The organism is Dokdonia pacifica (assembly GCF_900188275.1).
Taxonomy (GTDB): Bacteria; Bacteroidota; Bacteroidia; order Flavobacteriales; family Flavobacteriaceae; genus Dokdonia; species Dokdonia pacifica.
On sequence record NZ_FZNY01000004.1, the window covers coordinates 269927 to 327597 of the forward strand.

Below are 57671 nucleotides of genomic sequence, written 5' to 3' on the forward strand. Positions count from 1 at the left end.
TGGATGATACCAATATGACCGATGCTGGAGTAGCAGTGACTACAGATGTATTGGCGAATGATGATTACTTAGGCAATAATGATGGTCCATTAGGTACCACAACTTTAGTAGATACTGGTACAGGAACTGCTATGGGAGTTGTCGTAGTAGATCCAGATACAGGCGAGATTACCTACACGCCTACTTTAGGTGAAGCTGGAATGATGGTTACGATAGTATACGAGGTATGTAGTGATGATGGAGTGACTCCAGCACCAGACAACCCGGTATGTATGCAAGCGACCTTAACGATTACTGTTGGTGATATGGACAGTGATGGTGATGGTGTGAATGACGTATTGGATTTAGATGATGATAATGATGGGATCTTAGATACGGATGAATCTCCAGGTTTACCTGATCCAAGTGCAGATGATGATGGTGATGGTGTTCCAAATTACCAAGACACAGATATAGGAGTTGATGGTAATATGGATGGAGTGGTAGACGGTTATGATTTTGATGGAGATGGTGTTCCGAACCACTTAGATTTAGATGCAGATAATGATGGTATTTATGATGTAGAAGAGAGTGGAGGCGTAGACGCTGATAATGATGGTCAAGCGGATGATACCGATGGCGATAGTAGTAATAACAATGGAGTACCAAACAGTGCAGATAATGGCAATGGGAATCCACCAATTGATAGTGATCCTGCCAATGCAGATGGTCCAGACTTTTTAGATACGGATGCAGATGGTGATGGTTGTAGTGATGCGAATGAGGCCTACCAAGACAGCAATGCTGATGGAGGAGATGGTGGCCAGTTTGGAATGGGCGATCCACTGACTGTAAGTGGAGGCATGGTGAATGCTGATGGATCAGTAACTGCTGCACCTTATGATACAGGCGTTGTGTCTGATGTAACAACAGTTGGTCCAGACTTAGATGGCGATGGTCAATCAGATATTTGTGATGATGATGATGATGGCGATGGTAATCCAGATGTGACAGATCCAAATCCAAGTGCACCTACCGTAATGGACGATACCAATATGACCGATCCTGGAGTAGCAGTGACTACGGATGTGTTAGCGAATGATGATTACTTAGGCAATAATGATGGTCCATTAGGTACTACAACTTTAGTAGATACTGGTACAGGAACTGCAATGGGCATTGTAGTAGTAGATCCAGATACAGGGGAGATTACCTATACACCTACTTTAGGTGAGTCAGGAATGATGGTTACGATAGTGTACGAGGTATGTAGTGATGATGGAGTAACTCCAGCACCAGACAATCCAGTATGTATGCAAGCAACCTTAACAATTACTGTTGGTGACATGGATAGTGATGGTGATGGTGTGAATGATGTTGATGATGTTGATGATGATAATGACGGTATTGCTGATGTCGATGAGAATCCAGATGGAGTAGATCCGAGTGCCGATGATGATATGGATGGTGTTCCAAACTATCTAGATGATGATCCAATGGATCCAATGGTAGGGAATGCTGATGGAGAGATTGAAGATGGATTTGATGCAGATAATGATGGTATTCCAAACCACTTTGATTTAGATAGTGACAATGATGGTATTACCGACGTTGTAGAGACGGGTAACGGTGATTTAGATACAGATAATGATGGTGATGTAGATGCTGATGATACTGGTTTCACAGATAATGATGGAGACGGTCAGAGTGATAACACAGAAGGAACGGTGCCAGAGAACACGGATGGTAATCCAAATGATGGACCAGACTTCTTAGATATTGATGCTGATGATGATGGTATTCCAGATAATGTAGAGGCACAAGATACAGATGATTATACACCTCCAAGTGGAGATGATAATAACAACAATGGTATTGATGATGCATATGAGAACGGCGGTTACATTGATGATCCAACAGATACCGATGGTGATGATACACCAGATTACTTAGACACAGATTCAGATAATGATAATGTGAGTGATATGGATGAAGCTGGTCAAGGTAATCCAACAGGAATGGATACTGATGGTGATGGACTAGATGATGGCTATGATGATAGTGATGATACAGGCGTAGAGCCAGATGTGAATGATAATCTAGATACTGGAGCAGATGGTACAGATAATGATGATGATCCATCGATAGATGAAGTTGACTTCCGTGAAATCATGGACAGTGACGGAGATGGTATCCCAGATGTTGATGATGTTGATGATGATAATGACGGTATTGCTGATGTTGATGAGAATCCAGATGGAGTAGATCCGAGTGCCGATGATGATATGGATGGTGTTCCAAACTATCTAGATGATGATCCAATGGATCCAATGGTAGGGAATGATGATGGAGAGATTGAAGATGGATTTGATGCAGATAATGATGGTATTCCAAACCACTTTGATTTAGATGCTGATAATGATGGAATCCATGATATTGTTGAGTCAGGTCAAGGAGATTTAGATACAGATGGTGATGGCGATGTAGATGCAGACGATGATGTGTTTGCTGATGCAAACATGGATGGACAAGCCGATAACTCTGAAGGAAATACACCTACAGATACCTTGAATGATGGAAGCCCAGACTTCTTAAATCAAGATAGTGATGCCGATGGATGTTCAGATGCTAATGAAGCTTATAATGATCCAACTGCCGATGGAGGAGACGGAGGTTCTTATAGTACTCCTGAACCACCATTGGTGAATCCTGATGGGACAGTACAAGGTGCTCCATATGATACTGGTTTTGTAGAAGCTGTAACAATCGCAGATACAGATATAGATGGTGATGGAGTAGTTGGAGCGTGTGATTTGGATGATGATGGTGATGGAGTTACAGATGAACAAGAAGAGATAGATGGTACAGATCCAAACGATCCTTGTGATGTAGTAATTGCTAATCAGACATTGCCTACAGAAGATGTATTTAATGATGCTGATTGTGATAATGACGGATTAACAAATGAAGAAGAAATCACAGGTGTAGATGATCCAATGACACCAGCCGATCCAGATGGTAACATGACCGATCCATTAGATCCAGATACAGATGGAGATGGCGTGACTGATGGTGATGAAGCAAATGATGGTACAGATCCAAATGACCCTTGTGATTTAGTAGTAGCTAGTCAAACAGAAACACCAGATGATGCATTTAATAATGCTGACTGTGATGGAGATGGGGTGACAAATGATATTGAGATTAATACAGATAATACAGATCCATTAGATCCTTGCGATTACAACCCAGTGAATCAGGATATAACAGTAGTTAGTGCTGAATATAATGCTGAGGATTGTGATAATGATGGCTTGAATAATGGAGAAGAGATCACAGGAGTAGATGATCCAGATACTCCAGCTGATCCAGATGGTAATATGACTGATCCATTAGATCCAGATACCGATGGTGATGGAGTGACGGATGGCGATGAGGCAAACGATGGTACTGATCCAAATGATCCTTGTGATCTGATTGTGGCTAATCAAACGGTAACGCCAAGTGAGGCATATGGAGATTTAGATTGTGATGATGATGGATTAACCAATGATGAGGAAACTACGGGTATTGATGATCCAGATACTCCAGCTGATCCAGATGGTAATATGACCGATCCGCAAAATCCAGATACGGATGGCGATGGAGTCACTGATGGTGATGAGGCCAATGATGGCACTGACCCAAATGATCCATGTAGTCTAGATATCGGAAGTCAAACGGTAGATGCAAGTAACGAGTGGAATGATTTAGACTGTGATAATGATGGATTAAATAATGAAGAAGAGATCACAGGAGTTGATGATCCAGATACTCCAGCTGATCCAGATGGTAATATAACCGATCCATTAGATCCCGACACGGATGGAGATGGAGTTACTGATGGTGATGAGGCAAACGATGGTACTGATCCGAATGACCCTTGTGATCTGATTGTGGCCAATCAAACGGTAACGCCAAGTGAGGCATATGGAGATTTAGATTGTGATGATGATGGATTAACCAATGATGAGGAAACTACGGGTATTGATGATCCAGATACTCCAGCTGATCCAGATGGTAATATGACCGATCCACAAAATCCAGATACGGATGGCGATGGAGTCACTGATGGTGATGAGGCTAATGATGGCACTGATCCAAATGATCCTTGTGATTTAGAGATTGCTAGTCAAACATTACCTGCCTCTATGGAATGGAATGATTTAGATTGTGATAATGATGGATTAAATAATGGAGAAGAAATTACAGGAGTAGCTGATCCAGATACTCCAGCTGATCCAGATGGTAATATAACCGATCCATTAGATCCCGATACGGATGGAGATGGAGTTACTGATGGTGATGAGGCTAATGATGGTACTGATCCAAATGATCCTTGTGATCTAATTGTGGCTAATCAAACCGTAACGCCAAGTGAGGCATATGGAGATTTAGATTGTGATGATGATGGCTTGACCAATGATGAGGAGACTACGGGTATTGATGATCCAGATACTCCAGCCGATCCAGATGGTAATACAACCGACCCTCAAAATCCAGATACGGATGGTGACGGAGTCACTGATGGCGATGAAGCTAATGATGGCACTGATCCAAATGATCCTTGTGATTTAGAAATTGCTAGTCAGACATTACCTGCCTCTATGGAATGGAATGATCTAGATTGTGATAATGATGGCTTGAATAATGGTGAAGAGATCACAGGTGTAGATGATCCAGATACTCCAGCTGATCCAGATGGTAATATGACCGATCCATTAGATCCAGATACAGATGGAGATGGTGTGACTGATGGCGATGAGGCAAACGATGGTACAGATCCGAATGATCCTTGTGATCTGATTGTGGCCAATCAAACCGTAACGCCAAGTGAGGCATATGGAGATTTAGATTGTGATGATGATGGATTAACCAATGATGAGGAGACTACAGGAGTTGATGATCCAGATACTCCAGCCGATCCAGATGGTAATATGACCGACCCACAAAATCCTGATACGGATGGTGACGGAGTCACTGATGGCGATGAAGCTAATGATGGTACTGATCCAAATGATCCTTGTGATTTAGAGATTGCTAGTCAGACATTACCTGCCTCTATGGAATGGAATGATTTAGACTGTGATAATGATGGCTTGAATAATGGAGAAGAGATCACAGGTATAGATGACCCAGATACTCCAGCTGATCCAGATGGCAACATGACGGATCCATTAGATCCAGATACCGATGGTGATGGAGTAAGTGATAGCGACGAAGCAAGTGATGGTACTGATCCAAATGATCCTTGTGATTTTAATTCTAATAGTCAAACATTACCTACAGATGAAGATTATGACAATGCAGATTGTGATGGTGATGGGGTAACTAATGGCGATGAGACAGATGATGGTACGGATCCAAACGATCCTTGTGATTTCCTTGTAGATAGTCAAACAGTTTCTACTTCATTGGAATTTGAAAACTCAGATTGTGATAATGATGGTGTTGATAATGGTGATGAAATAGCGGATGGCACAGATCCATTGGATCCAGATACGGATGGTGATGGTGTGACTGATGGCGATGAAGCTAATGATGGTACTGATCCATTAGATCCTTGTAGTCTTGAGTTAGATAGTCAGACTGTAGAGCCAGATATAGAATTCTTAGAAGCAGATTGTGATGGAGATGGTATTCCTAATGGGGATGAATTAGGAGATGAAGATGATGACGGAACACCAGATTTCATAGAAGAGAATAATGGAGATCCAGATGCACAAGACGGACTTGAAGTCTTCGATATCATGTCACCAAATGGCGATGGACTTAATGATGTATTTGTTATTAGAGGTATAGAACAATTCCCAAATAATACAGTGCGTATATACAACCGCTGGGGAGTACTAGTATTTGATACTAGAGGATATGGACAAAACGATAATTTCTTTAGAGGAGAATCTACGGGTCGTGCGACCATAGATCAAGATCGTTTACTGCCAGTTGGAACCTATTATTATGTGTTAGAATACACAAATAATGAAGGAAGATTACAACAATTAGCAGGACCATTATACATAAATAGATAACTAGATTAAAATAAACACCTATGAGAAAAAGTTACAACGCCATCATAGCCATGGTAATAGTAGTTTTAGGTTTACAGACAGAAAATGCTGTAGCCCAGCAGGATGCACAATACACTCAGTATATGTACAATACCCTGAGTATTAATCCAGCCTATGCAGGTTCTCGAGGAGGACTAAGTATTTTAGGACTCCATCGAAGTCAGTGGGTAGGATTAGATGGCGCACCGCGCACACAAACATTTTCTATTCATTCTCCAGTAGGACAATCAGAAAGAGTGGGACTGGGACTAAATATTGTCAATGATGAAATATTCATTACCAATGAAACCTATATAGATATTGATTTTAGTTATACGATTCCTACAAGTGATAGAGGTAAGTTAGCTTTTGGAATCAAAGGAGGGGCACACTTGTTAGATGTCAATTATAGTGAAGCCAATCCTTTCCAAAATGGAGATGCTTTAGCAACTGCTCAAGATAATATTGATAATCGATTTACCCCGCTAGTAGGTGTTGGTTTATTCTATTATACAGATAAGTACTATTTAGGATTAAGTGCCCCTAATTTATTACGTACAGAGCATTTTGATGATAGTGAGAATAGCAATGATGCAAATGCTACCTATCTCGCTAGAGAACGAATAAATTATTATCTCACTTCAGGATATGTCTTCAATGTAACAGAAGATTTTAAGTTTAAACCTGCAGGACTTGTAAAGTGGGTAGCCGGAGCACCTTTACAAGTTGATGTTACTGCAAATGCACTACTCTACGATAAATTAACATTGGGCTTGGCGTATAGATGGAGTGCTTCAGTAAGCGCATTAGCTGGTTTTCAAATCACAGATGGTTTAATGCTAGGTCTTGCCTATGATAGAGAAACAACAGCATTACAACAATTCAATGATGGAAGTTATGAAATCTTCCTGCGATTTGAAGTCTTGAATAAACCAAAACGTCTCATCTCACCGAGATTCTTTTAAGTTCACCTAAGTTAAACTAAAGTATAAGACACAATGATGTTTCAGATAAAAAAAGCAATACGATATTCGCTCATAGCAACACTCATTATTGGAGGTGTTGGAGAGTCTTATGGACAAGAGCAAGTAGATGAGGCAAAACAAGAAATAAAAGAAAAGAAAACCGGAAGCGTAAAAAAAGCCGAAAAACGATTTGATCAATACGCTTTTGTGGACGCTCGAGATTTGTATTTAAGAATTGCAGATAAAGGAAATAAATCTCCAGAGGTTCTTAAAAAACTAGGAGACTCCTATTATTTTAATGGTGAATATCGCGATGCAGTCATCTGGTATGGTCAATTAGTAAATACAGGAGGAGATCAGGTAACTCCAGAATATTATTTCCGTTATGCACAATCATTAAAAAGTGTACAGCGCTATGAAGAAGCAGATCAAATAATGAGCGCTTTTGAAACAGCAAACGGAAATGATAAGAGAGGACAAATGTTTGTAAAAGAACGTGATTATCTTGCTGAGATAGAAAGACAATCTGGTCGATACGGTATAAAACCAATTAATATCAATTCAGGACTACAAGATTTTAGCCCTAGTTTTTATGGTGAACGCCTTGTATTTTCTTCAAATCGAGAGAATAGTACAGGAACGTTAATACATGATTGGAACGATCAGCCTTTTTTAGACCTCTATATAGTTGATAACCCAGAAAGTGACAATCCAATAATTAATAAATTAGAAGGAGATGTAAATACAAAATATCATGAAAGCAGTACTGTTTTTAATGATTTAGGGGATGTGATGTATTTCACACGTAATAATTATACAGATAGAAAGCTAAAACGTGATGAAGAAGGGACGAACAAATTAAAATTGTATAAAAGCTTTCGCGAAAGCGGACAATGGAGCATTGCCGAAGAATTACCATTTAATAGTAATGAATATTCTGTAGCGCATCCTGCATTAAGTCCAGATGGAAAAACTTTATACTTTGCTTCAGATATGCCAGGTACAAAGGGCTTGTCTGATTTATGGCGTGTGTCTATAAATGCAGATGGAACCTATGGAAATCCAGAAAACTTAGGAGAAACAATTAATACAGAAGGGAGAGAGACATTTCCGTTTATAAGTAGCGATGGAAGATTATTTTTTGCTACAGATGGCCATGTAGGTCTAGGAGGATTAGATGTATTTGTAGCTCAAATAGATGATAATGGAACGGTAGGAGATGCCTATAATGCTGGGAAGCCTGTAAATAGTAGTTATGATGATTTTGGATTAATCCTTAACAATGATAAAGGAGTAGGTTATTTCTCTTCAAATAGGGCTACGGGATTAGGAAACGATGATATTTATGGATTTACAAGAGATAAAAAATTATTGACTAATTGTGGTCAAGTGATCACGGGAATTACACGAGATGTAAAGACAGATGAAATTCTTCCAATGGCTCGAGTACAATTAAGAGACCAACAAAATAATGTAGTCACACAAACTACATCAGATGTTCAAGGGAACTACGGCTTTGACGGGATTAATTGTAATGATGTTTATGTAGTAAGAGCTGAAAAAGAAAATTACGATCCAGCAGAAGCAATCATTACAACAGATGGCGAACCCGGTAGAAGTTTAAAACGCGATTTGTATTTAAAACCACCAGTAGCTGTAAATGTAGGGGATGATTTAAATGAGTTATTAGGGCTTAAACCCATATACTTTGACCTAGACAAATCTTTTATACGTCCTGATGCCGAAAGAGAACTTATAAAGGTAATAGCGTTTATGGAGCAATTTCCAAATTCAAAAATAGATGTAAGAAGCCATACGGATAGTCGTGCAGATGATGCTTATAATATTGCATTATCACAACGTAGAAATACAGCTACTATTGATTATATAGTAAATGTAGGAGGTGTTAGTAGAAGCAGATTAACAGGGAGAGGTTATGGAGAAACACAGCTCACAAACAGATGTAGTAATGGAGTGGCATGTTCAGAAGGAGAACATCAATTAAATAGAAGAAGTGAATTTATAATACTAGCAAAATAATCACCACGCTTTACCCAACTTGAAATCCTGATTTCTTAATCGTTTTAAGATAAAAGGTGAATTATTTGGTGTTGTTTATAAAGAATAAAATAGAATCCCGCTGTACAAGAAAAAATTGTGTTCTTTTGGGTTAACTTAATCTAAAGTAGGGTGAACATAATGAGAATATCATTCATTCTCTTGTTAGGGAAGGAGAATAGTTGAGCATTCTCATCTAATGTATAGTGGGTATTTTATTCTTTATAAATAATGCCATTTTTCATGACAAAAGAAACCTTTGTCATTGTAGAAATATCCTTAATAGGATTTCCGTCTACAGCAATAATATCAGCTAGATACCCTTCTTTTAACTCACCTAGTTTACCTTGCATATCTAGCACTTTTGCATTTGTGATAGTAGCAGATTGAATAGAAAACATCTCAGACCAGCCAGTCTCTACCATATAGATAAATTCTTTGGCATTGTCTCCATGAGGAAATACACCAGCATCTGTTCCGAATGCAATATTTACACCCTCTTCGGCAACCATTTTCATTGTTTGGCGAATACCAGCATCTACCTTCATGATTTTAGGAATGATAATGTCTGGATAATACCCAGGGATATCAGCCTGTTGTCTTACATAACGACCAGCAGATAACGTAGGAACAAGATAGGTGTCATATTGCTTCATAAGAGAAGCAGTTTCTTTATCCATTAAAGAACCATGTTCAATGGTAGTAACACCTCCTTTAATGGCACGTTGCATCCCTTCTATCCCATGAGCATGTGCAGCAACACTCATTCCATACTCTTTAGCAGTTTTTACAATTTCATTAATCTCTTCCTGTGTAAACTGAGGATTTACTCCATTTTTACTTACACTCAGTACACCTCCAGTTGCTGTAATTTTAATTAAATCAGCCCCATTTTTATAACGTTGACGAACTGCTTTACGAGCATCTGCAGGACTATTTATAACTCCTTCAGCTGGGCCAGGATCTCCCATAAGATCTTTCTTATACCCATTGGTAGGATCGGCATGACCTCCAGTAGTACCTATTGCTTTCTCGGCAGTAAAAATTCGCGGTCCATCAACAGTCCCTTTATTGATAGCATTTCGTAAAGATACATTTACACCACTTCCTCCTAAATCTCGTACTGTTGTAAAACCAGCCATTAGAGTGCGTTCAGCGATTTCTGCAGCCGTATATGCAACATCAGCTTCATTTTTTGTAAAGGGTTCAATATACCTTTTCGGACTTGTTTCCCCTTCTATGTGAACATGCATATCTATAAGCCCTGGCATGACCGTTTTAGATGTAAGATCAATAACGATCTGGTCTTTTTTAGGCTGTGTATACCCATTGTCAATAGATATAATTTTATTCCCCTGTACTGTTATAGTTTGTTCTGTGCGAACAGTGCCACTTTCAGTATCTATTAATCTACCGCAATGCAACAATGTAGTCTCTTGTGCAAAAGATATACTACTTATAAAAAGGACAAAGAGAAATAAAACGATCTTTTTCATGGGTGATGGTTGTTTAGTGAATTATTTATTTACAAAATCAATAATAGTAGAAGTAATAAATGCAATTTGTTCATCATCAAGTTCTGTATGCATAGGAAGTGAGATCACATCTTGGACTAATTGATTGGTAACTGGAAAATCAGCTTCGTTATAACGATCATCTTGATACGCTTTTTGCTTGTGTAACGGAATTGGATAATAAACTCCACATGGAATCTGTTTCTTTTGTAAATGCGCTACCAATGCATCACGATCTGTATCCTTTAATCGTAAAGTATATTGATGAAATACATGACAATCACAGCTGTCACATATCACTGGAGTAATGATTTTTTCCTGATTCATAAAAGCCTCAGTATACTTGCGAGCAGCATCTCTACGAGCACTATTATAAGTATCTAGATGAGGCAATTTTGCACGTAAAACAGTTGCTTGTATAGAATCCAATCTACTATTTACACCTACCACATCATGGTGATAGCGTTTATACATTCCGTGGTTTACGATACCTCGTATGGTATGTGCCAGCTCATCATCATTAGTAAAAATAGCACCACCATCTCCATAACATCCTAGGTTTTTAGATGGAAAAAAAGAAGTTGTTCCTACATGTCCTATACCGCCTGTTTTAACTTTTTTGCCATCACGTCCTGTGTAAGTAGCACCAATCCCTTGCGCATTATCCTCAATAACATATAAATCATGCTCTTTTGCGAGATCCATAATGGCATCCATATTAGCTGCCATTCCAAATAAATGAACAGGCACTATTGCTTTTGTTTTAGGCGTAATAGCCTTTTTAATTGCTTCAATATCAATATTAAAATTAACAGGATCTACATCTACAAGCACAGGTGTAAGATGTAATAAAGCGATTACTTCTACAGTGGCAGCAAATGTAAAGTCAGCTGTAATTACTTCGTCACCAGGCTGCAATCCTAGTCCCATCATAGCAATTTGTAGCGCATCTGTTCCATTAGCACAAGGAATCACATGATTTACATCTAAATAACCTTCAAGTTCTTTTTGAAATGCATGTACTTCTGGACCATTTACAAAAGCACTAGATTCAATAACTTCTAGAACAGATGTATCTATTCGTTCTTTTATTTTTTGATATTGACCTTTAAGGTCAACCATTTGTATCTTTTTCATAAGGTGTACAAGAGTTTTTACTCTTTAATTAGGATAAGACTGATTGTGTTTTCAATTAAGAAAGTTGTAACGAAAATACAAAAACTCGCCCCTTCCAACAATCTATTTTAGGACAAAGCGCTATTTTAGCAATGTATGCATCGTCTATATTCTAGTATTCTCTATATCATCCAAGCAATTTTGCCTATATCTGGACTTTTTAGTTCAAAGATGAAGTTGTTTGTAAAAGGACGAAAAGACGTTTTCTCTACATTACGAAATGTCATCACAGATCAGGATCGTGTCATATGGTTTCATGCAGCTTCATTAGGTGAGTATGAGCAAGGAGTTCCTGTGATGGAGGAAATACAAAAAAGATATCCAGAGCATACGTTAGTAATTACTTTCTTCTCTCCTTCAGGGTATGAGGTTAAGAAAAATAACGCTTTCGCGAAAGCGACCACCTATTTACCCCTTGATACTCCAGCAAATGCTCAGTTATTTCTAGATGTAGTACACCCCGAATTGGTATTTTTTATTAAATATGAATTCTGGCCGAATTATTTGACAGCCTTGAAAAAGCGAAATATAAAAACGGTTTTGCTCTCTGGGGTTTTCAGAGAAAACCAACCTTTTTTTAAATGGTATGGAAAATGGATACTTAAAAGTTTTGAAGCTTTTGATCATTATTTTGTACAAGATAAAGCATCCGTAATGGCTGCAGAAACTATAAACCTCCATCCAGTTACAATGAGTGGTGATACACGTTTTGATAGGGTGTCTCGTCAAATAGAAATGGACAATACCATAGATTTTATTTCAGCATTTAAAGGAGATCAAATGTGTGTAGTTTGCGGAAGTACATGGCCAGAAGATGATCAAGTGCTTACTACCTTTATTAATAATCAGAAAACTGACACCAAATTTATTATAGCGCCCCACCAAATAAAATCAGATAAAATAATAGCATTACAACAAAAACTTGACGTAAAATCTGTTTTGTTTTCAGAAAAAGAAGGGAAGAAGCTCTCTGATTATAGAGTGTTTATTATAGATACCATAGGATTGCTTACAAAAATATATAGTTATGCAGATGTTGCTTATGTAGGAGGAGCACTAGGTACAACAGGCTTACATAACATATTAGAACCTGCCACTTTTGGAGTTCCAATCATAACAGGAGCTAATTTTGAAAAATTCCCAGAAGCAAAAAAACTGCGCCAACTAGCGGGTCTATTTGCTATTTCAAATCAAGAAGAACTTGACGAAATATTAAATAAATTATTGATAGACCCAAGGTTCAGATCCCAGACAGGAATGATTGCAGGGCATTTTATTAATAGCAATACAGGAGCTACAGAAACCGTTATGGAGTATATAGCAAATGTATATGGGTAGATTATTTTTGAATGTATTATGGATAGTACTGCTTACCATCATTACACAAATAGGAGGGGTTGTATATCTTATAGCTACAGTATTATACAGGAAAAAGACACTTAAAAAATGGAGTGCATTTATAGTGCTATATCTTATGTGCACCTTTTTTGTTGTTCCTTATGTGGCACCCATTTTCGGAAGAGAGAAAGTAAAAACAAGTGATACTATTAAAATACACATGCTTTTTACATCTCTTGCCAATAGAGATTATGTAGTTCCTGAAGTAAATGAAGTGCTTGCCAATGTTTCAGAGAAGTTGGTTAAAAAATATCCAAAAATAGAAATACATTGTTTAGATGCTAATTTTCCATTCTTTAAAGGTTTTCCGCTGCCACCACACTTAAGTCATAAAGATGGGAAGAAATTAGATATTTCTTTATTGTATAAAGATAAAAATGGGGTGATAGTAAATGACAAACCCTCTGTAAGTGGTTACGGAGTGTTTGTTAATCCCGCTGATGGAGAGTATGATCAGATTTCAGTGTGTAAAAGAAAAGGATATTGGCAATACGATTTTCCTAAGTATCTTACATTAGGAACGATACATCCAGAATTAAATTTCTCTGAAAAGGGAACAAAAACACTGCTACAACTTCTTACACAAGAAACTTCTATTTCTAAAATTTTTATTGAACCACACTTAAGGGATAGAATGAATATAAGTCATATGAAAATTAGATATCATGGATGTCGTGCAGTAAGGCATGATGACCATATCCATATTCAAGTTCGTTAATCTTATTTCATAAACAATAATCTATAATTACGCGTTTTGTTCCTTGTATATACGGTTTTGACGTAATATGCTGTTTTTCATTTATTTATAAAAACTCTGAAAAGCTTTAGTATATAAGGGCTTTGAAGCTATTTATATTGAATTATTTTTAATTTTTTAACACAAATTTTGATAATAATTGAGGATTTGATAGAATATTCGTTAGTTTTATTGAGATTAACTTAAAAAAATCAATCAATATGAAACAAAATTACAAGAGCGTTAAAATGGCGCTGTTATTTTTGTTATTTCCCATAATTGCTTTTGCGCAAAGTGAAATAACAGGAACCGTACAAGACACAAATGGAGTACCAATACCATTTGCAAATGTCATTGAAAAAGGAACTTCAAATGGGGTCACGACTGACTTTGATGGAAAATTTATTATTACGGTAAATAACCTTCCTACGACATTAGATTTTTCATCCCTAGGATTTACAACCGTATCAAAAGAAATAACAAACACATCGCCTGTTGCTGTTGTGTTGGAAGAATCTTTAGAATCACTAGATGAAGTAATTGTAACAGGACTAGCAACTTCCATAAAAAGGTCAAATTCTGCAAATGCAGTAGCGTCTATCTCATCAGAAGAAATTATCGGAACAACACCACCTCCTACTATAGATGCTGCCTTATATGGTAAATTTGCTGGAGCTATCGTAAATTCAAATTCAGGAGCACCAGGAGGAGGACTTTCTGTAAAATTACGTGGTGCAACTTCTATTACTGGAAATACACAACCCCTATATATTATAGATGGAGTGTATGTGAGTAATGCATCAATTCCAGCGGGATTAAATGCAGTATCTGCAGCAGCAGCTGGAGGAAGTGCTTCTAACCAAGACAATCCAACAAACCGTATTGCAGATTTGAATCCTTATGACATTGAGAATATAGAAATATTAAAAGGAGCATCTGCAGCAGCTATTTATGGGTCTCGAGCAGCAGCAGGGGTGGTTGTGATCACTACAAAAAAAGGAAAAGCTGGAGAAACAAAATATAACCTTACACAATCTATTGGAGCAACCTCAATTCTAAACCCTTTAGGACAGCGTACATTCACAGAACAACGCGTGGAAGATAGTTTTGGAATAGATGCTGTAGCCGATTTTATAGCAGCAAGAGATGCTGGTAGAATTGTAGATTATGAAGATGAGATTTATGGTGAAAATGGATTTATTTCTAATACTAATTTTAGTGCGAGAGGAGGTAATGAAAATACACGTTTATATACCAGTATAAGCCATATTAATGAAGAAGGTATTGTAAATAGAACGGGTTATGAAAAAACATCCCTACGTCTTAATGTAGATCATAAAGCGACAGATTTCCTAAAAATTTCCTTTAGTAGTAACTATGTAAACTCTATTTCTAACAGAGGGTTTTTTAATAATGATAATACAGGAACTACCATTGGAGTTTCCTTAACGGGAGTTGCGCCTTTCTTTGATTTATTTCCAGATGCAAATGGAATATACCCTGATAACCCTAATGGATCATCAAATCCATTACAGACAAGAGATAGAGCTATAAATAGAGAAACGGTAAATCGCTTTATTATGGGAACAACTGTTAATCTGGATATTTACAAAGCAGAAAAATCGAATTTGGCGTTAGTTGCTCGTGGAGGTCTTGATTTTTTTGGACAACAATCTAGAGCTATTTTTCCAAAAGATTTACAATTTCAAAGACCTGAAAATGGAGGAGTTAATGGAGCTTCTATACAAGGAGAAAGCCAGTATAAAGGATATAACTTAGCAGCCTTTTTAGTGCATAATTATTTGCCTAATGAAGATTGGTCATTCAGAACACAAGCAGGTATAACAAATGAGTTTTTTAGATTAAGTACTCAATTATTAACCGCAACAGGATTAGTAGCTTCAGAAACAAATGTAGACCAAGCGGCAAATGTAGGAACAGATCAAACTAGAAATTTTCAAGAGGATGCAGGTTTCTTTGTGCAAGAAGAAATCAATTATAAAGATCAATTTGTAGCAACTTTAGGACTTAGAGGTGATAAGTCTTCATTAAATGGAGATGCTAATAAGCTTTTTTACTATCCAAAAGCGTCCCTAGCGGTTAACTTTAATAAGTTTGGTTTTTGGAATGATGAGAGTGTTTGGAATCAATTCAAGTTTAGAATTGCTTATGGAGAGGCTGGTAATTTACCACCTGTAGGCGCTACTTTTACATCGTATGATGTATTCTCTACAGGAGGGTTATTAGGATTAAGTCTTAATGGTGTACTTGGAGATCCTAATATTAATTTTGAAAGACAAAAAGAATTAGAATTCGGAACGGACGTAAGTTTCTTAGATGGAAAACTTAGCTTTTCAGGAACCTATTATATTAAAACAATCGATGATTTAATTCTTGAAGCTGCTATAGAACCTTCTACTGGTTTTACATCTCAAATTGTAAATGCAGGAAGTTTACGTAATAATGGTGTCGAGTTAGCCGTAAATGGAACTCCTTTTTCAAATAGTAATTTTAGATGGGATGTAGGAATTAATTTCTTTAAGAACACATCAGAAGTTACAGAGCTTGGCGTAGATCCATTTAACATTGGAGCTTTTGGAGCAACATTAGGAACCTATAGAATAGAAGAAGGAAGCAGTGCTACGCAACTTGTAGGTATTGGTCCTAACCCTGGAGCAAACGGATTTCAAGTTTTTGGAGATGCAGAACCAGACTTCCAAATGGCGTTTAATAATGCAATAAGCTATAAAAACTTTGATCTATCCTTTTTATGGCAATGGAAACAAGGAGGGGATAACGTAAACCTCACGGCATTATTAACAGATTTAAATGGGACTAGTCATGATTTTGATGATATAGATCTAGATCCATCCGGACAATTAGGAAATGGACCTTTTCGTTTAAGCCAGTTAGGTTCTTCGGCTGAGGTCTTTGTAGAAGACGCTTCTTATCTTAGATTACGAGAAGTAGGGTTGTATTACAATTTTACTCAAAAAGTACTTAGTGGTATTCTTGGAGGTAAAATTGATGGTGTACGTGTCGGGTTTTCAGGAACAAACCTCATTAATATTTTTGATTACAATAGTTACGATCCTGAAGTGTCGAATTTTGGAGGAAATTCCATTTTTACAGGAGTAGAGGTAACTCCTTTCCCATCTTCTAAACGATTTTTATTTCACTTAGGTGTAGACTTTTAAACTAAAGAAATTATGAAAAAAATAATGAACAAAATATATGTATTCATGGCATTATTAGTTGTTGTTACAGCTTGTGATGTTCAAGAATTTGATGATTTGAACGGACCCGAAGTAGAAAGCTTTGAGCAACTTTTAACTCGAGGAGATTTACGAGATCTTGTAGGTGGTATTTTTTATAGTAGTAGGGATCGCTTAGGTACTTACTTAGATGATTGTGGTGTGATAGGAAGAGAGTACTGGCGTTTTTCTAGTTCTGACCCTAGATTTACAGGAGATTTGCTAGGAGGAGGTAATGCAGTATTAGATAATAATACCTTTTATATTACAGGCCCTTGGGGCTCTAGATATCGTACTGTAAAAAATGCGAACCTTATTCTAGGCTTTTTAGATAATGCTTCAGGAACAGGTGAGTTTACAGAAGCTGAAATAGCAGTCACAAGAGGGTTTTTACGTACGTTTATTGCCTATGAATTATTACTTAATCTTAATTTGACAGACGAAGGAGGAATTCGATTAGATGTTTCTGATGAAGATAATCTAGGTCCTTTTGTTAGTAAAACAGAGGCTTTACAAGGCATACGTGCAATACTAGAACAAGCCATAACTGATTTAGGCCAAGGAGGGGATTTCCCATTTCCACTTACAAGTGGATTTGCAGGATTTAATACCCCTGATACATTTGCACAAGCTTCTAATGCGATTGCAGCCCGTGTTGCAGCATATCAAGGAGATGCAAATGGGGTATTAGGATTTTTAGGAAATTCATTTCTAGATTTAAATGGAGATATAAATACAGGAATCTATCATGTGTTTAGTGCCGATCCTACAGATTTTTTAAACCCTATGTTTTTCCCAATTACTGCCACTACAGCTGGAGCAAGAGTAATGCAGCCTTCTTTCTTAACAGATGCAGAAGCAGGAGATAATAGACTTAATAAAGTACAACAACGTGCAGACCCTCTTACATTAGATGGACTTACAGGTGATTACTTAGTTTTTGTATATAATTCAAATTTAACTCCTATTGGTATAGTTAGAAACGAAGAGTTAATACTGTTATATGCAGAAGCAAATATTACAGTAAACCCTACAGAAGCTGTTAGTGCCTTAAATATTATACGTAATAGTGCTGGTTTAGCTAATTACTCAGGAGCAACAGATCAAGCATCCTTAATAGATGAAATGCTTACGCAAAGAAGATATTCATTATATGCAGAAGGACATAGATGGATTGATGTAAGACGTTATGGAAGATTAAATGAATTGCCTTTAGATAGACCTGAAGATGATGTGTTTTCTCAATTTCCAATTCCTTTGACAGAAAATCAATAATGTGATGATACTAGGTAGAATTCATTCTACTTTAATGAAAAACTCCCGAACTAGTTCGGGAGTTTTATTTTAGTGTTAGGTATAGTGATGCTTGGTTTTTATTCTACGATTTCTTTACCAATAAACGGTGTAGTTTCTTTTGATTTTGCAAGGTTCCAACTAGGCTTAAAAAGTTGCATAAATGAAAGCGTGAGTACAGCTGTTGTTGCAAATCCACAAATGGCTACTGTAAATAAAATGATTCCTAAGCTTGTGGAACTTCCCCAAGGACCCATAAAATTCTCTGTAAATGTCGGGTTGATATTTCCAGCATAAATACCAAAAAATATAGTAAATAGTAATGTGGCAAGAAATCCAGTTACAATGCCAGTTGTAAATCCATCGGCATAGGTAAACTTGTCGTTGTTCCTCAGTTTATATCCTTTAATAGCCTCATAAACTCCAAAGGCAGTAATCACACCATTAAATAAACTAAACAGCGGGTTTGTATGCCATCCAAAGAGAGAAATGATTAGAAAATAACTAATAAGCAAACCACTTAGAGCGATTGCGTAACGTACGGGAAGTGCAAATTTTAACATCGGATTATCTTTTTGGTTCCCTTTAATTTACGGAAAATCAATCAAATGTACCTCTTATATGGTGTTAAAACTCTATACGCTTTCGCGAAAGCGTACCTAAAAACATTTAAAATGGCTATCGAAAATGGCGTATATGTAAAAACAAAACGCCAGTAGTACACTGGCGTTTTTAAAGGGAATAAATAGGGGGTGTTTATTCACCTTCGGGGATTGGATAATTGAAAGATTCGTTATCCAATATATTGTCATCTAATGCATCAGCAAGTTCTTCATCATCTATATGTGCTGTTTCTGGATCATTATCTATTACCGCAGCACCTCTAAAATAAAGCTTAATCCTATATACGATATAATAAAGAAGAGGTACAATAATAAGTGTTAGGAACGTGGCAATGATAAGGCCATAAATTACCGTCCATGCTAGAGGTCCCCAGAAAATTACATTATCTCCTCCTACGTAAATTCCAGCATCAAAATCTTGAAATAATCCAAAGAAGTCAATGTTTATTCCAATAGCTAATGGTATTAGCCCTAATACTGTTGTGATGGCTGTAAGTAATACAGGACGTAAACGCGCACGACCTCCTTCTATAATAAGTTGTTTCGTGATGTCTTTGTCTAGCATTTGTTTTCCTTCAAGTCCGTAAGCAACTTCTTTACGATCTATTAAGAGTTGTGTATAGTCAAGAAGTACTACGCCATTATTTACTACAATTCCGGCTAGGGAGATAATCCCCATCATTGTCATGATAATCACAAAAGAAGACCCACTAATAATAATACCTCCAAAAACACCTATGAAGCTTAGAAAAATAGCAATCATTATAATCACTGGTTTTGAAATAGAACTAAATTGAAAGATGAGTAGGAAAAAGATGAGTCCTAAACCTCCAAAGAAGGCACTCATTAAGAATGACATTTCCTTTTGCTGTTCCTCAATTTGTCCTGTATAATTTACTTGAACGTTTTTGGGTAAGTCAGTAAAATTTTTCATTTCTTCCTGTATAGCAGTCACTACTACTCCTGCATCTGTGTATCCAGCAGCAAGTGCAGAATATACAGTTACAACACGTTTGGAGTCACGGTGTTTAATAGCACTAAATGAAGATGTGTTTTTTGTAGTGGTTACAGCAGCAACAGGAATCTCTTTAATTTGTCCACTAGCCTGATCTCTGAAAATGATATTCTGATTAAATAAAGCTGAATTGTCATAACGTTGATCTTCTTTAAAACGAACATAGATGTCATAATCTTCTCCGTCTTTTTTATAGACACCTGCTTTATCTCCAAAAATAGCACGACGTAATTGCATACCTACTTGGCCTACTGCAACACCTAGTTCTCCAGCCTTTTCTCGATCTACGATTACTTCTGTACCTGGTTTTCCTCTATTTACATTAATTTTCAATTCATCTACTCCAGGAACATTACGCGAATTTATATAGTTTCGCATTTTTTCTGCAGCTACGATAAGTTCTCCATAGTCATCACCTTGCAACTCTAAGTTAATAGGATATCCTTGCGGAGGTCCAGCGGCATCTTTCTCTACAGTAATCACAACGCCTGGGTAAATACCTTTTAAAGCATCTTGTACTTTAAATCGTAACTCTTCACTATCGGCACCATTACGGAATTTATATTCACGCATGGTTGCAGTAATCTTTGAACGATGCGGCATCTCTGCTGCACTTCCTCCGTCTGTTTGAGGATTTCCAGCGCCTTCTCCTACTTGAGAAACAGAGGTCTCTACTAAAGCGTTATAATCCTCGCCCTCTAGATATTCTTGGTCATTAAAGACTTTAAAAATACGACGCTCTATTTCTTTAGTAATTGCATTGGTTTTTTTGATATCTGTTCCTTCAGGATATTCTATATAGGTAATAATCTGATTTGGTTTATTATCTGGGAAGAATTCGATAGCGGTACGCCCGCTTCCTGCAGATATTCCAAAAGCCATTACAGTTGCAATTAATGTGAAGAAAATTCCAATTGTGAAAACAATGGGTTTCCACCCACGTAATGCCCATCCTAAGAAGTTACGATATTTATTTTCTAGCCATGTTAAAAAACGACGTTGAAAAACTTCTGCAGCTTTATGTAATACATATTTATAAACCCACATTAAAGCAATAGTCACCAATATTAATGAACCAAAACCTCTTATAGGACCACCAAGGAAAAGAATCATAAGGCCTATAGGAAGCATTGCTATCGTAATACGAATAAGAAGTTTTGCTGTAAGTGGTTTCTCATCAGTTTTCATAAACTGCGATACTAGCATCGAGTTAATAAAAATAGCAACAAATAATGATGATCCTAATACAACCGAAAGTGTAATTGGGAAGTAAATCATAAATTGCCCCATAAGACCAGGCCATAGCCCAAGTGGTACAAATGCTGCAACCGTAGTAAGCGTGGAAATAATGATTGGAAATGCAATTTCACCTATTCCTTTTTTGGCAGCTTCGATACGACCCATCCCTTCTTCATCCATAAGGCGGTATACATTTTCTACCACCACAATTCCATTATCTACCAGCATCCCTAATCCCATAATTAAGGCAAATAAGATCATGGTATTCATAGTATATCCCATCAAGTTTAGAATCATAAAACTCATAAACATTGACATAGGAATTGCAAACCCTACAAAGAGTGCATTTTTAAAACCTAAGAAAAACATAAGGACCCCTACTACGAGTATAATCCCGAAAATGATATTGTTTACAAGGTCATTTACTTGATTTTCTGTTTTAGCACTCTGGTCATTTGCTGTTGTGATTTTTACATCTGGAGGAAATACTTCTGTTTCAGCTTTTTTTATGATTTCTGTAATCTGCTCTACAGCTGCAATCATATTCTTTCCAGAACGTTTTTTTACATCTAGCATGACCACGCTTTCACTTACTTCATCATCATTTACAGACTCTCCCTTTTCTAAGGTAAGATCACGTGCATAGGTAGTTTTGTCTTCTTCAGCAAAAGTAACGGTAGCGATATCTTTTAAGTAAACAGCCCCGTTTTCAGACTTTACAACAAAATTTTCTAGTTGTTCAGGAGTATCTATTTCGCCTAGAATACGAATATTACGGCGTTGACCACTAGAAATTAAATTTCCTGCAGAAAGTGTCATGTTACCATTGCTTATAGCTCCTAACACGTTGTCAAAATTAACCTTAGCAGCCATCATTTTATAAATGTCTACGGCAACTTCTACTTCTCGTTCTTGTGCTCCACGGATGGTTGCTTCTTTTATTTCTTTAAGGCTTTCTATTTCATCTTGAAGATATTCTGCATACTCTTTGAGTTTGTCCACAGGGTAATCTCCAGAAACATTTACATTAAGAATAGGTGTTTCTTCAGAAATACTTAAATCAAAAACATTAGGTTCTACTTTAGCACCATTAAAGGTGGGCCAATCTTCATTGGCTGTTTCACTATCTACCTCGTCTTTTACTTTTTGTTTGGCAGCTTGAACATCCATTTTATAATCAAACTCTACTGTAATAATTGCATAGTCTTCTTGGGAAGTTGAAAGGACCTCTTCTACACCAGATAGGTTTTGTAACTTATCTTCTAACGGATCTACAATAAGACGCTCAATGTCTTCTGCGGTATTTCCTGGATATGGAACTGAGACATATATCTTAGTTTCATTAATTTCAGGAAAGTTTTCTCTTGCCATACCTAGATATGCTCCCATTCCTAATGCTAAGAACAGTGCCACTAATACATAGATAATGGTAGGATTGTCTATAGCCCAGCTAGATAAGCCAAACTCTTTATTTACATTCTTTTTTTTCTTTGCACTCATGGTGTTAGTATGTTAAGATTCTTACTTCTTGATTGTCTTTTACAGAACGTGCTCCTTCTACGATAATAAGGTCGCCACTTTTAAGCCCAGAGAGCACTTCTATTTTATCACCTTGCGATTTGCCAGTAGTAATGATTTGTTGTTTAGCGACGGTTGTGTTGTTGTCCGCTTTCGCGAAAGCGGTATACACATACTGTTCTCCTTCTGCATTTTCATTGATGACATTTAAAGGAATAAGGATTGCATTATCTACTGTGTAATCATTTATAGATAACCTAGCGGTAAGATTAGGTTTTATGTTTCCTGTTTTATTTGGAACGGCTACTTCTATAGGAAAACTTCTGTTAGATGGATTGATATAATCTCCAGCTTGTCTAATTTTAGCTTCTATAGTTTCATTAAGTACTGGGAAGAATACACGTACATCTTTTCCTTTACGAACGGTTGTAAGATAGGTTTCAGGAACTTCTGCACTTACATACATATTATTTAAATTTACAATTCTAAATAATGCCATGCCTGGTGCAACTACAGTTCCTTGTTCTGTAATCACCTCATCTATAACTCCTGTAAAAGGAGCTCTTACGGCAGTTTTTCCTAACTGACTTTTCATCTGATTTACCATGTTTTCTGCAGACTCATACTGTGACTTAGATTGTAAGTATTGTATTTCAGATCCTATTTTTTGGTTCCAAAGACGTTCTTGTCTTTCAAAAGTAGTTTTTGCAAGTGCAGCTTGTGTTTCTAATTGAGCTAATTGGCTACTTAATCCGCCGTCATCTATACGTCCTAGAACTTGCCCTTTAGAAACACGTTGTCCTTCTTTGACATTTACACGGAGTAATGTCCCTTGATATTCAGGGTATACAAGTACATTTTGCTTAGTTTCAACATTACCTTGAATCTCAACATAGTGATTAAATAAGGTGTCTTTTACAGCCATCGTTGTTACAAGAACTTCTTTTTTGGCGGTAGGGTCTTTTTCTGCTATTGCTTTTTCTATTTGATCAAGTTCTGTAGCAATAGTAGCTGCTTTTGTACTTAACTCAGCTTTCTTAGCTTTTAAAGCTTCTATATTACCAGTCTCAATAATGCTTTCAACCGATGTTCCGCCTTTATCGCCTCCACAAGAAGCAATTACTAGAGCTATGGTTACTATGGATAATAAGTTTTTCATTAGTGTTTGATGTTTATGCGGTTGTATTGTTAGTTTCTTGTGTTTCTGTAATCTGGTGTGTTTAATACCGTTTCTAGTTCGGCTTTAGAATTAATCATATCTAGCATAGCCTCTAGTACAGAGTTTTGAGCTGAATATAATTGCGTTTGTGCTTGTCGTAATTCAAAACTTGAAGCAATTCCTTCCTTGAACTTAATTTGATTTTTTTGTTCTATGCGTTCTGCTAAGCTTAAGTTGTTTTTAAAAACCTCTAAGTTGTCTATAGCGAGTTGATGTTGACTTTTTGCTTGTTCATAAGCAAGTCTGATTTGCTCTTGTGCATATTCAAAATCTGTCTCTGCTTGATCTAGTGCTATTTTTGCTCTTTGAGTACGAGCGCTTCTAGCTCCAGAACTAAATAAAGGCACATCTAAGGTGAGTCCGAAAATGGAAGATGCAAAGTAACGCTGATCGCTATCAAAGAAATCAAATGTATCACGTCCAGCGGCAGTACCTACGTTTATAAAACCTCTTAGGCTAGGTAATGCTTTACTGCGTTCTAATTTTAATTCTAAAGAGCGTTGTTCTGTAAGATTGTAAGCAATCTTATAGTCTACATTTTTCTCTATTTCAGGATTGTCTTGAAAAAGTCCTAGTCCTGGTTTAGCGAGTGATGTGAGTGTGTCTGTAAGTTGTGTGTCTGTAGCAATATCAACACCTATTGCTAAGTTGAGCATTTGAATAGCAATGCCTTCAAGACGTTCTGCATTTACTTTTTGATTGAGTAATTGACTATACGTAATTTGTAATTGCTCTACATCTTCCTCTTCAGCAAGTCCATTTTCAAAAATAATCCGAGTTTCATCTAGATTCTTTTTAACGGTAGCGATATTGCTATTAAGAATTATAATATTCTCTCTAGTGATAAGTACACTTCCGTAGGCGTTAATGACTCCTTTACGAATTTCTAATTGTGTTTTTTCATTAGAATTTTCAGAAAAATCCAAAAATGCTTTGGCAGCTTGAAGACCGACTAAGTACGATCCATCAAATATTAATTGTGTAAGGGTTGCTGTTGCAGAAGCATTTTGTTGTGTACCAAAAACTACAGGGGCAAAAGTGCCAGGCTCCCCTCCAAAAAATTCTGCAGGAATAAATGCGGTGGGTTGTTTTAATTGGTTTTGGTAGTCTATAACTCCATCAATTTGAGGAAGTCCCGAAGCGGTGGTTTCCCATTTTTGCTTAATCGCTTTTGCGATATCTCTACGCGCATTAATAGCGGTTTTATTATTGTCTAGTGCAAATTCAATGGCTTCTTCCAAAGAAAAGCTCTTTTTGTCTTGCGCCTGGATAGTGAAGCCAGTTAACAATAATAGGATGATTAAGATTCTTGTCATTATTCTTGATTTGATTGTATGAGTTTGTTTAATAATTTTCGACCTTTAGGTGTTACAATACCACGCAAATGATATTCTAAATACATATCATATAAAATGTGTGGTGGAAATTCTGAAGATGGAAAAATATCTCCATCCTTTATCCCTGTCATTCCTGTAAAATAAATACGTGATACAAATTGCACATTGATGTTTTCTCTAAAGAGACCTTCAGAAACTCCACGTGTAATATTTTCAATCATACAGTCTTGCATAAAATCATATTGCTTTTTACGTAGTGATCTGTGAATTTTGGGATAATATTTTTGTAGTTGATACATAGGAGACGTACGCTCTCCTTTTAAATGTTCTAATACAAAACGTTTGATATCATAAAGCTCTTCTATAGGATTCTTTTTGTTTTCGGTAATAAGGTCAATTCCGCTACAAATCATATTAAAAATCCCAGCAGTAGAACCTTCGATAACAGCTTCTTTATTGCTAAAATGGCTATAAATTGTCTTTTTTGATATCCCCATTTCTCTGGCGATATCATCCATTGTAATGCTTTTAAACCCTTGATTTAAAAACAGTTCAGTGGCGGTATGTAATATTTTTTCTTTCATAGTTTGCGATGCAAATGTACAATGGAAACTTTAAAAACGATTAAAGTTTCCAAAGTTTTTACGATAATTTAACATTTGTATACGCTTTCGCGAAAGCATATGTAGCTCCATAACCAATGGAAACCGTATTTTTGCATCTAAATTTTTTTATCTCATGCTCTCTGTATTAGAATACTCATCTATTTTTATAGATTATCTTAATGAACGTTCTCTAGATAAGGAACCTAAAAACTTATATACCCCTATTAATTATATCTTGAATTTAGGGGGTAAAAGATTACGTCCTGTATTGACATTAATGGCAACAGAGTTGTTTGATCAGCCTTATCAAAAATCCTTAGATGCAGCATTAGCCATTGAAATTTTTCATAATTTTTCATTAGTTCATGATGATATTATGGATGATGCTCCTTTACGAAGAGGGCAGCAAACAGTGCATGAGAAATGGGATATAAATACAGGGATACTTTCTGGAGATGCGATGCTTATTCTTGCCTATCAACTATTTGAAAATTATGATGGAGCGATTTTTAAGGAATTGGCAAAACTATTTTCAAAAACCGCTATAGAAGTATGTGAGGGTCAGCAATATGATGTAGATTTTGAAACAAGAGATGATGTTACGATTCCTGAATATCTCAGAATGATCGAATATAAAACCGCTGTTTTAGTAGGTGCGGCTCTTAAAATGGGAGCTATTGTTGCGGGTGCTTCAAAAGAATGTCAAGAGTCTATATATAATTACGGTAGAGATTTAGGGATTGCTTTCCAATTACAAGATGATTACCTAGATGCATTTGGAGATCCAGAAACTTTTGGAAAACAAGTAGGAGGAGATATTATAGAAAATAAAAAGACATTTTTATACCTCACCGCATTACAGAAATCTGAAAAAGATGAAGCTAGGCAATTAGAACATTTATTTTCTATTACACCAGTAGACCCTACAGAAAAAATAGAAACTGTGAAGCAACAGTTTATAGATAGTGGTGCTGCAGATGCTACAAAATCTGAAATGGAAAAGTATACGCAACGAGCTTTTAAATCTTTAGATACCGTAAAAATATCTGAAAATAAAAAAGAATTATTACGTGCATTCGGAAATAACCTAATGAAGAGAACGGTTTAATTTTTTAAAAATAAACTCTCACAAAAGGTTGCCATGCTTCTGCATAAATTCCGTCATCGTTATCAAACAATACATTGTATCGAGCTCCTATAGTGACCCCTTGAATTCGATAACCTGCTCCAAGGAAAAGAGCCGTATTATTTATATCATTGGTAATATCACCACCAATACTTTCAATACGTTGCGTTCCAAATAATTGTTCTACCTCCGCCGATAGTTGTACTTCAGGAATAGGGTTTGCCAAAAAGATACCACTCACACCATAAAGCGTAGATGAAAAATCTCTAAACTTCTGGTAATTGAAGTTTAAACCGGGGCCAAAGGCAATGTAAGGATTGTATTGATATATCGCACTTGGTGCTACTGTTATTTGGGTATTGTTTGAACCAAAAGCAAGACCTAATCCTCCTCCAAAACGAACTTTTTTCCAAAATTCGCTTTGTGGTTTAGGTGCGGGATCTTCTTGAGCTATTGTTTTACTTTGAATACCTAAAAAAAGGACAAATAGAATACATAGAGAGACGTAACTTTTATATTTCATGAGGCTGTTTGTTAAAATAATCTCATAAATATAGGAATTATATACCCTAAAATGTTAAATATTGTATTTTTGTACGTCTATATGTCAGTAAGACATAGATTATAACTTACAATGGATAGATTTTCTTTTCTAAACGCAGCCCATACAGCTTATTTTTCAGAGCTTTACGATCAGTATTTACAAAACCCAGACAGTGTTGAGCCTAGTTGGAGAGCCTTTTTTCAAGGTTTTGACTTCGGTATAGAAAGCAGCGATGCTGTTTCAGATGAGGTAGGAGGGACTCAAATAGTGATTCCTGAAAATCTAAAGAAGGAGTTTGATGTTGTCAATTTAATAGATGGATATCGAACACGAGGTCATTTATTTACAAAGACAAATCCTGTAAGGAATAGACGTAAATATGAGCCTACACTTGCTTTAGAAAATTTCAATCTCTCTCAAAGTGATTTAGATCAACAGTTTGAGGCAGGTTCTATATTAGGATTAGGTAAAACAAGTTTGCGTGATATCGTAAATCACTTAGAAGCTATTTATTGTGATTCTATAGGGGTAGAGTATATGTATATACGTAAACCTGAAGAAAGACAATGGATTCAGAATTGGTTAAATACGAATGATAATCATCCTTCTTTTGATCCAGAACAAAAAAAACATATCCTCAATAAATTAAATCAAGCAGTGTCTTTTGAAACATTTCTACATTCTAAATATGTAGGACAAAAGCGCTTTTCTGTAGAAGGACTTGATGCGATGATTCCTGGACTGGATACACTTATTGAACGTGGATCGGAAAAAGGAATACAACAATTTGTGCTTGGTATGGCACATCGTGGCCGATTAAATGTATTGGCAAATATTTTTGGAAAATCACCAGAAGCAATTTTTTCTGAGTTTGATGGAAAAGAGTATGATGAAGATGAATTATTTGATGGAGATGTAAAATATCATATGGGCTGGACAAGCTTTCGCGAAAGCGATAAAGGACATAATATCCGTATGGATCTTGCTCCTAATCCTTCCCATCTAGAAACAGTAGGTGCCGTTATAGAAGGAATGTCAAGAGCAAAAATTGACACCAAATTAAACGGAAACGAAAAAGCAATCCTTCCAATAGCGATACACGGTGATGCAGCGGTTGCTGGTCAAGGTATTGTATACGAGATTGTGCAAATGGCACAACTGGATGGTTATCGTACCGGAGGAACAATTCATATCGTTGCAAACAATCAGGTAGGGTTTACTACAAATTATCTAGACGCAAGATCTTCTACCTATAGTACAGATATTGGAAAAGTAACCTTGTCTCCTGTGCTTCATGTAAACGGAGATGATGTAGAAGCTGTTTGCCATGCATTTGCATTTGCATTAGATTTCAGAATGGAGTTTGGACGTGATGTGTTTATAGATATTTTAGGGTATCGTAAATATGGCCACAATGAAGGTGATGAACCTCGTTTTACACAACCAAAATTGTATAAAGCAATTTCAAAACATAAAAATCCAAGAGATATTTATGCCGCTCGTTTACTAAGTGAAGGTGTCATTGCAGATGGGTATGTAAAAGAACTTGAAAAGAAATATAAAAGTGATCTAGAAGAAAATTTAGAAGCTTCTCGTAAAAGAGATAAAACGGTCATTACCGAGATTCTGGCAGATGATTGGAAAGATTACGAGCTAGGTACACTAGAAGATATACTTGCTCCTGTAGATACTACATATGATCAAGCTAAGTTAGATGTTCTTGCAAATGGGATTACTAAATTACCTGAAGACAAGAAGTTTATTCGTAAGATAGAACGTATTGTTGCAGATCGTAATAAGCAATATACAGAAATCAATAAATTAGACTGGGGAATGGGTGAATTACTTGCCTATGCTAGTTTAATGGAAGAAGGGTTTAATGTTCGTATTTCAGGACAAGATGTAGAGCGTGGTACGTTCTCACATCGTCATGCGATTATTAAAACAGAAGATGGAAACGAAGAAGTAAATCTTCATAATAGGCTTGATGTAAAGGGGCATATGGATATCTATAATTCATTGCTCTCAGAATATGGAGTCGTAGGATTTGATTATGGATATGCCATGGCAGCTCCTAAAACGTTGACGATTTGGGAAGCACAATTTGGAGACTTTTCAAATGGAGCACAGATCATGCTAGATCAATATATTTCTGCAGCAGAATCAAAATGGAAAACTCAGAACGGACTTGTAATGCTCCTGCCTCATGGATATGAAGGACAAGGATCTGAGCATTCAAGTGCACGTATGGAGCGGTATTTACAATTATGCTCTCATGATAATATGATTATGGCAGATGTGACAACACCAGCAAACTTTTTCCATTTATTACGTAGACAAATGAAGTGGAATTTTAGAAAACCACTAGTTGTGTTTACTCCAAAATCATTATTGAGACATCCACTTGTAGTAAGCAGTAAAGAAGATCTTGCCAATGGAAGTTTCCAAGAAGTTTTTGATGATCAAAAAGTAGATAAGAAAAAAGCAACATCTCTTGTTTTCTGTACGGGTAAATTCTATTATGATTTATTAGCATATCGTGAAGAAAACAAAATAGATACAGCTGCTATAGTACGTATAGAGCAATTATTTCCTTTACCACAAGATAAGATTAAGGAAATTATAGCATCGTATCCTAATGTGACTGACTATGTTTGGGCACAAGAAGAGCCTAGAAATATGGGAGCTTGGGGATATATGCTTATGAATTTTGATCAAGTAAGGTTACGTGTTGCTTCTCGTAGAGTTTATAGCTCACCAGCAGCAGGTAGTAGTACCAGATCAAAAGCTAGACATAGAAAAGTAATAGAAAGTGTTTTTGAAACACCAAAAGAAAAATAAAATTTCCATGAAGATGGAAATCTCGTAATAAGAAAGATTAATTTTGAAAGGAGGATGTGACTCCCTCCTTCGAGAAAGTTTAATTAATAAGTCCGCTTTCGCGAAAGCATAAAAAGCGTAATTAGAATAACTATGGTTTTAGAAATGAAAGTCCCTTCACCGGGAGAATCCATCACTGAAGTAGAAATTGCACAATGGCTTGTTGAAGACGGCGATTATGTAGAAAAAGATCAAGCGATTGCCGAAGTAGATAGTGACAAAGCTACATTAGAACTTCCAGCTGAAGTAAGTGGTGTTATTACACTTAAAGCAGAAGAAGGAGATGCTGTAGAGGTTGGCGCTGTAGTTTGCCTTATAGATACTGCTGCCGAGGCTCCTTCAGGAGAAACAAAAACTGAAGCACCCGCTAAGAAGGAAGAAGCACCTGCACCTACTCCTAAAGTAGAAGCACCTGCAACAAAAACATATGCTTCGGGAACACCGAGTCCAGCAGCAAAAAAGATTCTTGACGAAAAAGGAATGGATGCTAGTCAGGTATCTGGATCTGGTCGTGATGGACGTATTACCAAAGAAGATGCTGTAAAAGCAACTCCTTCTATGGGAACTCCAGGGCCTGGGGCTAGAGGAGAAAGCCGTAAAAAATTATCGATGTTGCGTCGTAAAGTAGCAGAGCGTCTTGTGGAAGCTAAAAACACCACAGCTATGCTTACTACCTTTAACGAGGTAAACATGCAACCTATATTTGATGTCCGTAAAGAATATAAAGAAGCTTTTAAAGCAAAACACGGAGTAAGCTTAGGATTTATGTCCTTCTTTACGCTAGCAGTAGTAAGAGCTTTAGAGTTATATCCTGCCGTAAATAGTATGATTGACGGGAAGGAAATGTTAACGTTTGATTACAAAGATATTTCGATAGCTGTATCTGGACCTAAAGGATTGATGGTTCCTGTAATTCGCAATGCAGAAAACCTATCATTTAGAGGGGTAGAAAGCGAAGTGAAGCGCCTAGCAATCCGTGCTCGTGATGGACAAATTACAGTAGATGAAATGACAGGAGGAACTTTTACAATCTCTAATGGAGGTGTATTTGGATCTATGCTATCTACTCCCATCATTAATCCACCGCAGTCAGGTATTTTAGGAATGCACAATATCGTAGAACGTCCTATTGTAAAAGATGGACAAATTATTGTAGCACCTATTATGTTTGTAGCATTATCATATGATCACCGTATCATTGATGGAAAAGAATCTGTAGGATTCTTAGTAGCTGTAAAAGAAGCTTTAGAAGATCCAATTAATTTATTAATGGATGGTGATATAAAGAAAGCACTAGAAATGTAAATACATAGTTCTTTAAGAATAAAAAAAACCGAGCATTTAGCTCGGTTTTTTTTGCTATATACTAAATGTCCCCCAACATTTAAGTGTTAAGCAGCTTACGTAATACTATTTTTATTTTTTGGAATATCATTGTTTTGTGTCCAAAGAAATAAGGCCATTTGAGAAGAGGGAATCCCAAGTTTCTGAATACTATTAGAGCGATGTTTTTCTATAGTTCTAGGAGAACAATTTCTAATCGTTGCAATTTCAGATGATGTATGCCCTTCTTTAATATACCTAAGAATCTCTAATTCGGTTTTGGAGAGTTTCTTTAGAATATTTTGAGATTGATGCGCTCTTCGTTTTGCCATTGTTAAATGTAAAAGAAGATTCTTTAATTACATATACGTAGACCTACGTATATGTAGTAAACTAAACGTTTTACGCTTTCGCGAAAGCATAAAATAAATTAAGAGAATAAAGAAGGGTGTTTTTGAACCCAAAGTAGTAATGCATTTTGAGACGATTTAATCTCTAATTTGTGAATGATATTAGATCTGTGCTTTTCTACAGTTCTTTTGGAAATAAAGAGATGATCGGCAATTTGAGAAGAAGACCAATCTTTTGCTAGGTATCGTAAAATTTTTAATTCTGTTGGGGTTAGTTTTTTAATGATCTCACTAGAATTATTAGGAAGGTATATCTCTTCTTGTAGTTTTTTACTTTTATAAATATTGCCTTTGCATACTTCTATAATACACGTTTCTATTTCCTGAAGCGTGTCGTCTTTGAGAATATATCCTTGAATGGTTTTTCCTAATTGCTTTATGATGGCTTCTTCTTTATGTAGTGTAAGGATAATAATTTTTGTATCTACATGATGTTGCACACATAATTTTGCTATTTCCAATCCATTAAGTTTAGGCATGTCAAAATCAAGAATAGCAATCTCTGGTTGTAAATTAGAGATCGTATTGTAAGCTGTATTCCCATCGGTGGCTGTATCTAGTATGTTGTAATCTTTACTTTTAAGAAAGTTTTCAGTACCGCTTAAAAGCAAAGGGTGATCATCTGCTATGATAATTGTTGTTTTTTTCATGCTGTCAAAACAGTTATGGTAATGGTAGTACCTTTATGAATACTAGAGGTAATATCTAATTGTGCATTTATATATTGAGCTCTTTCTTTTAAGGTTCTTAGTCCTAAATGAGAAGTGTGATTTGTATAATGATTCATATCAAAACCCTGTCCGTTATCTTTTAATACAAATAGAATTTTTTTTCCTTTTCTAGTCACATTTAATTGGCAAGCAGTTGCTTTAGCATGTTTGATGACATTAGAAATACATTCTTGTATCATTCTGAAAATAAAAATTTCCTTTTCTTTTGGGATACGGCTTTCAATAGGTTCTATATCGGCCGAAAAAAAGATAGGAGATGTGTTCTGGAATGCATCGATCAGGTTATGTAAGGATTGTGTTAACCCTAATTGTTCAAACTGAAAGGGGTGTAAATTATGTGACATCTCCCGAACCTCATTGATGGTATCTTCTACAAGAGGGATTGAAGCATCTGATGTGTTGTTTTTTAGTAATAATGTATTTTTAAGTAAGAGTAATTTTTGTCCAATACTGTCATGTAATTCTTTTGCTATCCTAGAACGTTCTGTCTCCTGTGTGTTGATGAGTTGTGTTGAAAATTGTTCTTTAAGCTGATGTTGCTTCTTAAGTTGTAGGATGTACCAAACTCCTATCATTCCAAATAATAAAACCAATATTAGATAGAACCAAAAAGATTTATAAATATAATTTTTAGCGTGTATTTGTAGAAATAATGAGTTTCCAATTTTTTGTTGAGAAGAATCTAAAGCTTCAACTTCTAAATCATAATTTCCAGGAGCTAGATTCACTAAATTTAATTGATTTTTTCTTTCCAGACTTGTCCAGTTTTCCTGATTAAAACGATACCTATAATTCACAGTTTCATTAATAAACAGACCAAGTAATCCAAATTCAATATTAAGATTGCGATGTTCTGCAGGAAGGGTTATTGTTGTTATAGAATTTAATTTTTCGGGGCTTAATTCTCGAAGGGAACTGTTGGATTTTTTGTCAAAATATTTTAATGAAGAAAGATGTAATGATGCGTCAATTTTGTTTTTACTAATGGAGTCTGGATGAAAATAATTGAGCCCTCTTAATGTACCAACAAGAAAGTATCCATCTTCTGTTTTTGTGGCACTATATCTATTGCTTTCAAAGTGACTTAGTCCGTCGCTTTCTCCATATCTTATTGCTGATTGATCTGAAGGGTCAAACGCTACAATTCCAGAAAATGTATTTAACCATAATCGATAGTGATCATCTAATAGAAACGTAGCAATACTTGCGTTGAGTGGATCTTCATATAGTATTTTAAATGTGTGTGTTTGTGTATCAAACTGGAATATTTTTCCTGAACGACTCCCGATGAGTAGTCCGTAGGGTTCGGTGTACAATATAGAGAGCAGAAAGTTTTCAGTTATGAGTTCTGTAGGTTTATATATTATAGTCTTTCCATTTTGATGCACCAATAAACCAGAACCAGTAGCGCCATAAATAGTATTGTCTTTTTTAACAATGGCCTGTATGTCTAAAGTATCTGTGTTGGCTAGCACATGATGTGTTCTAGTGACTTTATCAAACCGCATTAATTTATACTTATGAGTACCATAATAAATAGAAGTACTATCCTCTACCATTGTAGCTACAGGATAATGGATGTACGTTTCTAATTTTTGAGAAGTATCATCTACATATACAATTCCTTTGTTGTACGAACTCCAAAAACCATTTTTAGTTTTAAAAAAACCACGATTTTCATCGGCAATATATGGTTGCCCATTAAGCGTTAATTTATAAGGTTTTATTTCTTTTGTTTTGGGATTGAGAATATACCATCCGTTGCTTTCTGAAGAAACCAGAATTTTATCATTTTCTAAGGGTAAAATACCCCGAATGCTATAATCCTTTAGAGACAATGAAAAATTAGGGCTTTCAAAAATAATATGATGTAACTGCTTATTTTCTCCTATAAATACTTCTTTTTCAAAATTTCTAGATAAATAGATAGGAACTCTTGAGATATTTACATCGTATGTGAAATCTGGAGTATCAAGAGTATTGAGATAACGAGACATCTGTACTCCAGATTTAGTGTCAAAACTATCGAAGCGAAGGATATTACCATACGAGTCGTTATGAATCTTATTCGCATTGATTTTTTCGCTCTCTATATCTTTAAAAATAGATACTTTTTCCCAAGTTCGTTTATCAGAATCATAAGAAAAATAATTTTCAGTTCCTGAAAAAAAGTTGGCGTGATAGGTGTCATTATATGTAAATAATGAGTTGATAGTAAGGTGATAATCTACACGATTTTTATCGATACCTAAATGATCGGCATCTAAAGAATTAATCAAATTACCTTCAGTATCAAATGTATGTACGCCAGATCGATCATCATTAATAATAAAATGATCGTCAAAGCCCATAAATTGAGAAACGAGCACATCTTTTTTGTTGGGAATTTCATTAAGTAATGAAATCGTTAAATCAGGATGTAATTTATATATGTAGCTACGTTTATTAGTGTTTATAAATAGTATGAAATCATCCATATACGGATAAAGTGTAAACTCATAACTATCTTTAATCTCAAAATCTTCTTTTGGGATTTTAACTTCTTTAATAGCTAAACTCTTCGGGTCTAATAAAAATAACTGAGATTGTTTATTCTTTTGCTGATCTTGAATATGCACATATATTTTTCCATCTTGACGTTTTTTAATGACGGCATTTGAAAATGGTTGTATGTTAGGTAAATCTATGGTATGAAAGGAATTACCATTGTAACGTTGTAGAATACTTACACTACTACGAGTCTTAAACTCATCGGGGGTTGATCGATGTCCTGAAATCCATAACCATCCATCATTGTCAAAAAGCATCGTATTTATATTCTCTACAAGAAATCCGTCTTTACTATCATATATTTTATGACTTTGAGGAGTGTCTTGCGCATAAGTAGATAGAACATATAGTAGTATGTGAAATATAAAGATACATATACGAAGCTGCTTTTTCAATAGGTATTTGGATACTAAGGGGTTAGTATAAAATCTTTCAAAAATAAGTATTTTGTAATATAGTTGTTAATTCCTTTTTGGAGATAGATATAAGGATGTAAATGTATCGTAGTCGTATTAAAACTATAAAAGACCGAACAAATAGCTCGGTCTTTTTTTTGAAAATGACTTATTGATCCCCCAATCATAAAGCCATTCTAAGGATGAGTGTTCATATATTAGATACTCCCCTTATCTTATATTTCATTTTGGGTGAAAAGTTTTCATAAAAGTACAAATATCTATTAAAATGATATTTATATATTTTTATTGCTTTCGCGAAAACATTTTTTAGGTTGTTACTTGAGAGCTTTTAAACTTTTGGTAAATGTACTATCAAAAAATAAGGAAACAAATACGTACCTAATGCAAAAAATACGTAGGGGTACGTATTCCTTGAAATTGAAAAAAAGAGGCTGTCTGAAAAGGTGTAATTTTTGTCAAACTGAATTTGTTTCAGTGTTTCATCGAATTAATAATCAACTCTATAAGATTCTGAAATGAATTCAGAATGACGTATTAAATTACTTTTCAGACCACCTCTTTTTTATAAAATGGCTTAGTTAATCCCCCAATCAATATACCATTTTAGTCTTTATTCTTATGTTTTAAAAACACCCAATTATCGTAGGATTAATTTTTTAGTAACCGTATTTCCTTGCGATATGATCTGCATAAAATACATCCCTCTCGCAAGATTATTTAGATCTATTGTTTGTATTTGATCAAAGTTTTGAAGATCAATACGCTTGATGATTTTTCCATTTACATCAGTAATTATAGCATTTTCAAGTGTTGAAGGTCCAGCATATGCCAATGTGATCTGACCCTGTGATGGGTTAGGATACAGGCTAATTACGCTTTCGCGAAAGCTTTCTTCGTCTGCACTCAATACGTCGCGATCTTGGAATACAATCGTGAACCTATCTGTGTGTAAGCCTTTCTGAGCCGTAAACGTATAGGATTGCTCGTTTAAGTTGATGATGGTATTTAACAGATGATCAATGATAAAAACAGATGCATTTTCTATGGCGATTCCTTCAAGATTTCCAATGCTTATGGTGTACGGAGTTTCGGCTTCGATAGACGTTGAGAAGCCAAGCGCAATTTCCATGTCAGCTTCAAAAGCTTCTCTTGCCTGAATACCTAAAAGTTCTCCAGAATCTACCCTTGTAAATAGAGACAAGAAGGTTCCCACTCGCGGACTATCATAGCCTTTGTCAATAGAAGGTGTTGCCTCAGGTGTAAATCCAATACCTGTTTGAGCAATGGCTTCGTCAAAAGCGGTAGTGGTCAAGTTGAGCCATAGCTTATCAATATCAGCACTAGTTTCACTATTTCTAAACCCATCATTATTTCCAGTAACACGGATGCTATTGGTAAATACCACAGGCGTTCCAGCGACCATTTCTGCCTGGTCTGCTTTAATTCCAAACCCTTGTCCAGAAGCCATAAACTGTCCGGGTTCAGTACCCCCATTAACCGCAGCAATTCCCATCATGGCATTGCGGATAGAAATATCATTCATGGAGAAGTTACTGGTTCCAAAACCAGGAAGCTCTGATGTAGGATTGGTAATATGATCCCAATAGTACACTTCATTTACAGCATCATTGGCATTTATAAAAGCAGTCACATCTATCGCCGAAGCATAAGGATTTCCTAACAGATTATAGTTGTTGGTAGTTGCAGGGCCATTATAGTTGATCGGCACCGTAATCGTTCCTGAGTTTAAAGTTCCCGGATTCATAGGACTTTGTGTGTAGGTCAGTGTATATGAACCATCTCCTACATTCGGTTCAGGTTGTGGGAATATGAGTTGTCCAATACCTGCATCTGGTAAAGCGGTAATTCCAGTAACAGGTAATAAGTAATCATTATTATCATCGAGGAAGTTTTCTGCAAACTCAAATTCTGGGAATTCAAGGAAGTCAATTGTAAAAGGTATAAAGTTACTTGGGATGATACTAAAAACAGCTCTAGAATTTCCATAGACTCGATCTCTAGTTTCAGCAGTTACTGGACTACTCATCGCTACAAAATTACGATCGTCTAGGATTGGGGTTGTTTTCGCGACAGCTATAGCTCCATTATTAATAGTAATAGCATCTTCTTGAACTTGCACGACACTTCCTGTGTTAGCTACATCTAGTGTTCCGTTTATAATAATATTATTCTCTACGCTTACAGAATTGTTATCAGTGATGGTTAAGATAGCTCCTGAATTTATGACAAGCTCACAGGCTGTGATGTCTCCAAGCCCCATGGTTGACGTATTGTAATCTTCAGCAATAATCGCTCTTGTGGTTGCATTTGGAGTTCCATTGTCCCAACCTCCTGCTGTTGTATAGGTGGTTGTGGTAGGACAACTAGTCCCCGCAGAAAACACATTCACAAACGCATTGCACGTATTTACATTTCCATTTACGTCGGTTACAGTATATATTACTGGATTTGATCCTATATCTGCTGTCGTAAATGTGGTTTGACTCATCGTGATGGTATTGATACCGCAGGCATCAAAAACAGCTAAATTTTCGTTGATTACCGCAGAACCATCTGATTCGGTAAGGGTTTCGGTCCAGTTTGCAGAGGCAAATTGCCCTTGAAAGCTTGGTTGGAAGTTAGTAATAGTAGTCGTCGCAGGACCAAAGGTGTTGTCTAGCGTAAAGGCTCTAAATCCAAAAGTGTCACCATTACTTAACATTACGGTTTCTGTACCCGATTGATTGAAATCATCACCAGCGATATCCGTTAGTTCTGTAAACACACCATTGAGGAGATATCCGAAAGGGTCAAACTCAGCCCCATCATCAGTTGCATAGGTCCAATCAAAAGTGATGGTTACATCTTCGGTGATAGGTACTGTAATATCAGAACTTCCTGGTAAATTTGAATCATTATTTCCACTTATAAGTACTACTTCAAAAGTTGCTGAATTAGCTAAAACAGTAGCTGGATCTAAAGTAATTGTACCACTCATGTCGAGATCTACGGTAAGATCTTGACAATTAATAGTAGGCGCAATGGAGTCCTCTACCGTAACCATAGTTGTACACGTATCTATATTACCACTACCATCATCTACAGTGAGTGTCACCATCTGTGGGGTTCCTACATCTGCACAGCTAAACGAATTAGGGCTTACACTAAGGTTGATACTATTACAGTCATCTGTGCTACCGCCATCTACATCTTGCGGATTTAGGGTAGCCATACCATTTGCATCCAGTTGTAAGGTAAAAGGTTGACACACTGCAACGGGAGGTGTACTATTGGCTACAATGACATTAAAAGAGCATGTTGCCACATTTCCAACAGCATCTACTGCTTCAAAAGTTACTACAGTAGTTCCTGAAGGAAAAAAACTTCCAGAAGTAGGACCTTCCACTTGTGTGATGGTGGCGGTAGAACAATTATCTATTGCTGTAGGGGTTGTAAAAGTGGCTATAGCACCACAATCTGTTGGATTTGCTGGTTCAGGGACCATAATATCTGTTGGGCAATCTGAAATTACAGGCGGTATGTTTTCAGGACCTATATCTATGATATTCCAATTAAAATTATCTATGATAGATTGTCTAGCAGCTTCTGCAGTACAGTATCCGCTATTTCCTGCATCAAATTCTACATCATTTTGAAGTGTTTGCGTGCTCCAACCTGTGAGCAAACTATCATAATTGTCCGCAGAAAGGGTAACACCAAAAAACATCGCAGTCATATTGCTTACATTTTCTACATTCCAACTTCCTAAATCTTGATCAAAGCTTGTTGCTTCATTGAACATGAATTCCATATTGACAACACTGGCTGTATTTGTTCCCCAAGCTCCAATAGGTATATTAAAAGTGGTTGCGCCAGAAAACATGCCTGCCATTAATTGTACCGTACTCACATCCCAGTTGCTTATATCCTGATTAAATGCAGTAGCTCCTTCAAACATGTTAGTCATATCCGTCACATTTCCTAAGCGTGTTGCCCATTGATCCAGAGGTTGATTAAATGCAGTCGCATCAGAAAACATAAAAGCCATATTGCTTACATTACTTACATCCCAAGTATTGATGTCTCTATTAAAAGCAGTACCTTCAAAAACACCAACCATATTGGTAACTGTACTTACATCCCAGTTTTCTATAGCGCCATTAAAAGCAGCGGCGCCTCTAAACATAGAAGCCATATTATCGGCACTTCCTAAACGAGTTCCCCAAGCACTTAAATCTTGATTGAACGCAGAGGCACCATCAAACATAAAGGCAAAAACGCTTACATTGCTCACGTCCCAACTGCTGATGTCTTGATTAAAAGGTGTGTTTCTAAACATCCCATCGAGATTCTGTACATTGCTCACATCCCAGTCTCCAATATCTTGATTCATAGCAGTGGCGCCATCAAACATTCCTGCCATGCTAGTAACTTGAGATAAATCTGGGGAGTCAGGTGCGTTTATAACCAAATTGGTGCATCCTTGAAAAGCCCTTGCCATCGAATTCCATACCGGGTCTCCCCAATTTTCTACAGTAAGGATTTTCTCGCGGTCTCCTTCATTATTAAAAAATATCGTTGAGAATGTTCCAGAAATCGTTACTGTATACGTTCCAGCTGTGGTATACGTATGAGTAATCGCTCCACTTACATTGGTGTCAGGCGTAGACATATCACCCCAATCTACGGTGTAATTGCCTCCTATGGCAGGTATCGTAATCTGGTTGTCATTAGAAGTGCCCGGATTATCGGTTTTCCAAGTGGTTATAAATTCTGACATTTCAGTAAACACTTCTATGGTATCACTGGCACTAGCAGCGCAGCCGTTAGCATCTGTAAATGTATACTCAATAATGTGTGTACCTACACCAGCTACTGCAGGATCAAAGCTATAGAGGGTTCCACTAGCTTCATTTGTTACACCGGGACCAGCGTATATACCAAAACCCACTGTTTCTGAACTTGCAGTCCCTGTACCTGATAAGAAATCTAGAAGATCTCCACCAATAGTAAAGTCAGTACCAGAGATGAAATTTATAGTTCCTGAAGCACCTATAATTGCAGTATCTGCAACGATATTTGGTGTTTGACCATTATCAAATGTTAGTGTTATAGTGTCGCCCAAAGCGGTTGCATTTACTAAATTTACTGCACTACCACTAGCTTCATTGTTTGCAGTAACGTCTGTGGATAGCATAGCTCCAGCGCCATCAAATACAATATCTCCTCCAATAAAACCTGCAAAACCAAAAACATCATAACTAATATTTAGGGTAACTGTTGTAGATGTAATACTTACCGCTGGTGTACCGCCACTAAGACCTGTTTGTATACCTGCATCTACGGCTAGATTTGGTGGTGCTGTAAAGGCTACTGTTGGTGCAGCAAAGACTTCTATATCATCCATCGCACTAGTTCCACTTTGTGTGTATGTTAAAGTATGAGTTCCAACTCCTGATGTTGTTGGATTAAAGCTATAGGTCATCCCGTTACCATCATCTGTTACTCCTGGTCCTGAGTACACGCCTCCTATAGGCAAACCACCATCGAGACCATTTTGTATTGCTGTTTGCTCGCAGATATCTGCTGGAGCTGTAAATGTGGGTGCAGAAACTTCTAAAATAACTTCTGTTGCTGTATAGTTAATATTCCAATTGTAACCAGCCGGTAAATTTGTGGTTGTAAAAGTACCAGATATTGAATTAGCTGTTAAGATGGTAAAAGTGTCTCCGACACTTGGTGTAAAGCCGTTTACTAAGCTAACATCTAGTGTGCCACTTAAAGTTGCTGCTGCTGTTACGGTTACGGCATCAAAATTTGAAGTGCTTTCTATTTCTGTAGTTAATATTGCTGTGCTTTGGTGTGTATAACCCATATTAAACGTATACGTACCAATTGAATTTCCTGGGCTTACCATACCTGCATTACTAAAATCACCACCATGGCTTATGTTGTCTCCTAATAAGGTTCCACCATTAATTAGAGTTCCTAAAGAAGAAGTATTTAGCGTTGCATTATTGGTAATAGCGCCTGTTGTGGAGTTTGTAAGTATCGCACCACTGCTTATAGTAAAGGTGAAGTTGTTAATATTAAGGAAACCACTATTAGTTAATGTTCCTCCATTTGATATCGTAAAATTTCTAATACTATTTATGGTGCCATCATTGATAATCGTTCCGCCAGATTGAATAGTAAAACTGCTAGCAGGGCTAGCTATCGTTCCAGTATCGGTATTGGTTAACGTACCAAAAAAACCTGCATTAAAAAATGTAATGGAGCCAGAATTGCTAAAGTTTCCTGTTAAGTTAAGTCCTAATAGGGTTAATTGCCCGCCAAAATCATTAATGATACCGGAATTCATATTCACAAATGGAGAACTACTAGACAAATTCATTTCACCTCCAGTTCTGTTGCGAATAACATTTTGATTGTTAAAATCACCACTACCACCACTTGAGAATAAACGATCGTTATTTATAAAACCATTATTGATGAGCATACCAGAATTTATAAAATTGCCGTCATTAAAAATGGTAGAATTGTTCTGGAGGGTTCCTGTTGAATTAATACGAATATTAAATAAAGGGCTTATAGTTGAAAAAGAAGAGGTGGTATTAATAATAAGTATCCCATCAATATCTATTCTTCCTTCAATACTAATGCCACCGCTACCATTAGGCACTGTAGCTTGAGAACCTGCCGAAATAATGGCGGTGTCACCATTAGGTATAAACAGTCCAGGATACGAAGGACTCCAATTTGCAGTATCTGTCCAGTCACCTGTTCCTGTGTAGGTGTATGTAGTTTGTGCCTGTAGCGTATTTGTAATACTGATGATACAAATAAAAACAAGTAGTAGTTTTTTCATAACAATAGGGATGTTAGTTTAGGATGTAAAAGTAGGCGTAAGAGTTTTCTTTACCTATACGTACCTCCTGCAAAAAATACGTAGGGGTACGTAGTATAGAATGAAGATTGTAGATTTCTGATTTTAGATTTTTGAAGTGAAAAAAGTAAGGAGATTGAGTGATTTTCGCTTAAAGCGAAAATAGTATCGAAATGACTGGTTATGAAATTGAATTTGAAAAAGAAAGTGAATAAAGCAACTTAATACGTCATTCTGAATTCATTTCAGAATCTCATCACACTAGTTGTCAAATTTATGGGGTCTTGAAATGCTGAAACAAGTGCAGCACAAGTAAGTTCAAGATGACGTATTAATTAACCTCTAATTCTACATTACAAAATGATAATAAAATATAGAGTAATGTTCTATTGATAGAGTGTTATTCTATTTATGGTTTTACGAAAAGGGATCACATTATGTTTGTCTCTTCGAGCGTAGTCGAGGAGTTTTAGGTATGTATTTTTGCGAGCTCTCGACTGCGCTCGAGATGACAAGTTGAGATTCCCTCCCCTATCTGCCGATAGGCAGGTTCGCGGGATTGAAGAGAATATAAAATCAAAAAAGACCGAACTTGCGTTCAGTCTTTTTGGTAAAATGGTATAGCGATCCCCCAATCCATATTCCATTTTAAGGTTGTGCGTATACGCTTCTTATTATCGTAAGATCAGTTTTTTAACAATAGTATTTCCTTGCGATATGATCTGCATAAAATACATTCCTCTCGCAAGCGCACTTAAGTCCATTGTTTGTGATTTATTGAAGTTACTTAGATCAATGCGTTTGATGATTTTTCCATTCACATCAGTAATTGCCGCATTTTCTAGTGTTGAAGATCCAGTATATGCCAGTGTCACTTGACCCTGTGATGGGTTAGGATACAAGCTAATTCTGCTTTCGCGAAAGCTTTCTTCGTCTGCATTCAATACCTCACGATCTTGGAAAACCATCGTGAACCTATCTGTATGTAATCCTTTCTGAGCCGTAAATGTATAGGGCTGTTCGCTTAGGTTAACAATCGTATCTGACGCATGGTCAATGATAAAAACAGATGCATTTTCTATGGCGATTCCTTCAAGATTTCCAATGCTTATGGTGTACGGAGTTTCGGCTTCGATAGACGTTGAGAAGCCAAGCGCAATTTCCATGTCAGCTTCAAAAGCTTCTCTTGCCTGAATACCTAAAAGTTCTCCAGAATCTACCCTTGTAAATAGAGACAAGAAGGTTCCCACTCGCGGACTATCATAGCCTTTGTCAATAGAAGGTGTTGCCTCAGGTGTAAATCCAATACCTGTTTGAGCAATGGCTTCGTCAAAAGCGGTAGTGGTCAAGTTGAGCCATAGCTTATCAATATCAGCACTAGTTTCACTATTTCTAAACCCATCATTATTTCCAGTAACACGGATGCTATTGGTAAATACCACAGGCGTTCCAGCGACCATTTCTGCCTGGTCTGCTTTAATTCCAAACCCTTGTCCAGAGGACATAAATTGTCCTGGAGGTGTTCCACCATTCACGGCAGCAATACCCATCATGGCATTACGTATCGAAATATCATTCATAGAAAAATTACTCGTTCCAAAACCAGGAAGCTCTGATGTAGGATTGGTAATATGATCCCAATAGTACACTTCATTTACAGCATCATTGGCATTTATAAAAGCAGTCACATCAATTGCGGAAGCATAGGGATTTCCTAACAGATTATAGTTGTTGATTGTTGCTGGACCATTGTAATTGATCGGTACCGATATGGTTCCTGAGTTTAGTGTTCCAGGATTCATAGGACTTTGTGTGTAGGTGAGGGTATAGGCGCCATCTCCTACATTAGGTTCCGGTTGTGGGAAGATCAATTGTCCAATACCTGCTGCGGGTGTTGCAGTGCTTCCAGTTGCAGGCAATAAATAATCATTATTATCATCTAAGAAGTTTTCTGCAAACTCAAATTCTGGGAATTCAAGGAAGTCAATTGTAAAAGGTATAAAGTTACTTGGGATGATACTAAAAACTGCTCTAGAATTTCCATAGACTCTGTCTCTAGCTTCGGCAGTAACCGGACTACTCATGGCGACAAAGTTACGATCATCCAGGGTTGGGGTAGTTTTCGCGACAGCTATAGATCCATTATTGATAGTAATAGCATTCTCATCTACTTGTACGACACTTCCAGTGTTGGCTACATCAAGTGTTCCGTTTATAGTGATATTATTTTCTACGCTTATAAAATTGCCATCTGCAACAGTAAGTATAGCTCCTGTATTTATAATCAATTCGCAGGCGGTGATATCTCCTTCAATAGCTGTTGAATAATTTCCATTTATAATAGCTCTTGTAGTTGCGTTTGGAGTTCCATTATCCCAGCCTCCAGCAATGGTATAAGTGGTGGTTGAGGTACAAAGGTCAACAAATACTTCCATGGTATCACTAGCAGTAACAGCACAGCCATTATCGTCTGTAAAGGTATATGTAATCGTATGTGTACCTGCACCCGCAACTGCTGGATCAAAACTATACAGGGTTCCACTAGCCTCATTTGTTACACCGGGACCAGCGTATATACCAGAACCCATTGTTGCTGTACTTGCAGTCCCTGTGCCCGAAAAGAAATCAAAAACATCTCCATCAATAACCAAGTTAGAACCTGAGAACGTTAAATTTCCTGATGCTCCTATAATAGGGGCATCTGCAACAATGGTACCTGTTGAACCATTGCCAAAATCTAACGTTATTGTAGCGTCCAAAGCAGTTGCATCTACTAAATTTGTGATACTGCCATTACCATCATTGTCTGCAGTAACGTCTGTGGATACCATAGTCCCGGAGCTGTTAAATACGATATTTCCTCCTATAAAGCTTGGAAAGCCACCTACTTCATAATTAATAAATATTGCAACTGTTGTAGATAGTATACTTACCGCTGGAGTTCCTCCATTTAAATCTGTTTGTATGCCTGCATCTAGAGGTAGATTTTCTGGAGCTGTAAAGTCTACTTCTGGTAATGCAAAAACTTCTATGGTGTCTGAAGCAGTCATAACACACTCAGTGTCAAAAGGATTTGTAAACGTATAGACTAAGGTGTGAATTCCAATACCAGCTATCATTGGATCAAAACTATACGTTATTCCATCGCCCGTATCAGTAACTCCAGGACCTGAATAGACACCACCTTCAAATAACCCACCACTTATACCTGTTTGTACAGCTGTATTTACGCATGTATCATCTGGTGCAGTAAATGTTACTGGAGTATTACAATTAACTAGAATTGTTAGCGTAACACTAGTAGGTTGATAATCGATTTCCCAGGTAAGGATATTAGATAGCGGGAAGTTTGCAGTGTCAAAAGTTCCAGAAATGCTGTTTGCTGTTAGAATTGTAAAAGTATCTCCTAATTCTGGGAGATAATTTGGAGAAAGAGTCACTGTAAGATTACCTGCTAATTGTGCTATACCATTTACAGTTACTTGATCATAACCTATTCCTGGTGTAGAAGCATCATCTATTTCAATAAGTAAACTCGCATTATTTTGATTCGTAAAATCATTATCAAAGTTATAAATCCCTACGGTATTATCTATACTTCCAGGTGCTAGTATACCGTCATTTGTTACAGCACCAGTATGTGAATTATTGATTCCAGAAAGCGTTGAGTTTTCATCATTAGAGAAAGTTCCAGTATTTGTAAAATCACCATTGTTTTCATAAATAGCACCAAATATATTTTCAAAGCTATTATTGTTTGTGATTAACCCTTGATTCACTAGAATAGCATTATCAAACTCTTCTCCGTTTTGTAGTAGTGAATTAATAGTAATAATTCCCGTAGCTGTATTATTGAGGATGCCCACATTTTCACCATCCCCTTCTAATAGATTGAGGTTTCCATTATTAATAAACTCACCATCGCCAGCATTAATAAATGGAGTGGGTGAGTTCGTCGTATTTGCTCTTTGGATAGTAATAGTCCCATCATTTTGAAATGAGAAACCACTATTAGGAATATTGGATAGTTGATCACCAGTCATACTAATGGTTCCAGAAGCCGTATTGATGATATCTCCTCTATTTGTTAGGCTTGCTCTTGTTTCTATACTGATACTCGTATTATTTATTATACTGGCACTGGTTCCTGGACTACCACCATCAGAAAAATTTTCTATGAAACCATTATTCTCAGCTCGTATCAGCCCATTATTTGTAACAATTCCAAGTTGATTCCTAAAAATCCCTGAATTTTGAGAATTAAAAAAGTCGCCTCGTATTAATAGCTCTCCTCCTGCATTAATATCTATTGTGCCTCCCAAATTTTGTAATATTCCAAAATTAACCGACAGTGCGCCAAAAGTATCAATGGTTATATTTCCTTCAGGTTGGTTTGTTAATCTAGAAAATGATGCTTGCTCTATAAAAAGTCTACCAGCACCAGTTTCAGAAATACCCGTAAGAAGTATCGAGCCCGTATTGTTTAAAACTGTTCTTCTCAAGTTGAAACTCGCATTGTTTATCATAATACTCCCACTGTTTTCTATGTTAGATACACCTGTGGGACTGGTTCTTATTATTATTCCATCATTGAGCACTTCTATGTTGCCTTGATTTATAATATCTCCATCATTAATCAAAAATGAGTTATTAGTAATTGTGGCCATTGGATTATTATTAATAGTTCCATTATTTTCAATAATAAAGTCATTAACGATGGTTCCATTATTCGTAAAATCTATACCATTTATATTCATTCTTCCACTTGCAGTAGGCACTGAAGGGACATCGTCATTAGTTAGCGTACCATTATTGGTAAATACACCTACAGAATTAAGGGTGCCATTATTTATGAAACTTGAATTGTTGATAACTGTTCCATTAACTTCATTATCTAATATTCCAAAACCAACGACCGACATAGTTGCGTTATTGGTGATAGTGCCTTCATTAGTAAAAACCCGTGTAGTATTAAGCAAGGCATTGTCTTGAAGGAGTATGCTTCCTGCATTAGTGTTTGTAAAAGCATTAGTATTATTTTCAAATGTCGCTCCATTAAAAGTTATGGTAAGTACCCCATTATTAGTAAAGCTACTGCCAGGTGCATTCGTAAAAGTGACAGGATTGAATATATCTACTTGACGTGGTCTCATTAGTATACTGGCGCCAGCGTTATTAATAAATGTACCCGTATTTGTAGCTGTAATAGAACTTTCATAAGCCTGAGGAGAAGCATCAAAGCTATCAAAATTTAATGCTCCAGAATTTGTAAAACTACCAGAATTTGAAAAGGTAGCAATACCTTGCTCAGTTAATCCAACAGCTGGTGAACTAGATGGTCTAACAGATAAACTCCCAGCATTAATGAAAGTACCCATATTTTCAAAGTTATGAATCCTTCCTATTTGACCCTGATTGTCAATAAAACCTTCATTTATTATCTGATAATTGATAAATTTTTCATCTGCGACAAGCCTACCCCCATTTATAATGTTCAGTTCACCTGATTCTGTATTTATAAAAAATATTGCATCGAAAAGAAATTGTGATCGAGTAATCGTTCCCCCATCGATATTGACAGTTCCTATATTAACGATTCGATTCATTATATGTCCAGAAGCAAATTGACTATAAGCCAATGACCCGGTTATATTCATTGTTCCAAAAACAGTTATAGCTCCAACAATAAGAGGTAAAGAAGTAGCTTCAGTCGTTGGTAAACTCATAGTGCCATCAATTTGTAAGGTTCCTATTATAATAAGTTGAAACGAATCATAATTGATTGAACTTCCGCTTGGTATGATAACGGTTTGACCAGGATAAATCATGTCACCAGGTGAGACTCCACCTACCCAACTAGCATTATCAAACCACGAGCTGTGATTTCCTGGATTTACAGTAAATGTTTGAGCTGTTAGGTTGTTTACCATAAAGATAAGACCGATAATAATAAGTAGTAGTTTTTTCATAACAATAGGGATGTTAGTTTAGGATGTAAAAGTAGGCGTAAGAGTTTTCTTTACCTATACGTACCTCCTGCAAAAATTACGTAGGGGTACGTAGTGAGGAATGATGAATGTAGAACGACGAATTCAGAATTATGAAGGAAAATGAAAAAATAGAAGAGAATAAAGAAAATAGATTTAAAAAAGCTATCTAAAAGCAATTTAATACGTCATTCTGAATTCATTTCAGAATCTCATCACACTAATGAGAAACTGAAACAAGTTCAGTTTGACAAAAATTCCCTCCTAAGAATGCGTTGTGCTGAGCTTGTTGAAGTATGGGCTAGGGAGGTGTGAATTTTTTAGATGGTATTTAAATAGCTTTTCCTGTACAAAAGGAAAATAGAGTAATATTCTATTGTTAGCGTGTTACTCTATTTTTAGTTAAATGGAGAGTATCAATTCTTGATGTTCTTGGGTCCAGACAGAAAGAGAGTCTAAGCCTGTGGGTAGCTCTAGTTTGGAAATGATATTAGCGCGATGTTTTTGTACCGTACGTACAGAAATACTAAGTAATTCTGCAATTTCTTTAGAGTTCTTATTTTGAGCAATGAGTCGTAAAATGGTACGTTCTGAGGGAGATAGAAGTTTGACTTTTTGTAGTTGAGGACTGATTTCTCCTTCAAAAACGGCATCAAATGTCGCACTGAAATAGGTGTTTCCTGCTGCTACTTCTTGAATGCATTTGTCAATCTCTATAAAAGGCTCGTCTTTTATGATATATCCGGCAATGTTTAATTTTTTAGCTTTTAAAACAAAGCCTTTTTCTTTGTGGGAGGTTAAAATAATAAAACGTGTAGTAACGCTTAATGCTTGACATTTTTTAATGACTTCAAACCCTGTTAATAAGGGCATCTCAATATCGAGTAATGCGACATGTGGGTGTTCTTCTTTTACATAATCTAATGCGAGCGCGCCATTTTCTACGGCTACTATATGTGAATATCCGTGAGTATGTAGCGCGTTTTTAAGCCCTTCCAATAGTAATGGGTGATCATCTGCTATGAGTAGGTGTATGTCATTTTTTTGCATAACTATAGGGGATTTGTGCCGTGGTTACTGTTCCTGATGTTTGACTACTTTCTATGGTTACTATTCCTGCTAATATACGAATACGTTCTTCCATGGTTTTTAATCCTAAACTAGAGTGCTTTTGTTTTTCAGATACCTCAAAACCTTTTCCGTTGTCTTTTATGGTGATTTGTATCGTATTTTTTTCTTTTTGGACTGTTACTGAGAATGCTTTCGCGAAAGCGTGTTTTATAATATTAGATACATTTTCTTGAACAAACCGGTAAATGTGTAGTGCTTCATTTTCGTCAAAAAGATCATCAATATCATCAATGTCTGCAGAGACAAAAAGGTCGGTTTGCTCATCTACATCATAGAGTAATTGCTCAATACTACCACTCAGTCCTAGTTGTTTGATAATGCTAGGGTAGAGACCGCGAGAGATATGGCGTATTTCTTCTAAGGCTTTATGTGTAAGTTCGCTTACATCTGTTTGTCCTTGCTCCTGTAGTTTTTGTTTGATTAGGGTGAGTTGCTGGCCAACGCTATCATGCAGATCTTTTGAGATGCGAGCACGTTCTTCTTCTTGCGATTGCATTAGGTCTTGTGAAAAACCTTCTTGTAACTGTTTACGTAGTTGTTGTTGTTTAAACATCCAGAAAAGAACGCTAGATATGATTACTGTTATTATTAGAAAAAACCACCAGGTCTTATAAAAGAAATCTTTGGAGTATATGGGAAGTAGGAGAGAATCTCCAATTTTCTTACCTGAAAAATCCAGTGCTTCAATCTCTAGCATATAGTTTCCAGCTGCAAGATTTGGAAAGCGTATGGATTGTGTGTTTCCTATGGCGACCCATTCTTTGTCATCAAGACGGTAGCGGTAACGTTCGTTTCGTGTTACGTCCAGTTGTGTCAAGGCAAAACCAATTTCTAAGGCACGATTTTCTGATGGGAGTGTGATGGTTTTTGCTTTCGCGAAAGCGAACTGATTATGTGATACGCTATATTTTTTATCTTGTGTATTATAGGTACTGATACGTAAAGGGACAATTTGCGCTGTATTGATTTCTGGCTGAAGTTTTTCTGGATCAAAAAAGTTTAGCCCTTGTATGGTACCTACCAAAAATCCATCTTCTGTCTTTAAAGCACTATATCTATTGGCTTCATTATTTGTAAATCCATCTTTTACAGAAAAGCGATGTATTTGTTTTGATGCTGGATTGAAGGATACGATGCCGTTAAAGGTATTGATCCACCAATTGTCTTGATCGTCAAAAAGAATGGTTGCAATACCTGCCTGAAGGTCGTCTTCATATAGGGTCTTGAATTCTTTAGTCTCAAGATCAAATGAGGTGATGATGCCAGAACGTGACCCTTGGATATATCCATACTCAGGGTGATATTCTCCCATAAGAAGAAAGGGATCGGGGAGTTGTGCTGGATCATTATATAATGCATGCTCTTTTGAACTAAGATCATAGGTGAGTATTCCTTTACTTGTACTTGCTACGATGTGATTATCTGCTTTACGCCATTCGAGATCATAAATCTCTAAGGAATCTGTAGCTACCAGAGGTGTGTGGGTTTTCTTATGTGTGTTAAACTCCATAAGGTTGTACCCCTTGGTTCCATACACAATAGTAGAATCTGTAGGGCGTACCATACATATTACAGGGTAATGTCTATAATACTGTATTTCTCGTGTTAAGGTGTCTACCTCAATAATTCCTCCAGCAGTATCATTACTCCATATCGTATTGCCTTCTGTAAAAAAATTACGAGAGGAGGATGGTTTTAAAATGTCTTCTTGTTCAAGAATGGTATAGGGTTTTATGGTGTTGTTACTACTATTAAAAAGCTGCCACCCATCTTTTTCGGTAGCAATAAGGTATTTTTTTTCTAAGAGAGGCGTTATGGCTCTTATCTCTTTGTTAGGAAGTAGTGTCGTTACAATATCTGACGGAAATTTTATGTAGTGTAATGTATTGTTGGTTGTAAACCAGGCATCACGTTGTATGTCTTTGGATACGATTTCAAAACTACTAGCAGGGCCAAATTTTTTGTCTTCGTATACAGTGGTTAATCCTTTCGTTTTATGTAATGTTTGTATGGATAATTGATCATTATAGGAAGAAATAATGGTATGTCCTCCTTTTGGATCATTGTACGTTTTTAAAATGGTGCTAAGAATTTGATTTTCTGTAGCCGTTATAGGGATTAGCTCCATTGCTTTGGGATCTATGCGATATACTTGATGGTAATTGTATAAGAGTACATAGTGTTGTCCATTTACTTGGAAATGTCCATCAATCCATTTTTTACGCAAAGCGAGTTCTCGTTCGTTTTCAAACCCTTTTGGGTCAATGGTTTTTACGACATCTCCTTCCCAAGTAACAAAGGTGATAGGGAAGTTGTCATCACTAATAACAACGACATCTTCAAAAGGAATAAACTGTGTTTTTTTATCTATCTTAATACGATTAACCTTTGTGGTAAATCGAAATATTTCTTCTAATTTTAAATCAGGATGTATGGTGTTGACAATTACTTCAAGGTTATTTTGAGTAATGACATAGTTTTTGTCTTGATACTCAAAAACAGAGGAAATCTTTGTGTGTATGGGTAGGTGTATTTTTATAAATTTGGTAGTGATAGGATCAAAAAGATACAGTGAACTATCTGTGACGATGTAAAATTGCCCATCCTTTCTTTTATAGATGTCAAAAATATTACTATCATCAGGTGTCGAGATGGTATGAAAAGAATTTCCGTTAAAGCGTTGTAAAATAGTTGGATTTCCGTTAGCTATAAGTTTAGAGCGAGCTGGATTAACACCACCGCCCAACCAAAGAAATCCATTTTGATCAAATGCAAGCGCGTTTACATTATCTATCTCTAGTCCGTCTTGTTGTGTAAATTGTTTTAGATATACCTCATTATTTTGCGCATGAGATACATACCAAAAGCAACTAAAAAAAAGTACGATTAAGATTCTCATGGAGGTGAGATATTACGATAAAATCTTCCTCTACAATATAAGCTATATTTTACTTCTTAAGATATAAGCAAGTGTACTGATAATCAATGATTCCTTTCCCAAGGTTAAGAATGTCAGCTCCTAAAATGCCGTGTACAGGAGGTGTGTTGTGATTTTCTAAAGCGGTATTTACGTGAGAGAGATCAAAAAGAACAAGGTTGATGTCTTCTCGTTTCCAAGTGCCAATTTTGATGGTATTATCTTTTGAGATTTCAGTACGCATATCAGTTGCGCCAGCACCTGCAGCCAATACTTCACTTTCTTGACTTATTAATTTAAAGTGCGTAGCAAAATTAAAATCAATACATGAATTTGAAGCACCTGTGTCTAGAATAAAAGAACCTTTTACACCATTGATTTTGGCTGTGATTTCTAGGTGTTGCGTGAGCGTAGGAAATAATCGGATACGTGTATATCCTTTTGCTAATAAAAACTCTCTAAGACTTGCCATATTTTCTGATCAAAACAATGCTCAAAAGTACTCCAAAAATACCCAGTATCCACCACCATAGGGTATGATTTTGTTGGCTCGGAATATCTGTAGGGCCATAGTAAACGAAGGCACCCCAGTAATAGGGGGATTTTTTTATGTTGGACATGTTTTTATCTTGAAGATAGGTACGTTGTGCTTCTTGTAGACTACTACTTCTTGAGGCAGTTTTTTTGAGTGATTTGTAATACCTACTTATGAGGTCTGCTGTAGATTGGTCATTTACTTTCCAAAGTGAAAAAAGCACACTTTTTGCGCCCGCATATTGAAATCCTCTAGCAAGACTAAGTGGTCCTTCACCAGAAGCAATACGCCCAATTCCTGTCTCACAGGCACTTAATACTACAAGGTCAGGGTTTAATTTTTTGCTGTATAATTCATTAAGATATAATGACCTGTCAATAAACGCGATACTTGCAGGTTCTATAAAACTACCGCCTGAAGCATGCGTTGAAAAATGAAGGATGGTATGTTGCGAGGCTTTTGTAAATGTATTATTTACGGAAGCTTTGTTACTCATGAGTAATTCAGTATTGAATGTTTCCTGTATAGCGTTTGCTTCTTTTTTAGAATGATCTAAAGTTAATGGTGTGTTTTCAAAAACTGGAAATACTCCTAATACGGTAGTAGCATCTTGTAAACCTAGATTTGGCTTTAAATATTCTTTATAGGAGCGTTGAAAAGTAGTTTGCGTTTCTTTGAGTAGGAAAGGCATTTCACTAAAAGTACGTTGGGTACTCGATGAGGTAAGTAAGGTATTAAAAGGAACAAACGCAAGTATACCATCAGGTATAATCACCATTTGCGTAGATGGAGTTATCTGTAGTGCCTTAAAAACCTTGAAAGATTGTGTGCTAAAACCAGACGGGTCATTCAATATAGCGCTTGCATTTTCAAAATAACGATTATACGCTACACAACTATTAAATAATTGATCTCGTGCTTTTCTATCTTCAGCAATCTGATGGAAACTTATTTTGTCAGGGCTTATCACAAATTGATAGACGGTTTGTAGCCCGAAGAAATAACTTATAATAGTTTGTTGAGATTGTGTTGCTTTAGTTTGGATATCCTGAAGTGTAAAAGTAGTCTTGGATGGCTTTAAATCTGGATACTTTTCTGAAATAGCTTTTCTTGTATTTTTTTGTAGTAGTAATTCGCTGGAATATATACTTTGTAATTCTTCTAAACTTTCAATAGCTGTGGCTTGTCTTTTTTGAAATAGTTGCACTTCTAGTTGTGCTAATTTTTGATTGCGTTGTTCATATTCAATGACTAAGCTGTCTTGCGCATATTGCGTTAGTTTGGCCTTGTCATTCATCGCTTCACTAACTAAACTGGCTTTAGAACGGTCGCTTATTTGTAATGCTTTTTCCAAAAAAGCAACATCTTTTTGATCTTGATATAAATCATATAACAAGATGAGTCGCTTTTCACTTCTTTTTTTATCTGAAGCTTCTAAAATAAGTCTAGATTGCTGAGAAAGCTGAGGAGAATTCAATAAGTCAGAAACCTCGGCAGCGCTTTCATAGGCTTCTAATGCTTTTTCTTTTTGTCCTTTTTGGGTATAAATTTCTGCATGGAGATCTAAAGCATCCATGAGGGTGTTTTCTGCAATCAGATTTGTTTTGTCAGGTATTTTTCCAGAAGGATGATTAGGATACCACGTTCTATATATGTATTCCAATTGGGTAATCGCTGCTTCGTAATCTTGTTGGATGATACATGCTTGTGCAAGTGCTAACCTAGATTTTGTAATATCTCTTAGGGTTTGATTAGGAAGCTTTGTTTGTATTTTAATAGCAGTTTCTAGTAGTTGAATAGCTTGTGTTGTATTTCCTTTTTGAAGTGCAATTTGTGATAGCAATTTGTAGGCATTTATTTGATACGGGTCTTTTTTTAAAATACGTTGTGCAAGACTTTCTGCTTTTTGATGTTCTCCTATACTAAGATAATTGGTCGCTAGATTCATTGGAATATCTTTATTTTCTGGAGCTAATGTATAGGCCTCTTCAAGGATGGTAATTGCTTGTGTGTACTTCCCTTGATTTTGTAGGGGAACAGAAAGATTGATCAACCCCGCGAGGAGGTTTTGTTGGTGTTTTTGCTTTACTGCTTTGCTCTCCCGATGGTCGTGAATCTCAAAAGTTCGATTTCGCGAAAGCGTAATATATCCTTTAATCAAATTTTCAGCTTCAGTATATGCATTGGTTTTTGTGTACAAATTTCCAAGCGGAATCATTGCGTAGGTTACAATATCGTATCCTTCTAACTGATACTGGCTGTAACGATCTATAGCATTTTCATATCTAGCAATGGCTTTATGAAGTGCGCCTTGTTGCTCTTGGTAGTATGCAATATTGCAATCTACCACCACTTTTGCAAGATGGCTTTTTGCATTGGGTGTTTGTAAGCTATCTGAAGAGGTGATTAATTGTTTAAAATTATCTTGGTTTGGGGCTTCCAAAAATTGATCTAACACTTTGTAAAAAGATGCTTCTTGCGCTTGTAAACTCCCTAAAAAGAGTAGTAAAAAAATAGCAAAGAATACCTTTCTAAACATAGCTTAAAATTTCCAAATACCGTACAATTGTATTTGTGATTGAGGCTCGTTAAAGTTATACACATATCGTATGCCTCCACTAGGCCCAATACGTACACCTCCAAAATTTGCACCTACAAACCAACCTGCTTGAAAGTTTCCTATGCCTTTGTCACATTTGGTTTCTTGAAAGGTGTCTTGGGTTTCATCTCGTATTTCTCCTTCTCCAGGAATGACCAATGAAAATTCTCCCGAAGTACGGCTATCACATTGTCTACTCAAATCTAATTTGAGTTGAGGACCTGTTCCAATAGCAACAAAATTATTGAGATTATAGCGATAGGATATAGGGACAAGGTAGGTAGTAATATTTTGAGAATCTGCCTGCTCAGTAAATCGAGTAAGGCTTTCTATACCAATATCATTTACTTCACTTACCTCAAAATTACGTAAAGTCTCAAAAGACGATGCAGAAAAGAAAAGCTCTGCTTGTAAATACCCGCGATATGACTTGAAAGGCGATATCGTTACTCCAGCAAATACCTCACGAGCATTATCTACATTAGGATTGAAAATATATCCTGCTTTTGCACCTATAGAAATACCAGGCATAAATCGAGTCGTACTATAATTTGTATAAATAGGCTCGTTTTTGTCAAAGTAAATGGCTGTACGACTACGTGTTTTCTTTTTGTGAAAGTCTTTTCCAAACTTCATAGAATATTTTACGAATCCTTTTGTAGAGTCACGTTCGGTTACATTTTTTTGAGCAGTTCCAGGTAGATATATTTTCTTAAATGTAAAGATGATTTTGTCTTTTTTGAAAATAGTGTCTAAGCATGAATAATCAACTTCGCGACCCTTTGGGCAGATACGACATAGGGGATACATGTCTTCTACTTTTAAGGTTGATTTATCAAACATTTCAGGCGTGTCTACTTCTAGCCTGATGGTGTTTGCAGGTCCTTCTCCATCATTTTGAAAGCGAACTTTAAATTTAAGTCGTTTAAATCGTACTAGACGATAGTTCATTAACGTACCATTGGAAGACATTTTATTAGGATCATGCGAAGTGACAATTTCCATTTCAGTGTCTTTTATTGTATGATTTTCATAGTTCTCATCAGGAACATATACACTTCGTAGCGTAACAATAGCACTGGTGTCTTTAATCATTTCTGGAGTAGTCTCTAACGTCCTAAAAATATTGCGCTCTTCTCCAGGTTGCATATCTTTAAATTCTATTACTTGACTGTTGCGATACAAAGCTTTTGACTCATCTATCGTATTTAAAAGGTTTGTTTTTTTTACGCTGTCGCGAAAAGATAGCTTTGGTTTTTCTATTGGAGAGCTGTCTGTCGATGTTAGATATTCTGATGAAAAGTCAATACCAGCATTAGTGGTAATTAATTGCTCTTCTACAATCGATTCGTTATGATGAAGGCGTGTGTCTTTAAGTGTAAAATTGTCATTTTTAAAAGCGTCGTCATTGTAAAAGAGATATAACTTTCCGCTTGTGGTGTAGTCTTTAGTGTTTTTATAACTGGTGATGACAACAAGTTCTTGCTCAGGCACAGGATCGCGATTGGTTTTTATGATTAAATTCTCATCAAGTTGAAATGGAGATTCTTTTACAGAAGGATCTGTATCTATACTGGATTGATCATTTTGATCGTCAGCAATAGTAACGCTTTTG

Annotated in this window: 28 protein-coding genes (1 of these 28 cut by a window edge); 10 read left to right on the top strand and 18 right to left on the bottom strand. The window is 36.4% G+C overall.

Annotated elements, in window-relative coordinates; genetic code table 11:
* The first annotated feature begins 14 nt into the window (after positions 1–14).
* Genes CHB80_RS24670 through CHB80_RS13655 form a run of 3 tightly spaced genes read left to right on the top strand, consistent with a single transcriptional unit; the run spans position 15 to position 9073 of the window.
* On the top strand, positions 15–6050 hold the full coding sequence (locus tag CHB80_RS24670) for a T9SS type B sorting domain-containing protein (RefSeq protein WP_218823091.1): 6036 nt from the start codon (positions 15–17) through the stop codon (positions 6048–6050).
* Positions 6051–6070: 20 nt separating this feature from the next.
* Entirely contained in the window at positions 6071–7033 is a 963-nt protein-coding gene (locus CHB80_RS13650) for a PorP/SprF family type IX secretion system membrane protein (RefSeq protein WP_089372048.1), read from the top strand.
* A 33-nt stretch (positions 7034–7066) separates the two neighbouring features.
* Positions 7067–9073 (top strand): OmpA family protein, encoded by a 2007-nt coding sequence (locus CHB80_RS13655; RefSeq protein ID WP_229746952.1) that lies wholly within the window; start codon positions 7067–7069, stop codon positions 9071–9073.
* Between the two features lie 233 nt (positions 9074–9306).
* Here CHB80_RS13655 and CHB80_RS13660 read toward each other — a convergent pair whose 3' ends face one another.
* The gene (locus CHB80_RS13660) at positions 9307–10587 is read right to left on the bottom strand and encodes a metal-dependent hydrolase family protein (protein ID WP_089372050.1); all 1281 of its coding nucleotides are present in this window, start codon (positions 10585–10587) and stop codon (positions 9307–9309) included.
* Positions 10588–10608: 21 nt separating this feature from the next.
* Entirely contained in the window at positions 10609–11742 is a 1134-nt protein-coding gene (locus tag CHB80_RS13665; protein ID WP_089372051.1) for a DegT/DnrJ/EryC1/StrS family aminotransferase, read from the bottom strand.
* Between the two features lie 135 nt (positions 11743–11877).
* Between CHB80_RS13665 and CHB80_RS13670 the strand changes: the two genes are divergently transcribed.
* The 4 genes from CHB80_RS13670 (at position 11878) to CHB80_RS13685 (ending at position 18444) form a co-directional block, all read left to right on the top strand.
* Complete coding sequence (locus CHB80_RS13670) at positions 11878–13119, top strand: 3-deoxy-D-manno-octulosonic acid transferase (RefSeq protein ID WP_089372052.1); 1242 nt, start codon at positions 11878–11880, stop codon at positions 13117–13119.
* Entirely contained in the window at positions 13112–13897 is a 786-nt protein-coding gene (locus CHB80_RS13675) for a hypothetical protein (protein WP_229746953.1), read from the top strand. Before CHB80_RS13670 ends, CHB80_RS13675 begins: the two co-directional genes overlap by 8 nt.
* Before the next feature lie 239 nt (positions 13898–14136).
* A complete protein-coding gene (locus tag CHB80_RS13680; RefSeq protein WP_089372054.1) occupies positions 14137–17112 on the top strand; it encodes a SusC/RagA family TonB-linked outer membrane protein in 2976 nt (991 codons plus the stop codon).
* Positions 17113–17124: 12 nt separating this feature from the next.
* Entirely contained in the window at positions 17125–18444 is a 1320-nt protein-coding gene (locus tag CHB80_RS13685) for a RagB/SusD family nutrient uptake outer membrane protein (RefSeq protein WP_089372055.1), read from the top strand.
* A 98-nt stretch (positions 18445–18542) separates the two neighbouring features.
* Here CHB80_RS13685 and CHB80_RS13690 read toward each other — a convergent pair whose 3' ends face one another.
* The 5 genes from CHB80_RS13690 to CHB80_RS13710 form a co-directional block, all read right to left on the bottom strand.
* Entirely contained in the window at positions 18543–19025 is a 483-nt protein-coding gene (locus tag CHB80_RS13690; protein ID WP_089372056.1) for a DUF4199 domain-containing protein, read from the bottom strand.
* Between the two features lie 193 nt (positions 19026–19218).
* Positions 19219–22839, bottom strand: a complete 3621-nt coding sequence (locus CHB80_RS13695; protein WP_089372057.1) for an efflux RND transporter permease subunit — start codon at positions 22837–22839, stop codon at positions 19219–19221.
* 4 nt (positions 22840–22843) lie between these two features.
* Complete coding sequence (locus CHB80_RS13700; protein WP_089372058.1) at positions 22844–24016, bottom strand: efflux RND transporter periplasmic adaptor subunit; 1173 nt, start codon at positions 24014–24016, stop codon at positions 22844–22846.
* A 29-nt stretch (positions 24017–24045) separates the two neighbouring features.
* The gene (locus CHB80_RS13705) at positions 24046–25392 is read right to left on the bottom strand and encodes a TolC family protein (protein ID WP_089372059.1); all 1347 of its coding nucleotides are present in this window, start codon (positions 25390–25392) and stop codon (positions 24046–24048) included.
* Complete coding sequence (locus CHB80_RS13710) at positions 25392–25997, bottom strand: TetR/AcrR family transcriptional regulator (RefSeq protein ID WP_089372060.1); 606 nt, start codon at positions 25995–25997, stop codon at positions 25392–25394. Before CHB80_RS13710 ends, CHB80_RS13705 begins: the two co-directional genes overlap by 1 nt.
* 154 nt (positions 25998–26151) lie before the next feature.
* On the opposite strand from CHB80_RS13710, the gene CHB80_RS13715 reads away from it, so the two are divergent.
* Complete coding sequence (locus CHB80_RS13715; protein ID WP_089372061.1) at positions 26152–27126, top strand: polyprenyl synthetase family protein; 975 nt, start codon at positions 26152–26154, stop codon at positions 27124–27126.
* A 4-nt stretch (positions 27127–27130) separates the two neighbouring features.
* Here the strand turns inward: CHB80_RS13715 and CHB80_RS13720 are convergent, their stop codons facing one another.
* Complete coding sequence (locus tag CHB80_RS13720; RefSeq protein ID WP_089372062.1) at positions 27131–27667, bottom strand: hypothetical protein; 537 nt, start codon at positions 27665–27667, stop codon at positions 27131–27133.
* A 111-nt stretch (positions 27668–27778) separates the two neighbouring features.
* Here CHB80_RS13720 and CHB80_RS13725 point away from each other — a divergent pair, with 111 nt between their 5' ends.
* Positions 27779–30529, top strand: a complete 2751-nt coding sequence (locus tag CHB80_RS13725; RefSeq protein WP_089372063.1) for a 2-oxoglutarate dehydrogenase E1 component — start codon at positions 27779–27781, stop codon at positions 30527–30529.
* 132 nt (positions 30530–30661) lie between these two features.
* Positions 30662–31873, top strand: coding sequence for a 2-oxoglutarate dehydrogenase complex dihydrolipoyllysine-residue succinyltransferase (gene odhB, locus CHB80_RS13730; RefSeq protein WP_089372064.1), 1212 nt, complete (start codon positions 30662–30664; stop codon positions 31871–31873).
* 95 nt (positions 31874–31968) lie between these two features.
* On the opposite strand, the gene CHB80_RS13735 is transcribed toward odhB, so the two are convergent.
* From CHB80_RS13735 to CHB80_RS13780, 10 genes are all read right to left on the bottom strand, one after another.
* Positions 31969–32223 (bottom strand): helix-turn-helix transcriptional regulator, encoded by a 255-nt coding sequence (locus CHB80_RS13735; protein ID WP_089372065.1) that lies wholly within the window; start codon positions 32221–32223, stop codon positions 31969–31971.
* Between the two features lie 98 nt (positions 32224–32321).
* Complete coding sequence (locus CHB80_RS13740) at positions 32322–32951, bottom strand: response regulator (protein ID WP_089372066.1); 630 nt, start codon at positions 32949–32951, stop codon at positions 32322–32324.
* Entirely contained in the window at positions 32948–35977 is a 3030-nt protein-coding gene (locus CHB80_RS13745) for a sensor histidine kinase (protein ID WP_089372067.1), read from the bottom strand. The genes CHB80_RS13740 and CHB80_RS13745 overlap by 4 nt, the downstream gene beginning before the upstream one ends.
* Positions 35978–36638: 661 nt before the next feature.
* Positions 36639–42869, bottom strand: a complete 6231-nt coding sequence (locus CHB80_RS13750; RefSeq protein ID WP_089372068.1) for a BspA family leucine-rich repeat surface protein — start codon at positions 42867–42869, stop codon at positions 36639–36641.
* A 692-nt stretch (positions 42870–43561) separates the two neighbouring features.
* Entirely contained in the window at positions 43562–48856 is a 5295-nt protein-coding gene (locus tag CHB80_RS13755; RefSeq protein WP_089372069.1) for a T9SS type A sorting domain-containing protein, read from the bottom strand.
* Between the two features lie 420 nt (positions 48857–49276).
* On the bottom strand, positions 49277–49924 hold the full coding sequence (locus CHB80_RS13760; RefSeq protein WP_089372070.1) for a response regulator: 648 nt from the start codon (positions 49922–49924) through the stop codon (positions 49277–49279).
* The gene (locus tag CHB80_RS13765; protein ID WP_089372071.1) at positions 49911–52904 is read right to left on the bottom strand and encodes a sensor histidine kinase; all 2994 of its coding nucleotides are present in this window, start codon (positions 52902–52904) and stop codon (positions 49911–49913) included. Before CHB80_RS13765 ends, CHB80_RS13760 begins: the two co-directional genes overlap by 14 nt.
* A 49-nt stretch (positions 52905–52953) precedes the next feature.
* Positions 52954–53394 carry a retropepsin-like aspartic protease gene (locus CHB80_RS13770; protein WP_089372072.1) on the bottom strand — a complete coding sequence of 147 codons (441 nt, stop codon included), beginning with the start codon at positions 53392–53394 and terminating at the stop codon, positions 52954–52956.
* The gene (locus CHB80_RS13775; RefSeq protein ID WP_089372073.1) at positions 53381–55996 is read right to left on the bottom strand and encodes a CHAT domain-containing protein; all 2616 of its coding nucleotides are present in this window, start codon (positions 55994–55996) and stop codon (positions 53381–53383) included. Before CHB80_RS13775 ends, CHB80_RS13770 begins: the two co-directional genes overlap by 14 nt.
* Before the next feature lie 3 nt (positions 55997–55999).
* Positions 56000–57671, bottom strand: partial view of a PKD domain-containing protein gene (locus CHB80_RS13780; RefSeq protein ID WP_089372074.1) — the 3' portion only. It continues 332 nt past the right edge of the window; only the last 1672 of its 2004 coding nucleotides appear in the window; its start codon lies off the right edge, out of view; its stop codon occupies positions 56000–56002.

Bases quoted from the DNA above. Each gene is read 5' to 3' on its own strand.
- CHB80_RS24670 (WP_218823091.1), top strand. From the start codon at position 15: ATGACCGATGCTGGAGTAGCAGTGACTACAGATGTATTGGCGAATGAT.
- CHB80_RS13650 (WP_089372048.1), top strand. From the start codon at position 6,071: ATGAGAAAAAGTTACAACGCCATCATAGCCATGGTAATAGTAGTTTTA.
- CHB80_RS13655 (WP_229746952.1), top strand. From the start codon at position 7,067: ATGATGTTTCAGATAAAAAAAGCAATACGATATTCGCTCATAGCAACA.
- CHB80_RS13660 (WP_089372050.1), bottom strand. From the start codon at position 10,587: ATGAAAAAGATCGTTTTATTTCTCTTTGTCCTTTTTATAAGTAGTATA.
- CHB80_RS13665 (WP_089372051.1), bottom strand. From the start codon at position 11,742: ATGAAAAAGATACAAATGGTTGACCTTAAAGGTCAATATCAAAAAATA.
- CHB80_RS13670 (WP_089372052.1), top strand. From the start codon at position 11,878: ATGCATCGTCTATATTCTAGTATTCTCTATATCATCCAAGCAATTTTG.
- CHB80_RS13675 (WP_229746953.1), top strand. From the start codon at position 13,112: ATGGGTAGATTATTTTTGAATGTATTATGGATAGTACTGCTTACCATC.
- CHB80_RS13680 (WP_089372054.1), top strand. From the start codon at position 14,137: ATGAAACAAAATTACAAGAGCGTTAAAATGGCGCTGTTATTTTTGTTA.
- CHB80_RS13685 (WP_089372055.1), top strand. From the start codon at position 17,125: ATGAAAAAAATAATGAACAAAATATATGTATTCATGGCATTATTAGTT.
- CHB80_RS13690 (WP_089372056.1), bottom strand. From the start codon at position 19,025: ATGTTAAAATTTGCACTTCCCGTACGTTACGCAATCGCTCTAAGTGGT.
- CHB80_RS13695 (WP_089372057.1), bottom strand. From the start codon at position 22,839: ATGAGTGCAAAGAAAAAAAAGAATGTAAATAAAGAGTTTGGCTTATCT.
- CHB80_RS13700 (WP_089372058.1), bottom strand. From the start codon at position 24,016: ATGAAAAACTTATTATCCATAGTAACCATAGCTCTAGTAATTGCTTCT.
- CHB80_RS13705 (WP_089372059.1), bottom strand. From the start codon at position 25,392: ATGACAAGAATCTTAATCATCCTATTATTGTTAACTGGCTTCACTATC.
- CHB80_RS13710 (WP_089372060.1), bottom strand. From the start codon at position 25,997: ATGAAAGAAAAAATATTACATACCGCCACTGAACTGTTTTTAAATCAA.
- CHB80_RS13715 (WP_089372061.1), top strand. From the start codon at position 26,152: ATGCTCTCTGTATTAGAATACTCATCTATTTTTATAGATTATCTTAAT.
- CHB80_RS13720 (WP_089372062.1), bottom strand. From the start codon at position 27,667: ATGAAATATAAAAGTTACGTCTCTCTATGTATTCTATTTGTCCTTTTT.
- CHB80_RS13725 (WP_089372063.1), top strand. From the start codon at position 27,779: ATGGATAGATTTTCTTTTCTAAACGCAGCCCATACAGCTTATTTTTCA.
- odhB (WP_089372064.1), top strand. From the start codon at position 30,662: ATGGTTTTAGAAATGAAAGTCCCTTCACCGGGAGAATCCATCACTGAA.
- CHB80_RS13735 (WP_089372065.1), bottom strand. From the start codon at position 32,223: ATGGCAAAACGAAGAGCGCATCAATCTCAAAATATTCTAAAGAAACTC.
- CHB80_RS13740 (WP_089372066.1), bottom strand. From the start codon at position 32,951: ATGAAAAAAACAACAATTATCATAGCAGATGATCACCCTTTGCTTTTA.
- CHB80_RS13750 (WP_089372068.1), bottom strand. From the start codon at position 42,869: ATGAAAAAACTACTACTTGTTTTTATTTGTATCATCAGTATTACAAAT.
- CHB80_RS13755 (WP_089372069.1), bottom strand. From the start codon at position 48,856: ATGAAAAAACTACTACTTATTATTATCGGTCTTATCTTTATGGTAAAC.
- CHB80_RS13760 (WP_089372070.1), bottom strand. From the start codon at position 49,924: ATGCAAAAAAATGACATACACCTACTCATAGCAGATGATCACCCATTA.
- CHB80_RS13765 (WP_089372071.1), bottom strand. From the start codon at position 52,904: ATGAGAATCTTAATCGTACTTTTTTTTAGTTGCTTTTGGTATGTATCT.
- CHB80_RS13770 (WP_089372072.1), bottom strand. From the start codon at position 53,394: ATGGCAAGTCTTAGAGAGTTTTTATTAGCAAAAGGATATACACGTATC.
- CHB80_RS13775 (WP_089372073.1), bottom strand. From the start codon at position 55,996: ATGTTTAGAAAGGTATTCTTTGCTATTTTTTTACTACTCTTTTTAGGG.